The following is a 57,671-nucleotide window of genomic DNA, read 5'->3' as shown; positions in this document are numbered from 1 at the left end:
TCACGCTTAACGGTTTCCAATTTCGTGCCTATTTTAGGGTTTACCAGCGCAATAGCTAAACTGGCAAAAGCTAAACTTAAGATGGTAATTTTTAAAACCGATTTGAAGACCGAGGCATTCGGACTTAATTTTTTAAGTAACTCTTTATCGGCAAATTTGCGTTGGGTACGGTGTTTCCAAAATTGAAGCACCAAAAAGGATAGGATTATTACGGGAATAATTGCCAACACCCAAAACCATATTTTTTCATCTAATTGATACATTGTTGTTTGTTGTTCGTTGTGGATTCGTTGCGTTGTTTTGCCACGAATTCACGAATTTTATATTCAGTCTCAATTCAATTGTAACCTTCACTAGGCTATCTTCCGTCTTCTATCTTTTCTAAACAAAGCTTCTAAAAACGGTGTAACGCAATAGAAATTCAATAAACAACAACAAACAGGCAAGAATCACCAAGGGGCGAAACTTTTCTTGATGGTTGTAATATTTGAATTCCTCTACATCGGTTTTTTCAAGCTTATTGATTTCACTGTATATTTCTTCTAGCTTTTTATTATTGGTGGCCCTAAAATACTTTCCACCGGTAACATTCGCTATTTCCTTAAGCAATGCTTCATCAATTTCTACGGGAACGCGGGCATATTGAAACTGTCCGGTTCTGGGGTCGATGGCCACTGGCGATAGTGCCGTACCGTTAGTGCCCAAACCAATGGTGTATGTTTTTATGCCATATTCAACAGCCAATTCGCTGGCAATTTTAGGGTCGATAAAACCGGTATTGTTTACGCCATCGGTTAACAATATAATAACCTTGCTTTTGGCTTTACTGTCTTTAAGTCGGTTTACGGCAGTTGCCAACCCCATGCCTATGGCTGTTCCGCTTTGGATGGTTGTGTTGTATTTAATATCCCTTAACGAACGCAGTACGATGGTTTTATCGCTGGTAACGGGCGTTCTAGTATAACTTTCACCTGCATATTCAACCAAACCAATGCGGTCGTTGGGTCTGCCCATTATAAACTCAGAAGCTACATTTTTTAGGGCTTCTAACCTATTGGGCGATAAATCTTTAGCCAACATACTTCCAGAAACGTCGATTGCCATAACAATATCGATGCCCCTGGTGGTTTTTGTTTTGAATGATACATCAACCGTTTGTGGTCGTGCCAATGCGGTAATGATTAACGCCAATGCCAATAAACGCAACACAAATAGTGCATGTTTAAATTTTGGCAATAAAGAAGGGGTGGCTTTAAAGCCCTTTAGACTTGATATTTTTAGTTCGGCGGTTTGTTTTTTGTGCTTAAAAAAATACCATATCAGTGCTAAAGGCAGTACTAAAAGCGCCCAAAACCATTGTTTATTTACAAACTCAAAACCTTCAAACATTATTCTTCTGCTTTTTTAAGTTCAACTGAATTTAAAATGCGCTCCACCATTGTATCGGCATAGGGGTCGTTTTCACGCCATGCCAAAACCAGTTGTTGTAGCACGTTTTCCGAGGTAAACGCCAGCATTACATAATGGCCTTTTTCTTTTTTATTGGGGACTAACGATGGAAAATCGGCAGTACCAAATACCTTCAATCCTTCTGCGCCATTGGGTGTTACAAACTTTTCGTGCTTAACCACCATATTTTGAACACCTTGCGCTTCCCAGGTTTTAAAACTTCCTTCAATGGCTTTTTCTAAATCAATACCTCCTTCACCTATATTTTTGTATTTGGAAGTTGCTACAACCACGTTAAAATTATCGATTAAGCTGCCATACCCAAATAAGGTCATGTCCACCTGTTGTTTTACCTCATCGGGCAAAGGTGCTTCCATACGCTTTAAAACTTTGGGCGTTGAAATAAATACTGGCGGCACTCCGTAGGCACTGTTTACCCATTCGCCTTCCAAAAGCTCGATACTTCCGTGGCCAATAATTGTATCTTTTACATAGGCAAACCCGTATTTTATGGAAAAGCCCACCAGGGTAACCAATAACAGAAAAACGCTTATTAAAACCGTAATAAGGATTTTTTTGCGTTTCTTCTTGCGTTCCAGAGTTTCCCTGTATTTTTCGTCTAGCAGCTTTTCTTCTTCATCGGGTTCAGGAAGCACTTCCTTTACATGGTCGATTTCCATATCAATGGTATTTCTATCGAATTCCGCAAGGGCGATATCGGGTGCCGACTTTGCGAATTTCACCAAATCGGCTCGTTTTAAAATGCTTTCAATGTTTTTTATGGTTTCTGGATTCAAATCAACTTGATTGCCTTCTTTTAATAATCGCAAGCGGTTGATGAGCTCGTCGGTGGTACTTTCCAAGGAATGGTCGTAAACCTTTTCGTTAAGATATTTTCGAATAATGAGCGTTAACTCGGAATAGTATGTTTTAAGTTCGGCCTGTTTTAGGTAATCACTTTCATCTAATTTTTTAAGTGCCAATTTCGCTCTATCATAGGGTGGCAAAAGAGCGATTTGTTCTGCTTCGGTAAGCGGTTTTTTACGCCAAATGAACCAATACAGTAAAAACCCGATAATACCTATAATTAAAAGGGCCAACAGTAGATGTTTCCACCAATTACTGCCTTGTTTTTTAACTTCAATAATGGGTTTGATGTCGTAAAGTCCTTGTTTTGTGGTGTCGATTACGACGTTCTTAACTTCTACTTTCAACGAATCGGTGAAAAACGTTTTGTCGCCGATACTAATTTTTTGTCGTGGAATGGTGTATTTACCAGAGTCGAATTGTGTTAATCCGTATTTCTTTATTAGGTTGAATTTATCTTTATTCTTAACCGTATCAATAGGATAAGATTCTATAACTTCTAAGGGTGAGAAGGATGGCCCTTCGGGGAAAACCACAAAATCTGAAGCATTGGTTTCAACAGAAATTTTATAGGTAATTTGCTGTCCTATTTTGATTTTTGAAGAATCGATGCTGGTTTTTACTTGTGAAAACGAGAACCAAGATGAAAGTGCCAAGACGAACGTAAAAAAGGCCGAAGACCGAAGACCGAACACCATCGTTTTCATATTCATAATTCGTAATTCGTAACTCATAATTCCTTTATCCTCTTCTTTTAAAATAGCCCAACATTTTTTTAACGTAGCTTTCATCAACCCTACAATCAATGGTGCCTGCACCCGATTTATTGAAGCTCTCCTTAAAATAGTTAACCTTTTCTTGGTAAAATTTACCATAGTTAAGCCGTACTTTTTTTGAGGCTGTATTGACCAACTGGAGTTCGCCGGTTTCTTCATCTTCCATTTGAACAAGCCCCAAATTGGGAATGTCTTCCTCTCGTTTATCATACACCCGAATGCCCGTTACATCGTGTTTACCCGAAACGATTTTCATGGTTTGCTGGTAATCGTCTGAAATAAAATCGGATAGCACAAACACGATGGCTTTTTTCTTCATAACGTTTTGCATGAATTTTAAAGCTTCCGATAAATTGGTTTGTTTGCTTTCTGGTTTGAATTCTATCAATTCCCGGATGATGCGCAATACGTGAGAGCGTCCTTTTTTTGGCGGAATGTACAATTCAACTTTATCTGAAAACAAAATCAAGCCTATTTTATCGTTATTTTGGGTTGCCGAAAAGGCCAAGGTTGCAGCAATTTCGGTAACCACTTCGTTTTTGAATTGTTGCTCGGTACCAAAAAGTTCAGACCCCGAAACATCAACCATAAGCATCATGGTAAGTTCGCGTTCTTCTTCAAACACTTTTATATAGGGCTCGCTGTAACGTGCGGTAACGTTCCAATCGATATTTCTAACATCATCACCAAATTGGTACTGGCGCACTTCGCTAAAGGTCATTCCACGCCCTTTAAAGGTAGAATGGTATTCGCCACCAAATATGTGATCGGACAAACGGCGTGTCTTGATCTCTATTTTCCGTACTTTTTTTAGTAATTCTTTAGTATCCATAACCCCCTGACCCCCAAAGGGGGGAATTGATTGCGGTTAAATATTAATTTGAAACAGTGTTAAACATGATATTGTTTTCAGCCCTTTTTGGCACTACTTATTGCGTGCGAATTCCCTCTTCAGGGTTATGGGCTTTTTTAAGGCACTTCAATCTCATTGATGATTTTGTTGATGATGTCCACTGAAGTTACATTTTCGGCTTCCGCTTCGTAGGTAATACCAATTCTGTGCCTTAAAACGTCGTAAACAATGGCGCGTACATCTTCCGGTATCACGTAACCACGGCGCTTGATAAAGGCGTAACATTTGGCAGCCGTAGCTAAATTGATACTGCCACGAGGTGATGCCCCAAAAGAGATTAAAGGTTTTAGATCTGCCAATTTGTATTTTTCGGGGTAGCGGGTAGCGAAAACAATATCGAGAATGTATTTTTCAATTTTTTCGTCCATATACACTTCGCGCACCACCTGTTGTGCTTTTAGTATTTGCTCAACCGAAACCACGGGGTTTACTTTATCCCAAGCACCTTTCATGTTGGCACGCATAATAAGTTGCTCTTCGGCTATTTTTGGATAATCGATAACGGTTTTCAGCATAAAACGATCCACCTGGGCTTCTGGCAATGGGTAAGTGCCCTCCTGCTCTACAGGGTTTTGGGTGGCCATTACCAAAAATGGCTTATCTAAAACAAAGGTTTCATCGCCTATGGTTACCTGTTTTTCCTGCATCGCCTCAAGTAATGCCGATTGCACTTTTGCAGGTGCTCGGTTAATCTCGTCGGCCAAAACGAAATTGGCGAAAATAGGGCCTTTCTTTATGGAAAAATCGTTGGCCTTCATGTTATATATTAAGGTACCCGTTACATCGGCCGGTAATAAATCGGGGGTAAACTGGATTCTGCTAAAACTGCCGTGAACTGCTTGCGCCAAGGTATTGATGGCCAATGTTTTTGCGAGCCCGGGAACCCCTTCAAGCAAAATATGCCCCTGACCCAACAAACCAATAAGCAAACGCTCAACCATGTGTTTTTGACCCACAATGACCTTGTTCATTTCAAGCATCAGCAAATCAACAAAAGCACTTTCTCTTTCAATTTTCTCGTTAATGGTCTTAATATCAATTGTATCTTCCATCATAAATATTTTATTTTAAAGCCCGAATATAGTGAGGTTATTTGAGCACTGCAAATTGTTAAAATTTTTCGTTTACCCTTGTTAATGTTTGGTTAAAAAAAATGGGCCTTCCAGTTAATGTTAGGTTAAAACCGTAAGTAAACCATAAGCTATTCGATAATAATCGAAGTTTTGAGTATTTTTAGGGTTGAATTGAAACCGGTAACTTATAGCTGGTTATTGATTTTTACGTTTTTTAGCCGAAACCCCTTCAAAACTTATTAATCATTAACCCAATAACCTTAAAACGAAACAAAAAATGACAAAAACTGCCCTCATAACTGGTGCCACTAGCGGTATTGGCTATGCCACAGCTTACGAATTTGCAAAACACGGCATCCGTTTAATTTTATGTGGAAGACGTTTAGAGCGTTTAACCACCATACAAAAAGCTTTAGAAAATTTAACCGATGTACACATCCTGAACTTTGATGTGCGCGATAAAGAAGAAACCTTTAAAGCCATTGCGTCGTTACCGGAAGCCTTTAAAACCATCGATATTTTAATTAACAATGCCGGAAACGCCCATGGACTGGACCCCATAAACGCGGGCAGTTTGGACGACTGGGACGCGATGATGGATATAAATGTAAAAGGCTTGTTGTATGTAAGCAAAGCCATTATCCCACAAATGACCGAGCGCCAATCGGGGCACATCATCAATATTGGCTCGTCGGCAGGAAAAGAGGTGTACCCAAAAGGCAATGTATATTGCGCCAGCAAACACGCGGTTTTGGCAATTACCGAAGGGATGCGCATGGATTTGAATCCGTATGGCATAAAAGTAAGTGCCGTAAACCCGGGGTTGGTTGAAACCGAATTTTCAAAAGTGCGCTTTAAGGGCGATGCCATAGCCAACACGGTTTACAAGGGCTTTAAGGCATTACAGGCGGATGATATTGCCGAAATCATCTATTTTATGGTTTCACGCCCCAGCCATGTGAACATTGCCGATTTGCTGGTGTTTCCCACGGCACAGGCCAGTTCAACGATTGTTAAGAAAGAACTATGGGCATAAGTATTACCCATGTATTGGGGGTGCTAACTGTAAAGCTTTGGCTTTAGTTAGTAGAACCCTGTATTTATTATCTGACCAATTTTTTAATCACAATAGAATTTTAAACTAAAAACATGAGATTCCCGCCTTCGCGGGAATAAAAAAGATGATCAACAAACGCCTACTCATAAAAAACCTCTTATCGCATAACGATGAGAATAGCTTTTACGATAAAAAGCGTAAAATTGATATTTCCTTTAAAGAAGGCAAGGCGAAGTTTTTAAAGCATATCTGCGCGCTTTCAAACAGCAACCCCAAAAACAATTCTTATATCGTGATTGGCGTTGAAGATGTGGACAACGCCATTGTGGGCGTCGATTTTTTCGATGATAGCAAAATCCAGAACCTCATCAATGCCTATTTAACCAACCCGCCCATTGTTCAGTACGAAAACATACCGTTTCCGCATTTGCCCGACCATAAAGTGGTGGGGCTGGTAACCATTCGGCCTACCGGAAAAATCACCTCCTTGCGTAAAAATATTTGGAAATATTATGGCGGCTCGGTGTTTTTTAGGGATGGCAGCATGAGCATGCCCAAAGTGTTCGATATTGAAATTAAGGATATTAACTCCAAAATAGTCGAGGCCATTGAAAACAATTCGCAAAACAATATTGAGCACACCTTAAACGGCGTTTTCGATTTTATGAAAACCCGAAAAGACTATAACCCCAAATACAAGGTTTTTAAAGAGTATTTTGTAGTGTGTTGGGCAGGACAAAAAAAGGTTGTAAAGGAAGAAACCTTTTATTCGCGGGTCGATATTGAGTTGATAAACGAACAGGTGCGTTTGTTTTTTTCGGCTTTGGATGAAGTTGCCATTTTTATTGATGAAGACACTTTTAAAATTATTGAATATGTGAATTTAGGCTTCCAAAACTCCAATAAATATTATCAACTAGAAGAAACCATCATTCGTTTTGAAAATAATGCCAATTATTCCATCGACACAAAATTATTATTCGAGGCTCCACAATTCGACAAAAAAACGCTTTACCACATTTACAATACCACCAATGCCATTTTGGAAAAATTGAAAAAAGGACAGACTTTTACCAAAAACGAAGAATTGGATTTAAAAAATTTACCGGTTACCTACCTTATTTGCTACCTTAACCTATTCCATGAGGCCATTGATAAACTGGAAGAAGCTAAGCCTTACTTAAGGGAATACAATGAAGAATTGTACCGTCTCTATAAGGAAGCCATGCGCATTTTAAGAAAAGTTAAATACAGTTGATAACCTTGTTGAAAAGAATTAATCTTAAATTAATATAACTGCTTCATTTCGTGCCAAAAAAGACATAGATTTGCAATGCTATTAATCTTTTCTAATACAACCTTGCTTCTCCCTATATAGTTTAGGCATTGGAGCAAGGTTTTTTTTATATAAAATCCAATTGATTAAAGGTTTTGTCCAGTACTTTGGCATCATTTACCTCCAACCATTTGTTTAAAACCGTGGCGTAAATGGTTCTAAAATCAATTTCAAATTTTATATCACCGCTCTCATCTAAATCGGTTAAATTGCTTAAATTATTGTACAGGCCTTGTTTTTTTAGTTGATTGCCAATAATAAACACATTGTTTGCCGTACCATGGTCGGTACCAATACTGGCATTTTGGTTAACGCGTCGCCCAAATTCTGAAAAAGTCAAAATCAACGTATCCTTAAACGTGTTGTTAGCCTTCAAATCCTGAACAAAGGCTTCAATTCCTTCGGCATAGGTTTTCAACAAACGTTTTTGAGTAGCTAACTGATTGACGTGCGTATCGAACCCGCCCAACGACCCATAAAACACCTTGGTTTCCAATCCAGCATTGATAAACTGCGCCATGGTTTTTAATTGGTTGGCAAATGCATCGTTGGGATAGATTTTGGTGCTGGAAACGGTTTTGGTAGTTTCAAAAATATATTTGGCTGAAGATTGGGCCTCAATCATGGTTTTGTACAGGTAGCCCAAATTATGGTCGCTTAAATGGGCATCGCCCATACGATTGGTAATATTTTTAAAAAAAGGCTCTCTTGCCAAATTGTAAAATGCCTTGGCATCTTGCGTGGCAATGGCGTTTAGGGTTTCTCCTTTCATGGCCAACGATAAACTATCGTCAATCTCAATAGCGTTGTAGGGCTGTTTGCCAAAGTGGTCCAAATACCTGCCAATCCAGCCGGTTTGGGAATAGGTATTGGCGTCGGTGGCCGTTTGCCAAATATCCATCGACCTAAAATGCGACCTGTTGGGGTTTGGATAGCCCACGTTGTTTATGATGGCCAAATGGCCCGCATCGTACAGGCGCTTTAAGGGCGCTAAACTTGGGTGCAAACCTACCTCGTTGTTTAGGGGAATGCTTTCGTTTTTCTGGATTCCTAAAACGGGGCGTGCTTTGTAGTATAAATCGTTCTGAAAAGGAATAACGGTGTTAAGGCCATCGTTGCCGCCGGAAAGCTGTATGATTACCAAACGCTTGTACCCTAAAGTACCGCTGGCCACCTGTTCAAACGCCTTTACAAAACTGGGAACAAAAAACAGGCTGCTCGCCAAGGCTGAATGTTTTATAAAATCTCTTCTGTCCATGATTAACACATTTGATATTCGGGTAACGACATAAGTTGAATACAATAATCTTGTTTGGATGTTTTTTCCAATCCATCCAAATAGGCATTAGCAGGTTTGTGCATATCGCAAGCCAACACATAACTTTTCAGGTCCTGGATGGGCACGTTTTTATAGTGCTCGTTAAAAGTTTCCCAATGCGCTGTGGTAGCGAATTTTTTTCCGTATTGCTTTTGAAAGATTGCCTTGGAAGCCTCGGCAACAGCATCAATATCGCCTTGTTTAACTTTTGAAATATAACCCTTATTGAGCAACAACGATGGCAATTTTAGGCGCAGTACGATGGTATTGCTATCTATCCAGCTCCTGCCACCCTTCCAACCGGCCACGTTTGGCGGGTCGAGCAAGGTTTGACCCAATAATTTTTGGAGATAAAGTTCCTGTTTGGCATTGTTGAAGCTAACGGGAACCATGGTTTTTATGCCCACCAAAAATTCTATGGGCGACTTAATTTTGCTGCCCCGGTTCTGTTCCTCATAAAACCAATCGGAAAGCAATACAAAACGCATCAGTTTTTCGATATCATAATCGGCATAAAACACTTGGGCCATCTCGTTTACGCGGACTTCATCAAGGGTATCGTTTACAAAATAACGGTATATTTTTTCGCAAATAAAGTGCGCACATTGTGGGTTTTCCAAAATGATTCCAATAATGGCATCGCCATCAAAATTTCCTGTTTTTCCAAAAAAGGTCTTGTTGCCTTCATCGTGTTGGCGTTCCCTAAATACAAAATCGCCTTTTAAATCATGGCCATAACCGGTAAAGGCTCGGGCACTTTCCTTGATGTCTGTTTCAGTATAATGGCCAACGCCCAAGGTGAACAATTCCATAAGCTCGCGGGCAAAATTTTCGTTGGGTTTTTGTTTTTTGTTTTGTTTGGTGTTCAAATATTTTGTCATGGCCGCCTCTTTTGAAATGGCCATCACAAAATCCTTAAAATTGCCCAAAGCGTGCGCCCGTAAGGTATTATGGAATTTTTGCGTGTATATAAAATTATTGTCTTCGCAAACAAAATGGTTGGCCCAAAACAGGGTCATTTTTTCCCTTAACAGGGCGTTGGTGGTGGCAAGCCTGTCAATCCACGCGGCATTGAGCTCTTTGGTTTTTTCTTTGCTGAGTTTTAGGAAATCCCTCATATTGTCCTTCATATCTTCGTAAGGGGCGGCCATCAGGGTTTCCAATTCGGTTGTATCAATTTTTAAAGGTTCTACGGTTTCCGAAGCCTTAAAAAGAGCATCAACCACTTGCTTTTTATTCTTTTTGGCAAGCAATGCTAATGGCGATGGCGCAATGCCAAAACCAATGCGCCAATATAAATGTTGAATATGTTTCCGGTCCATCATTTTTTACTGTTTTGAAATTTCCATTCTTTAACCTCTCATGTCCTTTTAGACTTTAACTTAGCAAAAAGGTTTAAAACGCTTTTGGTCTCATCGCGGTTGTGAAATTACTTCAAACACAAGCATTAAGTATCGATTAAAGTTACTAATATTTGTTTAAATTTGTTTTAGTGCTACATTTCAAAAAACGCTACATAAATAACAGTTTTATGAAAATGAGCACATAAAACCAAAAACAGGGATGTACTTTATTAACAAGAACAAAGCATACGCTTCTTTTATTTTAATTCATCCTTCTTATACCTTCAAGCCTATGCTGTTCAAAAAAATTTTCACGGTTTTAACCATCATTATTTTAGTAGTTTCCTGTAAAAAGAAAGCAGTTGAAACCGATAATCTGTTCAAGTTTCGCGACTACATAAGCTATACCACGAGTGGGTTGGTTTCGGTTGCAGACCCGATTGAAATTAGCTTAGCTAAAGAAGTCGCCGGTTGGGAAATGGGCAAGGAACTTACCGAAAACCTTCTAACCATCACGCCGCATGTGCAAGGAAAATTAACTGTTGCCAACAGCCATGCGCTGCTTTTTACGCCCGACGAACACTTGGAACCTTCTACGGAATATACGGTAAGCGTAAAACTAAACGACCTTTACAAAAACGTACCAAAATCCTTTAAAACTTACACGTTTCAATTTAAAACCATTACGCCAAATTTCAGTATCGTTACCAACGATTTGCAATCGTACAGCAAAAATTGGCAGTATTTAGAAGCGGTGATGCGTTCGGCAGATGTGATTTCGCTTACAGACGCTAAAAAGTTGGTGGAAGCCTACCAATCAAACAAAAAACTTTCTGTTGTATTTAATGAAGCGAGTGCACATGCCCGCGTTTTCGAGTTTAAAATTGATAGCATCCAGCGTAAAATGGAAGATAGCGAAGTGCTGGTAAAATGGCAGGGCGATGCGATAAAGGCCGATAACAAAGGTGAAAATAAGGTGAAGATTCCGGGGGTTAACAACTTTAGCATCGTGAAGGTTACAGTCATCCAATCGCCAGAACAATGTTTGTCGATTAACTTTTCCGACCCGCTAAAAAAGCAACAAAATTTTGATGGCTTGGTAACGCTTCAAGGTGTGAAAAACCCGAAATATGTGGTTGATGGCAATGTTTTAAAAGTATATCCCGATACCAAATTGGTGGGCAACATTCAGGTAGATGTGTTCCAGGGCATTACCACTACCGATGGCATCAAACTTAAAAAACCGTTTTCAGAACTTATTGCGTTTGAGGATTTAAAGCCCGAAGTGCGCTTGCTTACCAACGGCACCATTTTGCCCAATTCGCAGGAACTCAAGTTCAATTTTGAAGCGGTGAACTTGAGCGCTGTTGAGGTGCGCATCATCAAGATCTTCCAAAATAACGTCTTGCAATTTTTGCAGGACAACGATTTGAACACTACCAATTCATACAATATCCGGCAAGTAGGCCGCCGCATTGCCAAACAGACCATCCCATTACAGTCGGCCGCAGAAAATACCGGCAAATGGAAAGCGTACAGCATCGATCTTTCTAAATTTTTCAAGGCCGATGCCGGTGCTATTTACCGTGTGGAAGTAAGTTTTGATAAAAGCCATTCCTTATATAACTGTGATGACAACGCAGTGCTTTCAAACCCAGAAAATGACGAAGAAGACTATTATGATGAAGACTATTATGAAGACGATTTTAACGAAAGCACAACCCCCGAAGATGAGGAACTGCGCGAAGAAGCCTATTGGGACAACCTAACCTATCGCTACAAAAATTACCGCTACAACTGGCGCGAGGAAAACAACCCTTGCCACGAGGCCTATTACAACGAGTCTAAAATAGTGAGCCAAAATTTATTGGCATCCAACTTGGGCGTTATTGCCAAACAGGGCGCCAACAACACCTATTATTTTGCGGTTACCAATATCTTGACCACCAATCCGGAGGCGGGCGCTACGGTAAAGCTTTACAATTTCCAGCAACAGGAATTGGCAAGTGCCGTAACCGATAACGAAGGGTTGGTACTGGTGGATTTAAACAAAAACGCCGCTTTTGCCATTGTTTCCAAAGGAAAAAATAGCACCTACATAAAATTTGGCGACGGCAACTCCTTATCGTTAAGTAAATTCGATGTGTCCGGAAACAAGTTGGAGCGTGGTCTCAAAGGTTACATTTATGGTGAACGTGGGGTATGGCGACCAGGTGATACCTTGCACCTTACTTTCATGCTGAACGACTTTGCAAATCCGTTACCCAAAGGGCATCCGGTAAAAATGGAAATAAAGGACCCTAACGGAAAATTGGTCTATAAAAACGTAACCAACGAGCATTTAAACAACTTCTACAAATTTACGGTGCCAACGGCCGCCGAAGACAAAACAGGAAATTATGTTGCCAAGGTATCGCTTGGTGGGGCTTCCTTTTACAAAGATTTAAAAATTGAAACCGTAAAACCCAATCGTTTAAAAATAAAAGTAGATTTTGAAAATGAAATACTTACCAGCAAAGTGCCGTTAAAAGGCAACTTAGAGGTGAAATGGCTACATGGTGCCCCCGGAAAAAACCTAAAAGCGGAAGTGAAGGCGAAATTCAGTAGTGCATCAACCGCTTTTAAGAATTTTAAAGGCTATGTTTTTGACGATCCTACCAAGCAATTCGATACCGAAGAAATCAATGTATTTGAAGGTACCGTTGATGGGGATGGTAAGGCAAGCATTACCAACAAACTGGAAATTGGCAAAAATGCCCCGGGCATGCTGAACGTACAGTTTTTGGTCCGCGCCTTTGAAAATGGCGGCGATTTCTCCATGGATGCCTTTACCAAACCATATGCGCCCTACGAATCGTTTGTTGGGTTGCGTGCCCCCAAGGGCAATGAGTACGGCTCATTTTTTACCGATGAAAACCAAACCTTTGATGTGGCCGTGGTTGATGCCAACGGAAACCCCATAAAACGCAACAATTTAGAAGTAAAAGTCTATAAAATTGAATGGCGCTGGTGGTGGAACGCATCCTACGACAACCTATCGAGTTATGTATCGAGCAGTTACCACAAACCGTTTTACGATACCAAAATCAATACCGACGCCAATGGCAAGGCATCCTTCAAATTGAACATTCCCGACAACGAGCGCGGGCGTTACCTTATTCGTGTGTCCGACGCTGTGAGTGGCCATGCCACGGGACAAACCGCTTACTTTTATAAAAATTGGTTCGCTCCTGCAGGCGACAAGGAAGCCGCCAAAATGCTGGTGTTTTCAGCCGATAAAGACAACTATAATGTTGGCGAAACGGCCAAAATTAAGTTCAAGTCAGGCAGCGAAGGCAGGGCCTTGGTAAGTGTTGAAAACGGTACCGAAGTATTGAGCTACAAATGGGTAAAAACCAAACAAGGCGAAACCACGGTTGAAATTCCCATCACTTCTGAAATGGCGCCCAATGTATTCATCAACATTTCCCTGTTACAGCCACATGCCATCACAGCCAACGATTTGCCCATACGTTTGTACGGCGTTATTCCGTTGATGGTAAAAGACCCAAGCACCATCCTGCAACCACAACTTAAAATGCCCAATGTCCTGCGGCCAGAACAAGCCTTTGAGGTGTATGTTTCAGAAAAAAACAAAAAAGCCATGACCTACACCATTGCCGTCGTGGAAGAAGGTTTGCTGGATTTAACGCGTTTTAAAACCCCCAATGCCTGGGATGCCTTTTATGCGCGGGAAGCCTTGGGCGTAAAAACCTGGGATGTTTTTGATGATGTTATTGGCGCCTATTCCGGTAGCATCGACCAAGTGTTTGCCATTGGTGGCGATGGCAATGCCGCCGCTGGAAAAAACAAAAAAGCCAATCGTTTTAAACCCGTGGTTACCTTTTTGGGGCCATTTTACTTAAAAGCGGGCGAAACCAAAAAACACAACATCAAGCTGCCCAATTATATTGGTGCGGTGCGCACTATGGTGGTTGCTGGAAACCATACAACCAAGGCGTATGGAAGTACCGACAAATCGGTAGAAGTTAAAAAACCGCTCATGGTATTGGCATCGCTGCCGCGGAAATTAAGTCCCGGTGAAAAAGTAACCCTTCCGGTAACCGTTTTTGCCATGGAAAACAAAGTGAAAAACGTAAACATCAGCTTAAAATTAAGTAAAGGTATTTCAGTGGTTCGTGAACAAACAAAAAACCTGTCGTTTGCAAGACCCGATGAACAAATGACGTACTTTGAACTGGACGTTAGCAAGGCAAAAGGCATCGGTACGGTGGAAGTGGTGGCAACGGGCAACGGCGAAAGATCCACGTACAAAGTGGCACTGGACGTTATGAACCCCAACCCGATTTCATCCAGGTCGTTGGACAAAACACTTCCGGCCAATGCCAACGAAACACTCAATTTTTCAACCTTTGGTGAAACGGGCACCAATGCAGCAACACTGGAATTTTCAACATTGCCACCTATGGATTTTTCACGGCGTTTGCAGTATTTAATACAATATCCGCATGGGTGCGCCGAACAAACAACCTCTGCCGTTTTTCCGCAGTTGTACCTCAACGATATTTTTGATTTAACGTATGATAAAAAACAGGACATAACATCCAACATCAAAAATGGCATTTCCCGATTGGGACATTTTCAGCAACCTAACGGCGGCATGAGCTATTGGATGGGCGAAACCACGGCCGATGATTGGTCCACCAGCTACATAGGCCATTTTATGCTGGAAGCGGAAAAGAAAGGCTTTGTGTTGCCGCTAACCTTTAAAACCAATTGGTTGCGCTACCAAAAACAGGCCGCGCGCGATTGGCAACCCAGTTATAGAAGCTATAATTCCGATTTGGCGCAAGCCTACCGATTATATACCTTGGCACTTGCCGAAAATGCCGACTTGGCAGCCATGAACCGCCTGCGCGAGTTTACCGAACTTTCCAACGAAGCCAAATGGCGATTGGCAGCGGCCTATGCCTTGGCGGGCCAAAAAGAAGCGAGCAACCAAATTTCAAGAACTGCCAATATTAATTTTCAGCCATTAAAATACAATTATTATACTTATGGATCTGTTGATAGAAACCGTGCCATGGCCCTGGAAACCATGGTGCTTACCAAAAACCCTAAAATGCGCGAGCTTGCCGAAACCATCGCCAAGGATTTGTCAGGCAATAATTGGATGAGTACGCAAACCACCGCCTACAGTTTGTTGGCCATGGCAAAAATGGTTAAGGCCAATGGTGGCAAAGCGCTAAACGTTTCATACACCCTTAACGGCAAAACCGAAACCATAGCCACCAAAAGCGCCATTGCACAACGACATTTGAAAATTCTGGAAGGCAACAACACACTTTCCTTCACCAACAATAAAGACAATCTTGTGTATGTTAGGGTGTTAAACTCTGGCAAATTGCCTTTGGGGCAAGAGTTGGCAGAACAACGCGGGCTAAGCGTTTCGGTAGTCTATAAAGATTTGAAAGGCAACAAAATAGACGTTTCCAAGTTGCAACAGGGTCAGGATTTTGTGGCTTCGGTAAGCGTGAGCAATCTTAAAAACGCCTACATCCAAAACCTTGCCCTCACGGAAGTGTTCCCTTCGGGTTGGGAAATCGTCAATACGCGTTTTACCGATTTTGGCGATAGCGTTATCAGTCAAGCACGTTATACCGACATTCGCGACGACCGTGTGAATTTTTATTTTGATCTGGCAGAAAAGGGCAACCGCAGCACCAAAACCTTTAACGTCATGTTGAACGCATCGTACTTAGGTACTTATTATTTGCCCGGAATACAGGCCGAAGCGATGTACGACAACGACTTTTTAGTGCGCACAAAAGGGCAATGGGTTACGGTTGAAAGATAATCAACATTCCTGCGGAAGCAGGAATCTTATAAATTGAAAACATAATTTTATGGAGGAAACTAAAAACTCTTTTAAAGATGCTTTAAAAGAAAGAATAAGCAACCCTTTTCTAGGAAAGTTGTTTTTAGCTTGGATGATTTGGAATTGGAAAATCACATATGTAACTTTTTTTGTTAGTGAAAATAGGTTAAATGAAAATAGACTAGAATTTGTATCTGACTATTTATCCGCAGACTGCCCTTTTGATTTTTTTAATATTTATATCGTACCTATTCTGATAACAATTATCCTTATTTGGTTGTTTCCTTATATTACACATGAAGCATATAAAGCTTCTGAAAAATTCAGAAAAAAGAAAGCTCTCAAAAAGAAAAATACCGATGATGAAATTAATAACTTTAAAGATCAAGAGATTCAAATTTTAAATAAACAAATTAGTGAAATAACTGAAAATAAAAAAGAATTGGATTCAATAATTGAAGAATTAAAACTCTTAGCAAAATATTTAGCAGAAGAAACTTCCATATTAAATAATAAAAACTATGAAAATCAAAAAAATAATTTCTTAGAACAATATAAAAATGAAATATTAACTAAAAAAACAAAGGATAGAGCTTTCAACTTAATTAATGGATATAATCAAGCTTACGATAAAAAAAGATATTTTAACCTTAATGACAAGAATGAAATAAACTTCCTATATAATAGTGGTTTAGTTGAAAAAGATAAAGCAGTTATTCGTTTATCTCCATTTGGTGAGTTTGTATCAAAAAACATCCTTTTTGAAAAATATCATTGGAATTTGACTGATTTTAATGGATATAGCAATTTAAATGATTAGTTAAAAAGAATATGACAAACACCTTAATACCTTACTACGCAGTCATTTTCACTTCAACGCAAAAAGAAAACATTGAGGGTTACAGCGATATGGCAGAAAAAATGGAAATCCTCGCAAAACAACAAAAGGGCTTTTTGGGTATGAATAGTGCCAGAAATGCAGTGGGTATTACCGTTAGCTATTGGGAAAGTTTAGAAGCTATAAAAAATTGGAAGCAACAAACGGATCATTTGGTGGCACAACAAAAAGGACGACAAGATTGGTACATTTGGTACAACGTGAGGATTTGCAAGGTTGAACGTGAGTATGAGTTTTATTCGTGAACAAAATAATAACCTACATAAAAACCCATAAAATTAAATCAGTCATCATTTTGCTGATTTTTATGGCCTATTATTTTAGTTTACCAAAACAACTATTTAAGGATCCCACGGCAACTGTAATTACCAGCAAAAACAAGGAACTTTTGGGCGCACAGATAGCCAGCGATGGCCAATGGCGGTTTCCACAAAACGACACCGTGCCAGAGAAATTCAAGACCTGCATCCTTCAGTTTGAAGATGAATATTTTAAATTTCATCCCGGTTTCAACCCCATTTCAATTTTTAAGGCATTGCGCGACAATCTCAAATCCGGCAATGTAAAACGCGGCGGAAGCACGTTGACACAGCAAGTGATTCGCTTATCACGAAAAAACCAAAAACGCAGCTATTTTGAAAAAGCCATCGAAATAATATTGGCCACCCGATTGGAATTCCGTGCTTCAAAAAACAAAATTCTAGCTTATTACAGCAGCAATGCCCCTTTCGGGGGAAATGTGGTGGGTTTGGATGCTGCCTCCTGGCGTTATTTCAACAGAAACCCGCACGAGCTTTCTTGGGCCGAAAGTGCCTTACTTGCGGTTTTGCCCAATGCCCCAAGCCTTATTTACCCCGGAAAAAACCATGAACAGTTGCTTAAAAAGCGCAACCTGCTTCTTAAGAAACTCTTTCAAAACAAAGCAATTGATAAACTTACCTATCAATTATCCATAGCCGAACCCATACCCGAAAAACCCTATCCGCTGCCGCAAATCGCGCCCCATTTGCTTCAAAAAGTTTCAAAACTGTACAACGGGAAACGGGTTCGCACCTCTGTTGATGTTCATTTGCAAAAAAGCATCAATGCCCTCGTGGAAAGCCATTACAACCAACTCAGTCAGAATGGCATTTACAACGCTGCCGTTTTGGTTTTGGATGTAAAAACCAGAAAAGTTTTGGCTTATGTGGGCAACACGCCAACCGACAAGGCCCACGAAAAAGATGTGGATATTATGGATAAGCCCCGAAGCACGGGCAGTATTTTAAAACCATTTCTTTATACCGCCATGTTGGATGCAGGCGATATTTTACCAAACACCTTGGTAGCCGATGTGCCCACGCAATTTGGCAGCTACAACCCCGAAAATTACAGCAAAACCTACGATGGTGCGGTGCCGGCAAGCAGGGCCTTGTCGCGTTCGTTAAATGTACCTTCGGTAAGGATGCTCCAGGAATTTGGTCTGGATCGGTTTCACCATTACCTAAAGGCGCTTCACCTCAAGGATTTAAAATACGATGCCAACCACTATGGCCTGTCGCTTATTTTGGGGGGCGCCGAAAGTAATTTGTGGGATTTGTGCAAAAACTATGCAGCCCTCTCTTCAACCTTAAACCATTTTTCTGAAAGTTCCAGCGAATATTTTTCAAATGAATTTTGTGAACCCACTTTTTTTGCTTCCGAAACAATTGATTTTGGCAAGAAAATGAATGAAAAAACACTTTTTGATGCCGCTTCCATTTACTTAACCTATGAAAGCATGAAAGAAGTAAACCGACCCGAAGGCGATGAAAACTGGGAGTTTTTTGATGGTTCCAAACAAATTGCCTGGAAAACGGGCACCAGCTTTGGGTTTCGCGATGCCTGGGCCATTGGCACCACCAAAGATTATGTAGTGGGCGTTTGGGTAGGCAATGCCGATGGCGAAGGCCGGCCAGGGTTGGTTGGTGTGCAAGCCGCAGCGCCCCTGCTTTTCGATGTATTTGAGGTATTGCCCCGTAGCAATTGGTTTTCAAAACCTTTTGATGAAATGCAGGAAGTAGAAATTTGCAAAAAAAGCGGCTACCGCGCCTCCCAAAACTGCGATGACGTAGAAATGACATACATACAATTAAGTGGCTTAAAAACCAAAGCGTGCCCATTTCACATCATGGCGCATGTAGATGCTACCGAAACCTATCAAGTAAATGCCTCTTGCGAAGATTTGGGCCAAATCCGAAACCAATCGTGGTTCGTGTTACCGCCCTTAATGGCCTATTACTACAAAACCAAAAATCCGTTTTACAAGCCCTTGCCCAAGTTTAGGAGCGATTGCCTGGGAAACAGTGCCATTACCATGGAATTTATTTATCCTGAGGAAGACAACCACATTTTTTTGGCCAAGGATTTTGACGGCAAGCCCAATGGTTTGATACTGAAAATAGCCCATTCCAAACCCGAGGCCACCCTATTTTGGTATTTGGATGAAACTTTTATGGGTAGCACCAAGGACATCCATGAACTGGCCCTGATGCCCAGAGAGGGCGCGCACATCATTACCGTAGTTGATGAATTTGGGAATGAGGTAAAAAGAAAAATGACTATTTCAAAATAGTTTATTGCCTTTCGGAAACCAATCGACTACACTTCTACTTTATTAAAAGCCACAAAATCCTTTAAATAATAAGGCTCAAAATACGCCACATCCTCAAAATCTTTTTCAATATATTTTTGAAAAGCCAACATTCCCATATTGTTGGCCGAGGGCAATTTGTCTTCTATAAAAATTGCGTTGGGATGCTGGATGAGCGTTTTTGTTTTTTCAACCCCATTGCCAATAAAATAGACGTTGCCTTGGTTTAAATAATGGGCGAAAGCGTTTTCATTTAAAATTTGTGCTTCGGTTTTATGGATTTGTTCATGCTTAGCATCAAAAATAGCCGCATAAACCTCTAACCGTCGTGCATCGAGCATGGGCACAATAACGCCATTTGCACCGGTAACTTGATGCGCCAAGGATTTAAGGGTTGCCACCGAAATTAAAGGAATATCCAAAGCGAAACAAAGCCCTTTTGCTGCAGAGACACCAATACGCAAACCGGTGTACGACCCCGGCCCTTTGCTTATGGCAATAGCATGCAGCTCCTTTTTTGAAACGCCCGCTTCCTTTAAAACGGCATCAATATACACATGCAAGCGTTCGGCATGGGAGTAATTTTTATCGAAATCTTCCTTTAATATTATGGTTTTTCCATTCCGCGAAAGCGCAACCGAACAATTGGTGGTTGCTGTTTCGATGTTTAGTATGAGTGTGTCCATTTTTTTAATATGTAACGCGCCCTAGCTTAAAGGTAGCTCCTTAAAAAAGGGTCCATTCAATAGGCTTAATTTAATAAAGATTTGCCCATGTAAAAGTCTAAAACCTTGGTTCTAAAAACAAAATTGTATTTGGCATTCAAATAAGAGGATTGCGCATTGATCAATCTATTTCTCACCTGTTCCAACTCAAAAGAAGTGTTTACACCCAAATTGTATTTCTCTTGGGCGTTTTTGAAAGCCTCTTGTTGTGCATCAACCGATGTTTGCGACGCTTCATATTGCTTTAAGGACGCTTTGGCATCGGCAAATGCCTGCTCGATATTGGTGGTTAAGGTTTGCTTTTCTTGTTCTAAGGCCAAACTCGATTTTTCCTTATTTATTTTTGCCCTATTCACATTGGCATCATTCCTAAAGCCAGAAAAAATAGGCACACTTAAACTAAACCCAAAGTTATAACCTAAATTATTTTCTAATTGTGTGCCAAAACCATTCGGCCTTAACTCTATGATGGTGCCTGTTGACAGATCATAAATAGGAATCACATCGTCTTGCCCTTGGATATGTTGAAAAGACGTTGCCAAACCAGCTCCAAACGTTAAGGTTGGATAATACGCACTTTTGGCAATGTTGATGTTTAATTGTGCGTTCTCAAGGTTTAACTCGGCGTTTTTTATTTCGGCCCTGTTTTCCAAAGCGTATGACAGAATTGTATTTGTGCTGTTATACTGTAATACGGCATCGGTTAAATCGATATCTATGGTTTGAACATCAAAATTTTCTTTAGGTACCTGAAGTAATTGTGACAAATTAAGCAAAGACAAATCGACACTGTTTTGTGCATTTACCAAACGCTCTTTGTCGGCCGCCAATTGCGATTGCGATTCGAACAAATCGGCCCTGGCGCGTACCCCTGCATCTACCAAACTTTGCACTTGTTCTAAACTTTTTGTGCTGATATCAATTTGTTCTTCCGCCAATTTGAGGCTTTCCTTGTTGAATAAAATATTCAAATAAGCGTTCACAACATTAAGTGAGATGTTATCTTTTAATATATCCAACTGCAATTGACTGCTTTTTAAACCTAATTTTGCCTGTTTGTACAAATTGGTGTTTTCAAACCCATTAAAAATGGTTATCCCGGTGTTAAGCCCAAAACTATTGCCTCTGGAATCGCGCGAAATTCTACTTCCATCCTGACCAATGAACGAGCCAAAATTGAACCCTTGAGATGCAGAACCACTAACCGTTGGTATAAAATTGGATTTTGCCGAAGTTATATTTTCTTCTGCAATTAAGGCATCCATTTCGGTTTGTTTAATTGAAATGTTGTGTTCCAAAGCATAGTCCACACACTCGCGGAGCGTCCATTTTTTTTCCTGGGAAAAGGATGAAATCCCTAATGCCAAGGCCAAAACAACAAGACCATGCTTTATTTTTAATGTATTATTTCTTGTCTTCATCCTCGTTATCTTTTGAAGCTTTGTTCCAAACTTTTATTTTATCGCCTTTTTTTACGCCTTCGGTAATTTCAACATTGATACCATCGGATAAGCCCAAGGTAACATCTTGTTTTTTGTACTTATTTTCACCTTCAAGTATTTCAACAAAGGGTTTTTCGGTAATACGGTTGTACTGTAAAAGGGCTTCTTTAATTGCCAATACCTTATTTTTACTTTCTAAATCGATTTCTGCATTGGCACTGTAACCTGCGCGAATATTGGTTGTAGCATCCAACGTTACATTGGCTTTAATGGTGAACTGCACCGCGCCATTCTCCTCGATGCCTTTTGGAGCTACGAAGGTTAACGTTGCGGGAAAGGTTTTATCGGCAATTGCGCCAAGAATTATTTTTATTTCTTTGCCTTCTTTAATTTTTCCAACTTCGGCTTCATCTACTTTTCCTTCAAAAATCATGTGGCTCATGTCGGCAATGGTAGCAATGGTTGTACCAGCATTAAAGTTGTTGCTTTCAATTACTTGGTCGCCCTCGCGTACCGGAATTTCAAGAATAGTACCAGCAATTTGCGCAATAATGTTGGTATTTGCTGAAGTACCGCCAGAGACGGAACCTTGTTTGATAATTTGATAATCATTTTGGGCTTGCGATAAATTTTCTTTTGCTTGACGGTATGCCAACTCGCTATTTTCAAAATCCTGTTTAGAAATCACCCCTTTTTCAAAGAGTATTTTATTTCTTTCATACAATACTTTTGCATTTTCAAAAGACAACTTAGTTGAAGCAATTCTACTACCAGCACCAACTAAACTTTGTTCATTTGGCACCACCCGGATTTTAGCAATTAGATCGCCTTTTTTTACGATGTCGCCTTCTTCAACCAAAATTTTATCAACAATACCCGAAATTTGTGGTTTTAGTTCTACCTCTTCCTCTGGGTTTAATTTGCCCGTAGCCACTGCCTTGGTATTGATGTTGGTGTAAAATGGTTCTTCTACTTTAAAATCCTCAATTGCTTTTGAGTTGGCATCCTTAAAATACTTGAGCACGAATGCCAATAGTATAATGACTACTATTACTAAACTGATTTTGACTGTTTTGTTCATTTGGTTATTCTTATTGTTATTATTTGTCAAATACTACTTCTATAAGCGATTTCAATTTAAAATTGGTTAAGTTACAGAAGGTTCATTGGGTTATTCTTGCTATTATTCTTCTCTTAATGCTTCTATGGGCTTGATGCTAGTTGCTTTAAAGGCTGGTATTAAGCCTATTAAAGTACCTAAAACCACTAATATTATCAATGCAACAAACACGACGGCTATTGAAACCGAGGCGTTTACGATGGCTGCACTAGGGCCTTGACCAAAAAAGTGGTCTAATGCAATGAGTATCCAGCCACCGGTAATAATTCCAAAAACACCAGCCACCAGGGTTAAAAAAACCGCTTCAACCACGATTTGGCGTTTAATTTCAAAAGGGGTTGCACCCAAAGCACGCCTTACGCCAATTTCTTTGGTACGTTCCTTAACGGTTATCAATAAAATATTCCCAATGGCAAAAACGCCTGCTATCAAGGTGGCTATGCCCACAAACCAAGTTAAAAATTGCATGCCCGTTAAAAAACCGGTTACCTTTTTAAATTCTTTGCCCAAATTGAAACTACCAAACGCCTGCGTATCATCAGGGTGGATGTTATTTAGGTTTTTTAGCAACAACTTTGCGTCTTCTTCAATTTGCTTGATGTCGTATTCGGGTTTTCCCGTAATCATCATCCAACCTATTCTATCACCTCTATTATAAATTTGCTGAAAGGTTGTAAACGGTATATGGATATCGGTTGATGGCCCCATGTTCATGTTTCCAGTTTCAAACATACCCACCACTTTAAAGTTAATGCCGTTAATTTCGATATACTCCCCTATGGGATCGTGATCTTTTTCAAAAAGTTGCTTGTAGGTATCCTCGGAAATAATGGCTATTTTTTTCTTGCCTTCAATATCATTTTGGTTGATGAACCTACCGCTGATGAGTTTTTTCTTTTGAAGTTTATCCAACAACGGATAATCGCCTGCCATTTGAAAGTTTCCAGAAAGGAAATTTTTGGTAACGCTTGTTGATTGCTGACTTCTAGGAAGCACAAACTCGATGCCTACCACGTTTTCCTCTACTTTTTTGGCATCGGATAACGTTAAATTTACTTGCTTGCCTTCTTGAAAACCTTTAAAGGGTTTGCTGGTACTTTGCCCCCAAACAAATACGCTGTTAGTTGCAAAATCGCCAAACAATCGGTTAAACGAATTTTCCAAACCTCTGGCAGAACCCAGTAACCCAATTAATAATAAAATGCCCCACCAAACGCCTACCATGGTTAAAATAGACCTTAGTTTGTTTTTACTAAAGCTATCAAAAACCTCTTGCCACGTATCTCTATCAATTAAAAATCTAAACATGTTTAGTCGTTTCTTAGTGCTACAATGGGTTTAATTTGCGATGCTTTTTTTGCGGGTAAATAACCAGCAATGGCACCGGCAACAATTAAGGTGATGGTTGCGCCAATTACCAAACTGTTACTTACACCAGGGTCTTTTATGAAATATTCCTTAAGGCTTGGGCCCACAAGTTCCAAAACGCCAACGCCCACCAACAGTCCAACATAACCTGCAATAGCGGTAATAAGGATGGATTCCAATAAAATGATGGACACGATCGATTTTGGCGATGCTCCTAATGCTTTTCGGATGCCTATTTCCTTAGTACGCTCTTTCACGATAAAAATCATGATGTTGCTAACGCCCACAATACCTGCAATTAAGGTTCCGAAGCCAATAATGAGGATGATGAAGGTTAAACTCATGGTCATTATTTCAACCTGTTTGGTGCCTTCGGCCATATTAAAAAGGCGAATGGCACGTTGGTCGCTTTGCGCTACCGAAAACCGTTCTTTTAAGCTTTTGGTTAAATCGGTTCCAAAAGATAGGGCTTGGTCGTTATTAAGTTCGGGGTTGTAGGTTAAGTGGATTAAATCGACAAAATCGTTATTCCCGTATAAAAACTGGGTTGTAGAAATGGGCATGTAAATAACGCTTTCTTCACTATCGCCTTCATCATCGGTAAAAACGCCCACAATTTTATAGGGAATACCGCTTAGGTTTATGTATTTGCCAATGGCATTTTCCTTAAAGAACAAATCGTCTTCAACCACCTTACCAATAACTACAACTTTGGTTTTATTGTCTATATCTTGCTGGTTGATGTAACGCCCTTTATCGATAACATTATTTTCAATAAACATGTATTCGGGATGAACGCCACGTAACTCGTAATTGCCTTTTTCACCTTTATAAGAAGCACTGGCACTTTTATTTACTTTTGAAGTGATGAATTGTACTTTATCGCCATACTCATCCAAGATAAACTGGCGGTCTTCGTTTTTAAACTGGATTTTTCGCCCTGCTTGAAGTCCTTTATTGGCTTTGGAAGTTCTTCCCGAAAAAATAACGATGGAATTGTTTGCATCGGTACCAAAGGCTTCCTTAAACGTGTTTTGCAACCCGTTTGCGATACCAAAAAGAATGGTAAACAACAAAATGGCGAATGCAACAGTAAAACCAGACAGTAAACTACGTGTCCTGTTTTTATTGATGCTCTGCACTATCTCGCGCCAAAGGTCTAAATCAAACATACTGTTGTTTTAACCTTACTTGTTCTACAAATTTGTCTTCCACGATAACGCCGTCGCGCAACCTAACAATACGTTTGCACATGTTGGCAATATCTTCTTCGTGGGTAACCATTAAAATGGTTTTTCCCTCATCGTTTAACTGTTGGATAAACTCCATGATTTCATGGGAAGTTTTAGAATCCAAAGCACCAGTGGGCTCATCTGCCAACAATAATTTTGGATTTGCCGCCAATGCCCTCGCGATGGCTACACGTTGGTTTTGACCGCCCGAAAGTTCTTTAGGCAAATGGTGCGCCCAATTTGCCAACCCTACTTTTTCTAGGTGAAACATGGCCAGTTCGTTACGTTCTTTACGTTTCATGCCTTGATAATATAACGGAAGCGCCACATTTTCGAGGGCGTTTTTGTAATTTATAAGGTTGAAAGATTGAAAAATAAACCCTAAAAACTTGTTTCTGTAAACGGCGGCTTTTTTTTCGGTAAGGTTTTTAATGGGCAACCCGTCGAGGATGTATTCGCCCGAATCTGCTTCGTCCAACATGCCTATGATATTCAATAAGGTTGATTTCCCTGAGCCCGACGAGCCCATAATGGCAACCATTTCACCTTGATCTACCTTTAAATCGATGCCTTTTAAAACATGTAAACTGGATTCGCCTATGGGATATGATTTGTGTAAATTATGTATTTCTAACATGTATTGGATGGTTAAGCAATGAAACCTTGTTATAAATAAGACTAACTATACAAAGAAATGTTACATACGGCGCTTAAAAAAGTTTTTATTACTTTTTTAACGTATTGTATTTCTTATAAATGAAATAGCCAATCCCTGCAATTAGTATGTAAGGTACTGCCATTAAATACACAATCCCGTCGTTAATGCCTTCGGCAGCCGTTTGTCCTTCGGCCGTTTCCAAAACCGCTCGACACATCGCGCACTGGGCGTTTGTTTTTTCAATAAAAAAGAGAAAAGACAAGAAAAAAAAGAGGGTTGGTTTTTTCATTTTAAACGTAATAAGGTGAAATCAAAACATAAACAATAACTCCCGACACCGCAACATATAGCCATAAGGGAAACGTGATTTTTGCTATTTTCTTATGCTTTTCGATATTGTTGGTAATGGCTCGTACATAAGTGATCAACACAAATGGAATAACGATTATAGACAACAGGATGTGTGTGAGCAAAATAAAATAATACACATATTTTATAATGCCCTCACCGCCAAATTTGGTAGAATCGCTGGTCATGTGATAGGCAACGTACATAACCAAAAACACTACCGAACAGCCTATGGCCGTTGTCATTAAATTTTCGTGGAGTACCATCTTTTTATTTTTGATGGCAACAAGTGCCACAACCAATATAACGGCAGTTAAACCATTAATGGTGGCATAAATAGGGGGCAAAAAAGATAAAGGCGCAACGTTTGGTATTTTAACACCAAACAAAATGGCAACCACAACGGGTATTAAAATAGAGAGTATAACTATAATTCTATTATATTTTTTATCATCCAATATTTGTTTGCCGTTATCCATAATTAAAGCACAAAATAGTTATTCGTTAAGTAATTTTTTTATGTCTGCTTTTAAAATACTAATTTCTTCTGGCATGCCTTCGTCATCTGCTTTTTCGGCTTCTGAAATCATACCGTTATAAAAAATAATGGGATTTCCGTTTACGATTCTGGAGCGTAAAAACCCGTTTTTATCAATTAACGCAAAATTGCCCGAATGTTCAAAACCACCTTCCACGGTATCATCTTTTGCGGTGTAGAGGTTAAAACCTTCGTTGGCCAATTTGTAAATAGCTGTTTGGTTGCCCGTCATTAAATGCCAATTGGGATTGGTTACGCCATACTTTTCGGCATAAGCTTTTAATACCTCGGAAGTATCATGATCAGGGTTTATGGTAAATGAGGCTACACCAAAGTTGTCAAAATCTTTAAACGTGTTTTGAATTTGGATTAAGTTTGCATTCATACGTGGGCAAATGGTGGGGCAGGTGGTGAAGAAAAATTCAATAACATATACCTTTCCCTCATAATCTTTATTGCTTATGGTTTTACCATCTTGATTTGTAAACGAAAAAGCCGGCACTTTTTTGCGCTCGCCATTAATTTCGATAAACGCTAAATCGGACTCCTTTTTGTTTTTATTGATGCTCAATCGTGTGCCCCCATCGTTTCTAACCATGTCGTTATTTGTGATTCTGTCAACAATTTTAGGAACGAAATAAATACCGAACACCAAAATAATGAAGGCGATGCCTATGTATGAATAATTTGTTTTTTTCATTTTACTGTTTTTTTATTCATGTTTCACCCCTTTTAAATCGTTGGCTCTTCGTATTTCCGAATTAAATTCGCCTTTTCGTTTTTGCCTATATTCTGTAAGCAGGATACGCACATCGTCGCACATTTTATTTTTAATTTCGGCTACTTCAATACAATCGTAAGCATTTAAGCCATATACCGGACGGTTTTTTGCCTTTTCATTATCGCTCCTGTCGTCCAGTCGGCCTCGTTGGTTCAAATCTTTATCGATTATAACTATATTGTTTGTTGCCAAATTTGCATCCAGAGGCATTTCATTTTTTAAACTATTGTAAACATTTTTAATAGCCTCGGGTTTGCTAAAAACAATATGCCAAAACCGCATATCTTCATAAGCGTTGATTTCCTTTTTAAGTGTTTCCGCAGCTTCCTGCGTGCCGTTGGGCATCACTAAAACAATTTGAAAATTTTTAAAACCTTTAAACTTATCGTAAACCAATTCCTTTAGGTTGGATGCTTGCGTAAGGTTATCCAAGGGTTGGCTTCCGAAAAAAGCTAACACGGTAATATGGTCTTTTAGACTTATTTTATCGCCCGTATCGGACGTAAAACCGTCCAAATCCAAAACCGATTCACCAACAATATCCAAGGGTTTATAATTATGGGTTGCCGGGTACAAAAGCAACAAAAAGGTTACCGGTAGAAAAAACAAAATAGCCAAAACAAAATACCTGCCAACCTTCTTATAGTCCATTAAAACGATTGTTTTTTATTATCAAACCAAACATAGCGCAAAAATAAAAAAAGGCGGTTTAATAACCGCCTTTATATATCTATTTAACTAAAATATTAAGTTAAAAATCTGTTTTTATATAACCGTTTTTAAAAACATCAAAAACGTATCCACCTTCTTGCAACAAAATAAAAATCAAATAGATGATCAAGAATACGGTGGTCCAAACTACCATGCGTCGCAAGGCTTTTACTTCATCGCGCATGTGCATGAAGTCCCAGGTAATATAGTAAGCCTTCACAATGGTTAAAATAATGAATATCCAGTTAAGCAATTTCATCCCCAAAAAATGGGCTTTTAATGGTTCGGGTTTGTAAATACCCAAAACAACTTCAACGGTGGTTACTATGGTTAAAAGAATTAATACGCCCCAAATTTTGTGGGTAACCGACTTAAAGGTAATCAAGCCTCTTAAAATTCCTAATTTATGTGCGTGTGCCATATTAAATGTATGTTTTTATGAATTAAACTAGGTAGAAGAAGGTAAATACAAATACCCAAACCAAATCTACAAAGTGCCAATAAAGTCCTACTTTTTCAACCATTTCATAGCTTCCGCGCTTTTCATAGGTTCCTAGAATAACGTTGAAGAAAATGATAATGTTGATAATAACGCCCGTTAACACGTGAAACCCGTGAAACCCTGTGATGAAGAAAAAGAAATCGGCAAACAATGGCGAACCGTATTCATTTTCATGCAGGTTGGCACCTTCTACAACGTGCTTCCCGTTATTTTTTAGCATTTGCAACGACTCCCCTCTTGAAAGTACCGTTTTATGACCGTGCTCGTTCAGGGTTTGCGTCCTGATGAGCATATCTGGATGCGCGTCAAAGCCTGAAATGACATCGTTTAGGGTATAAGTTGGCAAGGATCCTTCCTTTTGAAACCAAAAACCGTCTTTTCTTTCCAATTGTTCCCTTTCGGTTGGGGCAGCTACCACAAAATCCCTTAATGCCACCCGATGGCCTTCAGCATTTACAAATTGAATGATGTTTCCGCCTTTTGTTTGAACCGCACCATAATCGCCTTTTATAAAAGTTGCCCATTCCCAAGCTTGCGATCCAACGAATATTAAACCACCAATGATGGTTAAAAACATGTAAAGCGTTACTTTTGCCTTGTTTAAATGATGGCCTGCATCTACGGCAAGTACCATGGTAACAGACGACATGATAAGCACAAACGTCATAAACGCCACATAAATCATGGGGTGTTCCTGCCCGTGCAAAAAGGGTACGTGAGTAAACACCTCATCGGCAATGGGCCATGTTTCAATAAACTTAAATCTCGAAAAACCATAGGCCGCTAAAAAACCGGAAAATGTTAGGGCATCTGAAACGATGAAAAACCACATCATCATCTTGCCGTAACTCGCTTGTAACGGTTCGTTACCGCCTCCCCAAGTTTTTCCTTCCGTGCCAGTGCTTACAACTGATGTACTCATATTTTATTGGTTGTTTTTTTTAAGTGGGACAAAAATAATCAATTTATCTATTTAACGAAATTTACATCCATTAATTTTAAAAAAACGAAATGTAAAAATATTTTAAAATATGACATTTGTCATTTGAAAAAATAATAAAAACTATCCCACGAAATATAAGAATAAAAAGAGATATACCCAAAGTATGTCTATAAAATGCCAAAAAGTGGCAGCAAGTTCAAAACCAAGCATTTTAGATGGCCCATACTTCTGTTTAAAATGATTATAAATTACAACCAACAAGCAAATAAGCCCAACCACCACGTGTAAAATGTGCACAACCGCTATTAAATAGATGTACGACATGGTAACATTGCTGGTTGGCCCCGTGAAGTTATATCCTAGATCTATAATTTGTTGAAACCCTAAAAATTGGTTGTAAATGAAAACCAACCCTAGAATTAAGGTTGCAATAAGCCATAATGCAACAACTTTTCGATGGTTGGCTTTTAAGGCTTTTTTAGCCAACATAAACGTGATGCTACTTAAAAAAATAACGAAGGTACTGATAATAAACGCATTGGGCAGCACAAAATCCTTCAACCAATCGGGTCGGGAGCTGCTTACAACAAAAGCACTTGTCCATCCGGCAAAGGACATTACCAGTGAAATGATTCCAAACCAAAGCATCATTTTTTTGGCCCGGTTATTTTTTTCTTCAAAAGTTCCCTGCGTTAAATCCATGGTTATCTTATAAATTTATCAATTACATATACAATTTGTACCAACGTTATGTACGAAACACTGGCTATCATTAGTTGCCTTGCGGCCGTTACGGTCATTTCCTTAAACAATCGGAAAGCGTAATAGACCATACCCAACCCTAAAACAAAAACAATTACTGCCGCCACAATCGATAGCCGCAACGACCCTGTAAAGCCAAACACCGGAATAATGGATACCAAGAGCGTCCAAATGGTGTACATAATGGTTTGCACCGCGGTACCTTTATCTTGTTTGCCTGTGGGGAGCATGAAAAACCCGGCTTTTTCATAATCATCGTACAAAAACCATCCAATGGCCCAAAAATGCGGAAATTGCCAAAAAAACTGCAACGCAAACAAGGTACCAGGTTCTATGCCAAAATTATTGGTCGCCGCTACCCAACCCAACATAAACGGAATGGCCCCAGGAATGGCCCCCACAAAAACCGCCAAAGGGGTCTTGGTTTTTAAAGGCGTATAGGCGCAGGTATATAAAAAAATGGAAATGGCGCCAAACATGGCCGTTTGCTTATTGATGCTATACAAAATGGCGATGCCCAATATGGTGAAAAGCGTCGCAATAACAAAAGCTGTGTTAACCGACATGCGCCCCGAAGGAATGGGCCGGTTTTTGGTTCGTTTCATCAACGCATCTAAGTCTTTTTCAATAATTTGGTTAAACGCGTTGGAAGCACCCACCATAAAATAACCGCCAAAAGCCAATAAAATCAAGGTTTTGTAATCGACGGTTTCAACGCCCAACAAATACCCCGCCAATGATGAGAACACCACACTTAACGACAGGCGCATTTTAGTGATTTCCTTAAAATCTGAAATCACCGAAACGGTTGTTAACGACGTTTTTGGGTTGCTCAACGGTTCTAGGCTTTAGTTTTTAGTTTGCGAGTGCAAAGATACTTTTTAAAACATTTTGAACAACGCTTTTAACTGGTAAATTTATTTTGGGAAAAGGGATGTTGTTTTTTGGGTGCGTCCTTAGTTCGGATAATTATCGGAAGGGCTATCCGTAGCAAGTCCTCGTGCTTCTTATCGCAATTGGGAGCGCTGTGGCCTTTCCACTGCTATTCTTACGCAGGGGTGCATTTGTTTTTTTTTGGGGAGGTGTTTTTTATTGTTGCACACTACCACGCCATCATTTGTTCTTGTTGGGGTGTTGTCTCGTATCGAAAACCCTTACAATATAAAACTTTGTTTTGCCTTCTCGATATGTGATTTTGCAATGGTGATGTAATAGCTTGCGATAATTTTGTTTCAAATGTATAAAGGCGACATCAATAGTACCAATCTCTGAGGTGTCTATATCTTCACGTTCAAGTATTTCTGTACATTCTCGAAGGTCTAATACAATTTTTCGTGCTTTATCGTGTCCATAAAGATCAATATAAAATCTTGTGATTTTCTCTAAATCTTTGGTTGCTCTTAAAGACCATACTACTGGCTTTTTTTCTCTGTCCAACTTTCAATCATTTTTTTGACTTCAGCTTGACTGTGAATGCGTCTAGCCTTAATATCTTCTTCACCTTCAGCAATCATTTTATCATAATGCCTTTGCTCAATATATGATTTGGCCGTTTTATGCAAAGCTTTTAAAAAATTACCATCGGCTGTTTCTATATATTTACGCAATTCCTCTCTTAATTCTAAGGTTCCCATTATTTCTAAATATAAGTTAGCGTAAATATACAAAGTTATTTTTAAACCAATTTATCAAAAAAAAACATTGAAAGTTTTTGTTGAATAATCTTCTAAACAAATTCTTTTACCCAATTATAGGCTTTTTGTTGTTGCAGGCATTTAGTTGTCGAAATACCAATTGAACAAATCGGTTCGTATCCCGAAATTAAACCAAACCGTACTGCTTTTAAAGGTGTTGATGGTTTCTGCTTCTGGGTTGAAGTTTCGAACGGTTATGTCGGTAAAGATTTTTAAATTGGAAGCAGGATTGACGAGATATCCTGCTTGCAAATTACCATTGAAGATTTTGGTCTTATTGCCTTGTCCAATTGTCACACCTGTATCGAAGGGGCGGTCGTTGTAATTTCTATAAACATCGCCGCCATAACTAAAATTATCGGTGCCGTTGTTAAAATCGAGTCCGCGTACGCCAAAAATAAGTTTTGCATCGGCAAACCAACGGTTGAAATGGTATCGCCCAATAAGGATGGCTTCGCTAAAGTTAGCGCCCCACAAATGCGCCATCGATTGGTTGTTGTGCCCATAATTAAGCGCGATGGTATTGTGCGAATAGGTGTAAGGTCGGATGCGATTGTATTCAAATTGTAACAACAGATTATCCACTTTAAACGCATTGTAATATTTAACCCCCAACTGGTAGCCATATTTGTTTTTCCAACTTTTGTCGCCGCCTTTTATGTCGCCCAGCGAAAATTCATCCAAAATAAACTGACCGTACATGTTTACCTGGTCGTTGAATTTGTATTTTGCCGAAGCGCCCAACAAGGCATTGCCGGCACCTTGGCCAGTTTCAAACTCAATCGCTCGGTAAAAAATGATAGGATTTAAATAGTTCACATCAAAACCCCTGTTGTTGCTATTATCCCACACCACCGATTCAAATAAACCAATATTCAGTTTTTTTGAAACATTCCAACTTAAGTAATGGTTGGCCATGTATTTTGACAAAAATGCTTTGTCTTGCACAACATCATCTCTTACATCTTTTAACCACATCCACGTATTGGTGTATTTTAGTTTCCAGAAGGTGGTGTTCAATTTTAAAAAGGGGTGCGGACTCGCCACATCGCTTAACAATAACGAACGGTAGCCATCACCAATAAAGTTTTTGCCATGCCCAAATTGAATATTGATGAACTTTGCCGGGGCATACGACAAATAAGCTTCGGAAACGGGATAATCGTACCCATCTTTTTTAAATCGTTTTGCAATACCACGCCCGGGAACAATGGCCGGATCGGGACCAAAAGCCTTTAAACTTTCAGCATAATTGTTTACATATTCTGCAAAACGCCCTTGACTTTCAAAAACCGACGCATAAAAATTGAAGTTCTTGCCCAAACCACCTTGCACTAAAAAACCACGGGTATTGTTGTAGGTAGAATTGAAATCGGCGTTGGCATCGGTTCCCACTTCCAAATCGAAAACAGGGTCGATGGTAAACCAATAATCGGTACTCTGCAATTGCACCAAATGCTCGTTCCAAAGCTTTCGCCCTGCCCAAGTAGTGGTTTCTTTTTTTAGCTTGTTCTTTTCGGCTTTAAAATCGTAATAGTTTGCTACATCGTTATATACAAAAGGTTTGGATGCCGTGTGGCTGTTGGTGCCCACAAGATTCATATTCCTATCAAAACGCGCATAATCGCTGTGGGTAAACGGAATGTTCAACTGGCTTGAAAACGCCTTATCCGCGAAAGCTTCAATTGATTTATTAATGATGTCGAATTCTGTTTTAGCCTGTTGTTCTATTGTATGGATTGCCGTTTCTTTAGTTACATTTTGCTCAATTTCAGTTTGATTAACTAATGGAATTTTTATTGAAACCGTATATTGTTTATAGGTATTTCTACCATTGTAGGTTGCAGGGGTTATTTTTGGAAACGCTGAAAACACGCGCTTAACTTCCGTTTTTAACGATTCATACATGGCCTCTACATATATGACCTTAAATTGGCCGGTTGTGTCCACTTCAAAAATCACCACCACGTCGCCTTTATAATGTTCCTTTAAAACGTTTTCTGGCACAAGAAAGGTGTCGAAAATATGTTGATAAACATGGGTATCAAAACAGTGTTGCAACGCATCAATAGCCACATTTTCACAAGCAGGAAACACGGGCGGTTTTTCATGGAACGCATTATTTTGTGAAAATAAATGATATTGGACTAAAAGTAAGGCTAGTACAACGAAACGTTTCATCTGTGCTTTTTGAAAATTTATATTGGACTGAAAGATACTATATTTTTGATAATGCGGCATTAAAAAAGCCATTATCGTTTAACAGATAACGGCTTTTGGCAGTTTAAATTATTAGCTGATTAATCTTGCACTTCAAACACAATGGGCAAGGTGTAAATAACGCCTACATTTTTATCACGTTGTTTGCCCGGGGTCATTTCTGGGATGGTTTTGATAACGCGTTGGGCTTCAGCTTCCAGTTCTGGATGCGTGCTTCTTACCTTAATATCGTTAACCTGCCCTGTTTTATCTATTTTAAATTGGGTACGAATCACTTGTTTTCCATGCAAACCCAATTCACTTCCTAGATTGGTATTAAATTTCTTCTGGATTAATTGGTTTATTTTATCAGACATGCATTGGCGCCTTTCTTCGTTTGATTTTTTGTTCTCGCAACCCGGGAAAATAGGGACTTGTTCAATTTTTTCAAAAGAAACAGGCTCAGATTCATCAGGTTTTTTAACTAAAACCATGTTGCTAGGATGCATTGTTGCCTTCACTTGAACTTGTGGTTCTGATGGTGCTTCCTTTAAAATCTCAGGTGTATCATTAGGCACTTCCTCAAACTTTGTTGAAGGTTCGCTTCTTTTTTCCCGAACCGGCTTATCAACTACGGCTACTTCGGGCTTAAACTCTGGAACGTAATTTACAAAATCATCATCGGGCGGTGTTACCGTTACAAGTTTAGGAACTGTTGTTTCAAACTTCATTTCTAAAAAGCCGTAAGCAGCGAGCAAACAGATAATGAGCCCTACTTGAAAGTAAAGCGTTGAGTTTTTTCGTAAATTTGCATCATGCTTTTGCGATTTTTTCACGATTTCGCCATTTTGCCGAATGGGTTCGTGGATTTTCTTTGGAATGCTCATAATAATTATAATTTAAATGTTAATATTATGATAAAATCACAATAAGCATACCAAAAAAGAAATCCCGCTACAAAAATTTGTAACGGGATTTTATACGTCATGTGTATTGGTTACAGTAATAACCTGTTTATTCTTGAACTACAAAAACTATTGGTAATGAATAGGGTACGGTTACCGGTTTGCCACGTTGTTTACCTGGTTGCATTTTAGGAAGCATGTTTATTACACGTTCTGCTTCTTTTTCTAAACCTGGGTGTGGTGCTCTGGCACGAATACCCGTTACAGCGCCTGTTTTGTCTATTTTAAAGATAACGTTTATACGTTGCCTTCCTGATAAGCCCAATTCGCTTGCTAATTCTGTATTGAATTTTTTATTAACGAAATCCTGTATTTTTTGCGACATACATGCCTTTTTAGCATCGTTGTTGCCGCTTTCGCAGCCAGGAAACACGGGTACGTTTTCAATAACGGCAAAAGGAACCTCAACATCTTCTTCAACCTGTGGGGCCACTTTTACGGCTTCAACCTTTACTATTTTTTGTTCTTGATTGGATTCTGTTGACTGTATAACGGTTTCCACAACTTCAACCTCATCCTTTACAATCTCGATCACTTCGGGAGCAGCAGGTGGCGGTGGCGGTGGCGGTGGGGTTTGTAATTGGTTTGTAATTGGAATTTCTTCTTCCAATTCTTGATCCATACTTACAACACCTATATCGGTCGTCGATTTATCGTATGTTTTGTAATTGATGGCGAAGTTTGTTAAAAATAACATAAGCGCCAAACCAATTGCGAAATAAAGTGAACTGTTACGTCCAACATTGGCTTTAGGATTTTTTTTAAGTTCCATAATTTTATTGTTTTTCAATATTGCTAAAATAACTATTTATTTGCCAAATAAACAAGCGTTTTTATTTTTTAATGTGTACTATTTTTTGAACTGATAAAATTAGTACCGCCAGCAATACGCCTGCTGTATTTGCCACAACGTCAAACACATCTGCCGATCTGTATGCCGTAATTGTTCCTTGTAATACTTCAATAACTATACCAAAAACAACACAAAACAACGCAATGTATGGCAATACGATGTCTTTTTTTGTTTTAACGAGCAAAAAAAATGTGTTTACCCATAAAAAAGTGAGCAGCAAATATGCCAATAAATGAAATATTTTATCGCCAAAAGAAACGCCCACATCTGGCATTTTGTTAAGCTTCATTAAACAAACACCCGTTAATCCAACCGTGTAGATTACGCTAACGCTTAACAAAAACGTTTTTTTGTTAAGCACCTATCAGTTTTTTGTAAGCTTCGGCCGTTAACAAAGTATCGGCTTGTGAAAGATCGGAGCATTTAATCTTGATCATCCAGCCTTCGCCATACGGATCGGTGTTTACTTTTTCCGGTGCATCTTCCAGCGCGGTATTGAACTCGATAATCTCGCCTGATAGTGGCAAAAACAAATCGGATACGGTTTTTACGGCCTCAACGGTTCCAAAAATTTCTTCAGCATCTAAGGTTTCATCAACGGTTTCAACTTCAACGTAAACAATATCGCCCAATTCACTTTGTGCAAAATCGGTAATGCCAACGGTTGCTATGTCGCCGTTCAAGCGTATCCATTCGTGGTCTTTTGTGTATTTTAATTCTGATGGAATGTTCATTTTATCTATTTAAGTTTGTTGCCAACAAATGTATTTATTCCCCTGCTAAATTCAAACTGATTGGGTATTAATTACCAAAATTATATCGAATGGTAAACCCAGAGCGAATGGTGGTTTGCGGAAATGCCGTAGAAATGGCATATTTTGAAAACGTATAATCGAAATAAAAGATGCCCGTTAGGTTTTTGCTGAAGGCATAATCGGCCGAATATTTCAGTCCCCAAATGGTTTGTCCCGAAGTTACCTGGTTGTTTTCCAAGTCTAGGTACCTTATGATGGTTTTATTTTCCCTTACGGAAACATCGGCCTTCATATTCAAATCGCTCACGATACGCTTGCTTGGGCCTGCTAAATTGGAGTTGATGCGCAAATCCTTGATCCTGTAGCCCAAGCCCACAATATATTCATTGCCTTGTACTTCGGTCATTAAATTATTGTCAAAACTCAACGAAATCAGGCGGTCTTTCTGGATTTCAGCCAATATTTTAACCGAATTCTGCATCTCGAAATCGATACGCACCAACGGACTGAACATTTCGGTTAAGTTGATATTGCTGAACAAGGTTTCATTTTTATAGTTCCCCGATTGGTCCTTAACTTCGGGAAGTTGGCTATCATAATCTAAACTGAAATTAGGCGATGCATAATCCAAATTCGATTGAAACTGATTGATGGTATAGGTGGAGCGGTATCCATGAGTTAACGAGAAACGTTTAAAATTCTTTTTAAACCAAGCGTATTTCATAAAACCGGTATATTTTAAATCCCAGTTAGGAATGGGCACATCGCGAAACGCCGTTGTTTTAACCTTACTGGCATCCTGACCCGAATACGCCGCTAAAAACGCCGGCAACAATACCGCTTGACTGTTTTTGCCAAAACCTTTAGGAAAGCCATTAGCATCTACATCATTAACGTCGGCCCCATTGTTTTGCGCCAAGCGTCGGGCAATTATTAATCGGTTTGCCCTAAAATCGTTAAACGCATCCGATGAATTCTCATCACTTTTGTTGAATGCCGTTTTAATCAACAGCGTTGAAATATTGAAATTCCCAAACGTATTGGGCGTAAGCGCTTCGTATTCATACGTGCTGCCCGTAGCGTTCACCCTAAAGTTTTCGGTGTAATTTTCATAATAGGTTCTACTGCCTACCAAATCAATTTTTAAATCCCTAACAGGTTCTAAACTTGCCGACACATCCAATTGCTTGGTGTTTGTAGTAGCGAATTGCTGGTTAAACTCTGGGAAAACCGTTAGCCAACCGCGTCGTGCCGCCAAATATCGAATATCGCTTTGGCTACCAAAGGTGAAACCGGCACTAGGTTTTAGGGTTCCAATAAAACCGGGGGTTTGTAAATAACCCGGTAAAAACGTACCATTATTTTCAGAATAATTAAGTTGAATACGCTTAATACTTGTTAAAATATCGATACCCGCATTTAATAATTTTGTGGTGGACTGGTTCTTAATTTGAGGTTGGTTGGTTTTGTTCTGCGCTGGGTTTGGTGGCGTTCCTGGTGTGGTTCGGGCCCGTACGCGCGCGATTGGTTTTTTTACCAAACCAATATACCTGTACAACTTATTCATATCAAAAGTTGTATTGATATTGTGGGTGTTGGCGTTTTGTATGGTATTCCCTAAATCGTAGGTGTTGCCATCCAATTCCAGCTCACCATATAAATCGGAGCCTTTTTGCCATTGGAAATTACCACTGTATTGATAGGTGGCGTTTACAAAACTAAAGGTGGGGATTTTATTAATGGGCACTTGGTAGGTAATGCCTAAATCCTGCGATTGGCGGTTGGGGTCGCCAAAATCGAAAAAGCCATCCCAAACATCTAATTTTTCATCTTGCTCGCCGTTAATGATGTTGTCCTTAAAATAATTGCGCACAATATTATTGTTGGCCGCCGTGAAATTTAAGCTCAAGGCTTCGGTAATGTTGTAATTGATGGTGTATTGAAAATCGAAGGTGTAATTTCTTCGGAAAAGTTCCTCAATTCCAATATTAGGGCCACCCAAATCGATTTCCCTAAATTTTTGACGGTTAAATTGCCTGTTGATGTTTGAATTAAGCGTAAAACTGGAGGGCAATAAATTAAGGTTGAAATCTTTTAGGATTTTCCAGTAGTTGCCCGTAAACAACGAATCGTTCTTTTTGAAAGGTTCAAATTTTACAGGATTAAAATTGAAGGCGTAATTAGCGCCCACACGCAGCATTTTATCAACCGCGTTCTCAATTTCAAAATCGCGGTGCTCTACCTTATTATACGAGTAGTTTAAGGTGAGGTTTTCAACATCGTAAAAACGCGGTTTGGCATCGGTGGTACGGGTTTTACGAACGCCTATAAAATTGATGCTTTGGCGCTTCGTGTAATCTTCCGATTGTTGCTTGATCTGTTCACGCTCTGTACTGGAATTGGCTGCTTCCAATCGGGAATCCAAGGTTAAATCTTTATAGAACTGGTCGTATTTTGGCGTAATCAATTCTTCACTTTGCCCATAATTAAAGGGTACCTGAATGCCCCATTTTTTTGGCAATAGCTGCCCCACATTTACGTTGGTAACTACGTCGTACTGTTTCACATCCTCCAAACTGCGCTGGCTTGGGCCTTGTTCGATCGTGCCAAAACCAGAAGTACTTTGTCTGCCGGTGGCACTAATATTCATAAAATCGGCCATATTGGTATCCATGCTTACCACGGCTGCCCAACCGCCTTCGTTGTCTAAATCGGATAAGCGTAGTTCGTTGAACCATACTTCGGCACACAGGTCGTTTCTGTTGGTGGCATTTTTAACGCCAACCATAAGCGTTCTAATGTCGCCAAAATTGGGGTTTCCTTTGATACCAATACGATGCTGTCCAGCCACATAGCCCGAAAACGGATTGGATACCGTTACCAGCTCATTACCCACCACATCGTAAAACGTGGGGTCTTCGTTGTTCAAGGTCATATCCGAAATACCTTGGGCTTTGATTTTGCCCAATAAATCGATGGGCAAATTAATTTCGTTATCGGTAGGCCACAGGCCTTCACGGGTTGTATTTGTTGAGACCTGTAACGGAATTTCTATTTGATAGTAATTTTCAGTTAAGTCGTTACCCATACGAATAAATCCTACCAAATTATCGTTTGCCAAAGGCCCCGATTCACCAGCTTCCGCGTGCATAAACATGCGTAAACGTTTATACTGGCGCATATCGATATTGATATTTTTATAAACTGCCTTAGAATCTTCAACTTCCAGATTGCACACATTTACCTGTAACGATTGTTCATTCTGTTCAATCACGGTATTGTTGTTGTATAGCTCTTCAGGCTCAATACCCGGTGGTCTTTGGTAACTGCCCTCGTTTTCTAAGGTACCAATAACACCTACTGAAAAATCGGTTTGCGGATCGGTGGGTGTTGGGTCGTTTTTATCCAAGGCTTGGGTATAGCGTCTCCATTCGCTTCGCACCAAATCCAAGGTACCAAAACGGAACACGGTGGGCTGTGAAAATTCCTTTAAAAACACACGTGTAAAGCGCACCGAACGCAAATCGGTAATACCGCCTACCGCCTTTGCATGACTGCCTTGAACCGGTATGCGCAATAAATACCAGCGTACATTGGGCGATTGTCCGTTTGGAAGTGTGCGGGGACGTTCTTTATAATCGACTAAAAATTCCTTTAACGGGTTGCTTGCCGGCAGGTTATCAAAATCGGCTTTCGATTCTGGTAAATTCTGTCTTGTAATAGCCAATTCATATTCATAATAGCTATCAATCGTGTTCATGGTATTATCACGGTTAATATCCTCTACATCGGGTTGGGTGTTGGCACCTCTATCGGTATTTGAAAAGGTATCCGGGGTGTTACCTTCTACGCCATTGTATTTTTTGTATCGCTCGAAAATACCGCCATCGGCATTTAAAAAATAGGTATAATTATCGTTTGAAGGGTCGCTTCCAAAACTTGCACCAAAAGCGGCAATTTCATCTGCATCACTGTAACCATCATAACCCACATCTTGGTTTTTACGTTCCTCACCGTTTGTATCGAACGCATACACTAGCGATTGGTTTTGTGGCACTACCGAACCCCATGCTGTAACGGGCAACAAATCGATATTACCATCTTTAGGCAAACCGTTCTCGTATATTTTCCGGCCATCTTTAAGAATATCCTCTGAAATGTTTCCTAAATCGAAAACCAATTTACCACCCGGATTTGATGGGTTTTCCTGAAAAGGATCTTGCAACCAAAACTCAATGTACTCGACGTTTTGCTGTTCAAAATCGGTGGAGGTTAATTGTCTGGTAATACCCGCCCAAGACGTTGCCGGATTACTGATGATGTTGTTTGAAGCCGCTGGATCAAAATTATAAGGCCCTCGTTCGTTGGGGTAGAAAGCCAAATCTAAGGTGTTTAATACCGAATTTTGCCCTTGTACCAAATCTCTGTTGGGGAACAGTTCGTTTATAAACACCCGACTGGTGTACAAACTAGACAAATCGTTGTCTGAAATACCATTGGGCCGTTGGCTACTGTAAAAAATGGGGTCGATGCTGTACCAATTGAGCATGCCCCTGCCATACCCATTTTGAATGCCATTGTTATCGTCGCCCGGTGATGCAGTTAAATCCAACGGTCTGCTAGACAGAAACCACGATTGTTGCGACTTTAAATCGATGGCATTTTGCGAACCTTCAAAATCATCGACATACGAGGTTGCTTCCCCGTTTAAGTTGGTGCCTTTTGGTGCGCCCGGTGCTAAATAGGCAAACTCCCCACGCAGGGATAGATTGGATTCTACATCGGTATCGATATTGGGTAATTTATTTGCCAAACGCGTTAAAAAAGGGACTTTGGTGGCAAAGTTTCCGTTAAGTCCAAAAATAGTATTGTTGATGGGCTCCGAACCGTAATTTGCTTTTTGGGTGATGGGGCGTTCATTCAAATTTAAAAGTGTACCGCCCAATACGAAATTTTCATTGAATTTATGTTCTACGTTAATGCCCGTAAAACGCTTGGTTTGCTGCCCGAATACCGCATTATTTTCGGTGGAAACCTCTATGGGCGTATTCGATGCTTTTAAAGCTTCGTCTAAAATTTGAACCCGACCTAATTGATAGTTTACGGTATAATCGATGCCTTCAACCAACACGCGCCCACCGGCAGTTACTTTTACCGAGCCACGTGGCACATTGAACGACCCAATAGGAATACCATCGCCACCGCTGGACTTATAACGTCCTTTTAATTTGAACTTATTTTTTTCAACAGCTTCTAAAGCGGCTGTTTTGGTGCTTTTATACAGCACATCGTACACGTATTTTTTTTGGTTGTCGTTGTAGGTGCTGTTGCTGTTGTAATCTTCACTGTTGTTTAATGATAACTTGTTGAACAGGTATTCCCCAAAAGGTTCGGCACTTGGGAAAATAATTTTTCCGCTTTGCGATAATACCGTAATGCCTTCAACATAATCAAAAAAACCATCGCCTTTTGATTGTGGGTCGTTATTGTAGTTTAACTTATCTAAATTGAAAACCCTTAGTAAGGGCGTTTCCTGCAAAGCATCATCATTAGGTCCTGGTGTTGGAAATGCGGTAGTACCAACAGGTTTTATATAGTTTAAAGGCGACGCTTCGTTGTAAAAAATATTCAATTTAAAATCTTCAGAACTTAAGTTATAAGCACCTGTATCATAAATATTTTTCATCATCAAATCCCAAACAGGCTGGTTTACATTGGTAATGCTGCTCTTTAACATTTTTACCACTAAATTACTATTAACAACCGATGTTACTTGCCCTGATCCGTTAGTTGTAACGTTGGTAGCATCAACTCCATCATTTGCAAACTCACCTACTTGATACACTTGTCCGCCCAAAGTATATTGAAATGCTACTGCTAACACTTCATCATTATTTAAGCGTTGATTTAAAGAAATGTATCCTAATTGCGAATTTAAAACATACTCTTGTCCGCTAATTAACTTTCGAGCATTTTCTAATTTTGAATAGTCAGATCCCTCTTTTACTACGGGAGAAAGCAAATCTCCAAAACCTTGTGACACTTTTGATATATCTCTAATATCTACTGTTAAGGCAGAAGTTGTTCCTATTTTAGTAGGGTCAAAATCATTATTGCTATTATCAGGTATCGAGTTCGGTTTATTTATAAATCCTGTGTATCCAGCTGAATTTGGATCCAACAATATTTTATCTGCAGTTGGATTTAATGGGTCATAAACAGATTCACCAATATCTTGTAATGCAATAACATTTCTAACATTATCGGTTTTATTGCTTCTATTAGTTACCCAAACCTCAAGTCTAGTAATTTGAAGTCCGCCATTATTTAAATACGGATAAGTGGATAATGCTTTATCATACGTATCTCGAAAGTACTGCGCTAAGAAGAAGTGTCTGTTTTCATCGTAATCTCTAATAAATAATTCAAACTCTTCTAATGTTCCACCACCTTGAGCAATAACCGTATTACCTTGAGATTTTTGTTCAGAAAACACACCTGTAACGGTTGTTTTGCCAAATTGCAACTGTGTTTTTACACCAAACAAACTTTGTGCTCCTGTAATTAGCGAACTATTAAGTGGCATACTTACGTTACCTACTTCTATTTTTTGGATGATATCGTCTTCGGTTGGCGTGTACTCTAATTTTATTAAATTTTGAAAATCGAAGGTTGATTGCGTATCATAATTAGCTGTTACTTGCAAACGTGTTCCTACTTTTCCTAGTAAACTTAAGCTGATACGCTGATCGAAATCGAACGTAAAGTTACTTCGGTTACGTGGTGAAAATGATGGGTTGTCTTGTTTTGAAAATAACATTCCTAAATCCATTTCAACCGACCCTTGCGGAACAACTTCAATGGTATTACCTCCAAAAATAGATTCAAAAAAATCAGATTTCACATAAAACTCTGGCAACAGGTTTTTCTGGGCATCATCGGCACCTGCTTTTTTGCCATCAAATGCATCTATTTTTTCTTTGTAATATGACTTTACACTTTCTTTCGCAACTAAAGCATAATATTCCTGGGGCGTTAAAATAACGGGGTAATTGATATTGAAACTGCCTATTTTTTCAGTGTATATATAACGATTGGTTAAAGCATCGTAGGTGTATTTAGACTCGATACTATTGGGGTTTGGGGTTTTAATGCTTCCTAAATTAAAACCTGTTTTAACCGAATCTTGAGCGGTAGGTTGCTGAGACCATGCTGAAACAGAACACAAAAATACAAGAACTAAAAATGTGCTTCGACTGCGCTGAGCATGACATTTTTTAATGGATTTATAAAAATTAAGGTTAGTTATATTCAAAATCTATTATAAATTTTTTAAAGCTTGTTTAATAATGGTTTCTACGTTGGCATCTGGTTGAGACATCACAATTTTATCAACAACACGTTCGGCCTGTTTTCTAACAAAACCAAGCACTTCTAAAGCAGATAACGCTTCATCTTTATTGGTATTGCCTTTAGAAACGGAAACTTCGTCAATATCGTAAATCTTTAGGACTTTATCTTTTAAATCGATAATAACCCGTTGCGCGGTTTTTGCGCCAATCCCTTTTATCCCTTGGATTAGGGCAACATCGTTTGAAGCGATGCCCTCAATTACTTGTTTTGGCGTTAACGACGAAAGCATGGTACGGGCAATACTGGCGCCTATGCCACTTACTGAAATTAACAGCCTAAATATATTGCGCTCTGCTAACGATGAAAAGCCGTAAAGCGTATGCGCATCTTCCTTGATTTGAAGGTGCGTAAACAACTTTACATGTTCGCCATCTGGAATTTGGGAATAGGTATGCAACGAGATATTGAGCACATAGCCCACGCCGTTGCAATCAATAACAACATCGGTTGGATTTTTTTCTATAAGTTTCCCTTGAATATGTGTTATCATTTATAGCAATTTGTTAAGCAACCAAATGTAATAAATTTATTTTCAAATGAATTACTTAACATTTCCCTTTTCCTGTTCCTGTTTCTCTTTTTGTTGCGCATCGATGACGGCAATGGCGGTCATGTTTACAATTTCATCTACATTGGCACCCAATTGAAGAATGTGCACGGGTTTTCGCATGCCCATCATAATTGGGCCAATGGAAACGGCTTCGTTTAATTCTTTCAACAATTTATAGGTGATGTTTGCCGCATCTAAATTTGGGAAAATTAGGGCATTTACCTTTTTTCCAACTAGTTTAGAAAACGGGAATTTTTCTTTTAACATATCGGCATTAAGCGCGAAATCGGTTTGCAACTCGCCATCAACAACCATATCGGGGTAGTGGCGATGTAAATAGGCCACGGCATCGCGAACCTTTGTGGCGTTTTCATTGGACGACGACCCGAAATTTGAGTAGGAAATCATGGCCATAACCGGATCCATGCCAAACATCTTAACGATTTGCGAGGTCATGTGGGCAATTTTGGTAAGCTCTCTGGAAGTAGGATTGATATTTATGGACGTATCACTTAAGAAAATAGGCCCGCGCTTGGTCATCATTACATTGGTAGTTGCCACGCGTTGGGCGCCTTTTGCCATACCAATAAGTTCTAGCATGGGTTTTACCACCGAAGGATAATTTCTGGAATACCCTGAAATTAACGCATCTGCATCGCCTTCGTTAACCATCATGGCCCCAAAATAGTTGCGTTCACGCATTAAGCGCTGCGCCGAATAATAGGTAACCCCGCGACGTTTGCGTTGTTCCCAATAACCTTTGGCATATTTGTTCTTGCGTTCGTCTTCTTCTTTTTCTTTGGGGTCGATAATAAGAAGATTGGCATCAAATTCAATTTCAGCCATCAACTGTTTTATGGTTTCCGTTCTTCCCAATAAAATAGGGATGGCAATGCCTTCTTCATAAACAATTTGGGCCGCTTTGATAACGCTTAAATGATCTGCTTCGGCAAAAACAACCCGTTTTGGGTTCAATTTTGCACGATTAAACAACAGTCGGATTAATTTATTATCGGAGCCCAAACGTTCGCGCAGTTCATCCTTATATTTTTCCCAATCGGTAATGGGGTCTTTGGCGACGCCACTTTCCATGGCTGCTTTTGCTACTGCCGGTGGGATTTCTACAATTAATCGGGGGTCGAACGGTTTCGGGATGATGTAATCCTTACCAAACGTTAATTTGGTTTCACCATAAGCGATATTCACTTGTTCTGGCACCGACTCCTTTGCTAGTCGCGCCAAGGCTTTAACCGCTGCCATTTTCATGGCTTCGTTAATTTTGGTGGCGCGCACATCCAAAGCACCCCTAAATATAAAAGGAAACCCGAGTACGTTATTAACCTGGTTAGGATGGTCGCTACGGCCAGTTGCCATGATTATATCTTTACGGGTGGCTATGGCAATATCGTATTTAATTTCAGGGTCTGGATTGGCCATAGCAAATACGATGGGGGTTTTTGCCATGGACAAAAGCATTTCTGGAGACACTATGTTTGCCATGGAAAGCCCAATGAACACATCGGCATCTTTCATGGCTTCATCAAGGGTATCAATTTTTCTGTGGGTGGCAAATTCGGCTTTTTCAGACGTGAGGTGTTCCCTATCATCGCGTATTACCCCTTTGCTGTCGAGCATGACCATATTTTCGCGTTTTGCGCCCAAGGCTTGGTATAAACGAGAGCAGGAAATGGCCGCAGCACCGGCACCACTTATTACAATTTTTACTTGGTCGAGTTTCTTTTTTGCAATTTCAACCGCATTGATTAAAGCTGCTGCAGAAATGATGGCGGTACCATGTTGGTCGTCGTGCATTACGGGAATGTCCAACTCTTCTTTTAAGCGTCTTTCAATTTCAAAAGCTTCGGGGGCTTTGATGTCTTCCAAATTAATACCTCCAAAAGTGGGGGCTATATTTTTAACGGTAGCGATGAATTCTTCAATGTTTTCAGTTCCTACTTCAATATCGAACACGTCAATATCGGCAAAAATCTTGAAAAGAAGTCCTTTGCCTTCCATCACGGGTTTTGAAGCTTCCGGACCAATATTTCCCAAACCTAAAACAGCGGTTCCGTTGGATATTACAGCGACCAAATTTCCTTTAGCCGTGTATTTATAAACGTTGTTTTTGTCTTTTTCTATTTCTAAGCAAGGGGCAGCAACACCGGGTGAATAGGCAAGCGATAAATCGCGTTGGGTTGAATATTTTTTGGTGGGAACTACTTTTATTTTACCGGGGAAAGGTTTGGCATGATACAACAGCGCCTCTCTACGCATGCTGTCTTCCTTACGTTTATTGTCTTGGCTCATGGAAATAATTAATTAACAAGTAGAACAAAGATAACAATCCTAGAAATGAAAACGCCATTCTTTTTAATGAAAGTCTTAATCTTTTAGAAAATTGATATTCCGTTTTAAACCAGAAAATTTGGTGCGTTTTACGGCGGAATCCTTAAATATTTTTTTAAAAACATCTTCGGTAATTTCATGCCAATCTTTCTTTGTCATGGAAAGCAATTCGGGATGCGGGTTAAATAGAGGCTCGTTATGCGGTTTTGAAAAACGGTTCCACGGGCATACATCTTGACAGATATCGCAGCCAAACATCCAATCTTCAAACTTTCCTTTAAACTCTGTGGGGATGTTTTCTTTAAGTTCAATGGTAAAATAGGAAATGCATTTGCTGCCATCAACCACATACGGTTCTGTGATGGCTTGCGTTGGGCAGGCATCGATGCATTTTGTACAGGTACCACAATGATTGGTTGTTATGGTGTCGTATTCCAATTCTAAATCAACAATTAGCTCTGCAATAAAATAAAATGAACCGACTTGTTGGGTTAATAAATTGCTGTGTTTGCCAACCCATCCCAAACCCGATTTTGCTGCCCAGGCTTTATCTAAAACCGGCGCAGAATCTACAAAGGCACGTCCATTTACATCGCCAATTTCAGTTTGAATAAAGTTTAAAAGCACTTTGAGCTTATCTTTTACAATGAAATGATAATCGGTGCCATAAGCATATTTTGATAGCTTAAAACTGTTTTGGTTTTGAGTTTCTTGCGGAAAATAATTGAGCAGTAAAGAAATAACCGATTTGGAACCTTCAACCAATTTTGTGGGGTCCAAACGTTTATCAAAATGGTTTTCCATGTACTGCATTTGCCCATGCATATTTTTATTTAGATAATTTTCCAAACGCGGGGCTTCTGCTTCTAAAAACTGGGCCTTACTAATGCCACAAGACAAAAAACCGAGGCGTTTGGCTTCGGTTTTGATTTGGTTTGTATATACTTCTTTGGTATTCATTTTAAGTAATCCTGAAATAAATTCAGAACAACGCAATGGTTAAAACAACCCGCCTTGAATATTGGTTTTTATTTTTCCCAAATGCCTGTATGCCAACTCGGTAACTTCACGCCCACGGGGAGTTCGCATGATAAACCCTTGTTGTATTAAAAAGGGTTCGTAAACTTCCTCTATGGTTTCGGCACTTTCGCTAACCGCGGTTGCCAAGGTTGAAATGCCCACAGGGCCTCCTTTAAATTTTTCGATGATGGTGGTTAAAATTTTATTGTCCATTTCATCCAAACCAAAAGCATCGACATTAAGGGCTTGCAAAGCGAATTTCGCTATTTTGATATCAATGCGTCCGTTGCCTTTTATTTGTGCAAAATCGCGTACGCGACGCAACAACGCATTGGCAATACGTGGTGTGCCCCGACTTCTGCCTGCAATTTCTACGGCAGCTTCCATGGAAATGGGAACGTTTAATATGGAAGCACTTCGTTGCACTATGGTTGTAAGCAGCTCGGTGTTATAATATTGCAACCTGCTTTGAATACCAAATCGCGCCCGCATAGGTGCAGTTAACAAACCTGACCTTGTGGTTGCGCCCACCAATGTAAACGGATTTAGATTTATTTGAACGGTTCGGGCATTGGGTCCAGACTCGATCATGATGTCTATTTTGTAATCTTCCATGGCGGAATACAAATATTCCTCGACAATAGGACTGAGGCGATGGATTTCATCAATAAACAACACATCACGTTCGTCTAAATTGGTAAGCAAGCCCGCTAAATCGCCAGGTTTATCCAAAACAGGGCCCGATGTTATTTTGATGCCCACATTCAATTCGTTTGCTAAAATATGGGCAAGCGTTGTTTTTCCAAGTCCCGGGGGGCCATGAAATAACGTGTGGTCCAATGCTTCTTTTCGTAAATTGGCAGCTTGAACAAAAATCTGGAGGTTTTCCAACACTTGGTCTTGGCCCGTAAAATCGTTAAATGACAGCGGTCTTAACTTTTTCTCAACATCCAGTTCCTCGGGTGAAAAATGTTCGTTTGTTGGGTCTAGGTTTTCGTTCATATTTAGTTCCTGCGTAGGCAGAAATCCTTTTGATTATTTGTTGAAATAGCTACTTTACCGAATAACCGATAAAAACCTACAAGGTTTAAAAAACCTTGCAGGTTGTTCACGCAAATATAAAGAAAAAGACCTTTGCAATGACTAATTCGCTACAAAGGTCTTTTTTATGATGAATTATGAGATTCCTGCTTTCGTGGAATTTAGTTAATTCAAAATTGTAAATTCGCAACGACGGTTAACCTCGTAGCCTGCTTGATCGCACATACCGGGTTTTATGCAATGGTTAAGCGGTTGTGTTTCGCCATAACCTTCGCTTTTTAATCGGTTCCTGTCGATGCCTTTGCTTACCAAATATTCTAAAGTTGCAGCGGCACGACGTTTGGATAGGTTTAAATTATAGCGGTCGTTTCCGCGGGCATCGGTGTGTGCGGACACTTCAATTTGCATCAATGGGTATTTGTTCATTAAATCGACCAACACATTTAAGGTTGTAGCGGCATCTGGACGGATTTTAGATTTATTGAAATCGAAATAAATTTTATCCAATTCCACTTGAAGCGCGCCTTTTTCGTTTTCCTTGATGCGGGCTTCCACATCTTTGTAGGCTTCCAATGAAAAATTGATGTTTTGCTGAATTTTTTCTTTTCCGCTCGTGTAAAACTCAAACTCTTGCGAGATGTAGCCTTTTTGTTCTGCCCTAATTTTATATACTTTATTCGGTTCTGTTTTAAATGAGTAATCGGCTTTTTCACCCACAATAACATCTTGAACTATACTTCCTTTACTATCGAACAAGGTAACTAACGCGCCCAACAATGGCACTTTGCTATTTTTATCGTTCACTATTCCTGAAACCAAATATTTGGTTAACGTATTTTCTTGGCGAGCAAAATTGTACAACCTATCAAAACCACTTCGGTTTGAAGACACAAAGCCCTTGTTGTCCTTTTCTCGAATGGTGAACGCAAAATCGTCTAAATTACTGTTTACCGAACTTCCTAAATTTACGGGTGTATCGAAACTTCCATCAACCAAACTACTTCTAAAAATATCCAGTCCGCCATAACCCAAATGGCCATCGGAAGCGAAATACAAAACGTCTATATCGCTTATATACGGAAACTGCTCGCGGTGCTTGGTGTTTATTTTAGGGCCTAAATTTTCGGGGGTTCCGTAGGTGCCATCCTCGTTAACTGCCACTTTGTAAATATCAAAGCCGCCAATGGTTCCGGGCATGTCGCTGGCAAAATAGAGCGTTTTGCCATCCTTACTTAAAGACGGATGTTCGCAACTAAAGCTATTGGAATTGAAGGGTAGTTTGGTAACGTTTGCCCATGCGCCATCAACCCATTCTGCCTTAAAAATTTGAATTTGCGCAATGCGTTCATCTTCGGTTTTGGTTCGTGTAGCATTGGTCCTGTTGAAATACATTGTTTTTCCATCGCTGCTGAACGTTGCGTTACTTTCGTGCGAAGTGGTATTTATTTCATTGGAAAATGGGGTGATGTTTTCCAGTTTTCCATCGTTGGTTAGGGTTGCGAAATATAAATCCAAATAAGGCAAATTATTCCAAGAATACGATGGATTTTCCGTGTTTCTGGTAGAAGCAAAAGCCACTTTATCTTCACCATAAAACGCCAGACCGAAATCGCTACTTGTACCTGTTTCATTGATTAATTGTGCTAATTGAAACGTATGGGGCGTTGTTTTTTCATTTACCGCTATGAACGCTGGGGTATTTATTTCCTGGTTGTAATATTTACTTAAATGCGCATCGGCTTCTTTATAATCTTGAACCCCTTTTAAGGCTTGTGCATACCTAAAATTAAATTCAATATCGATAGAATCGCCATAATTTACAAACAACTCGCGGTAGGTTTTAACCGCTTTTTGAAGGTTGGCGTTGTAATAATAACTATCGGCCAGATTTTGCAGTACATGTTGCGTACGGTCGTTGGTTTCATAAATGTCGGCAGCCTGCATGTAAGAGCGCATTTCGAAGAGTTTATCGGCGCGCTTTAAATTACTTTTTTGCGCAAGTACGATGCCACTAACTAATAAAAGGCTGGCAAGTATGTAGGTTTGTTTTTTCATAACTTTAGTCGTTTTTAACGTTAGAAGAATCGAGGTGAACGGTCGTAACCCCCTTTAAGTCCGAATAAATCGACATCAAACAAAATAAAAAGTTCGTGCGACCCCGAGTTGTAGCTTCCTAGGTTATTGGTTGTAAAATCGTAAGCGTAGCCTATTTTTAATTCGGGCGAAATTCTAAATCCAACCAAACCACTTATGGCATCATCCAAACGATAGCCTAAACCTGCTTCTAGTTTTTCATTAATCAATACATTGGCCGTAATATCCAAAGCCAAAGGCGCACCACTTACGGATTTTGCCATAAAAGCGGGTTTCAATTTTAGGTTTTGATTGATATTGAACACATATCCGCCCGTTAAATAATAATGCACGCTTTGAACGCCCGTGGTTCGGATGCCATTTTCAACTTCCAAATGCTTGGTATTTAACATGTTTGGTGCAGATAGACCGATATAATAAGTATCGGTGAAGTAAAAAGCACCTATTCCCAAATTAGGAAATGTTTTGTTGATGTTTTCGTTGAAGGCAATATCGGTAGATACGTTGCCCGATTGCAAATTTAACCCATCAAAGTTGGTATCGAAAAGCGTAAAACCAGCTTTCAATCCTAATGATAATTTGCCTTCTAAACCCATGGGCAATACATACGCAAAATCGGCATAAATGTTATTTTCTTGTACAATATCACCAATATTATCGTTGGTAAAGGAGATGCCCACTTCAATATTCCGGTTAATGGGCGTATGTGCAAAAAAAGTGCCTGTTTTTGGTGCGCCTTCCAGTCCAACCCATTGCGTTCTGTACAAACCACCAAGGTTTAAAACGGCCTCATTGGCAGTGGCATAGGCTGGGTTGATAACGCTCATGTTGTACATATACTGGGTAAATTGAGGGTCTTGTTGTGCAATACTTTGAAGCGACATGAGCATGATACTTACTAAAGCGGCTATTTTATAATATCTATTTAAGTTTTTCATGATTTTCTAATTTTGAATTCTATAAATTATCTGCTTAAGTATAATCGCCCTTGTTTTGGTTTTGTAGAACCATCGTTAAAATTGAAAATATAAAAATAAACGCCAACGGGTAAGTCGCCACTACCAACAGTTCTTGATTGGTTTGACTTCCCATTAAAACGCGGGGTTGAAGCGTTGCCTTTATAAACCATATTTCCGTAGCGATTGTATATTTCCATTTCAAAATTGGGATATAGAATATCTAAATTGTTAACTTCAAACGTGTCGTTAACACCATCGCCATTGGGTGAAAACCCATCTGGTATTTTTAAAATGCCACAACTGGTTAAATCGGGTGTAACTGCTAAACGCACACTACTTTCACAACCTGTAACAACATCAATTAAAGCGGCATAATAGGTTGATAAATTTATAAGTTCGGTGGTGCTGCTTATCACATTTCCGTTTGTAGCGGCATCATACCAGATAATATTACTGGATGTTGCATTTTTTTCAGCAATATTTTGGGTCAAGTCTTCAATTTTAGGAACATCATTAATACAATATTCCAAGGAAACATCTTTAAGTGTAGGCACGGAAGCATCGGTAACCGTGGCAGTTATTTTTATACTTTGTGAAGATTGGCAATTAGAACCCGTGGTTTGGGTCGCAAAATACTCTTTCCCATTTATTAATGCGTCCGATGCATTTACTGGCGTTAATAGCGTCGCATCAGCATACCAAGAAACCGTACCCGTGGGTTGGATAGCCATTGCTAAACTGGCAACCGTTGGATTATCGACCAAACAAAAAGAAGGAGTATCATCTAATACCACAATTTGGGGCGAATCGTTAACCGTTACGGATATTTGTGCCGTTGCATCTGGAAAACAGGGTGCTGTTGCCGCTACCGTATAAGTGTAAGTTCCAGCCGCATCCGTTTTGGGGTCAAAAATACTGGTTCCGCTTGTTAATGCTGGCAACCACGTACCACCACTTTGTGCACCCGTTCCTAATAATGGGAATAAATCTACGGGACCATTAATAACACAGATAGTTATTGTATTATTTGTACCAGCATTTGGAGCTATGGTAACAGATACAGTTACTTCGCTACTTACCGTTCCGCATGCATTTGTTAGGGTATAGGTATATTTCCCTGAAGCATCAACCAGAGGATTGAAAACACCAGTACCACTAGCCAAAGCTGGCAACCAGGTGCCCCCTGCATCTGCACTGCCCAATAAAGTAAACAAGTTGGTCGTTCCGCTATTGCTGCAAACAGTTAAGGTATTATTTGCACCCGCATTTAAAGGCGGTTCTATGGTAATGGAGGTTATGGTACTCGCATCCAAACAAGGTGATGAAGCCGAAACTAAGTAAGTAAATCGATACGTTCCTGGAGTTACTGTTGTAGCATCAAATACATTGCCCAATAAGCCACCCGTTCCATCGGTATCTTGCCAAACACCTCCACTATCTTGCGTACCATCCAAAGCGGTAAACAAATCGACAGCATTGTTGGAACTACAAACCGTAATTGGATTTGGATTTCCTGATTTTGGCGACTTATAAATAACTGCCGTTACCAAGGTTCTTACGGAAGATTCGCAACCTGTTGTGGCATCTATTTGTGTTGTAAAGTATGTTTCGCCGTCAACCAATGAAACGCTGCCCAATAAAGCTGTTCCACCGGAAGCTTCCTCATACCATTGTATGTTGGTGCCTGTTGCCGTTAAATTTGAAACCGTGGCGGTATCGCAAAACTCCTGAATGGGGTTAGCTACGGGTGAAGGCGCATCGTTTATTAGGATGCTTACCGTTACCAATACATCATCACAACTTCCAATAGCAGTAACGTCATAGGTAAAATTATAAGTTCCTGCGGAAAGGCCATCAATAGTTACCAAATTTCCCGATAAGGCTCCAGAGGCATCATCATCGTTCCAACTGCCTGTTTGGTCTTCACCTGTTAACAAATCAAATAAATTAACGGTTTGCCCTGGGGTTATTGCCGCCAAACAAAATTCTAATGGTGCTGATGCTGTTCCAGATTCGGGAGCATCTTCAATGGTAACTACAAGAGTTGAACTATTTGAACAACCATTCGCATCGGTTATAGTATATGTGAAATTATACGAACCAATGGTTAAAGCGGTTATATTCACATCGCTTCCGCTTAAAGCACCTGTTGCGTTATCGTCGGTCCAAGTTCCTCCTGAATCTTCACCAGAAAGTTGCCCAAACAAATCCAATGGTGAATTGGAAACCAAATCGTTTTCACATAGAACAACAGGCGTTGGTGTGCCTGTTTTTGGAAGTGGGTTAATTGTTACCGTTACGGTTACCAAGGCGTCATCGCAAGTACCAATAGCAGCCACATCATAAGTAAAATGATAGGTGGCAGGTGCTAACGCTGATAAATCGACCACATTGCCCGATAGTGCTCCAGATGCATCATCATCAATCCAACTACCCGTTTGGTCTTCTCCGGTTAACAGGGTGAACAAATCAAATCCTGCCGGTGCAGATGCCTCACAAAATTGAGGAAATACCGCAATGGGAGTTCCCGCTTTTGGTGCTGGCAACACGGTTATGCTTATTGGCTCTTTATCAGAACATGCGCCATTATCAATGGTATAATTAAATATATACGGACTTCCTGCAACGGTTAAAGTTGAAGTATCAAGTAAACTTGAAATGACATTATTTGCTGCATCTGTCCAAGTTCCACTATTGTTATCTTGCGAACCATCCAAGGCATTGAATAGATTGAAGGGCGAATTGGCTGCCAAATCATTTTCGCAGAAGGTTTGGTTTACAGCAGTTCCTGCATTTGGATCTTGCAATATAACCACTTGAACTGTTGTTGATTGTTCCGGACACGGATTTGGCGCTAAATTTTGAGTATAGGTGAAATTATAAGTTCCGGGAGCTAGACCAGTTAAATCTATGGGACTTAGGACAATGGGATCGGAACTTGAGCTGCCCTGTGTCCATTGCCCGTTTGGATCCTCGTTTTGTAATAGACTAAACAAGTCAAATGCTGAAGGTGCAGTAGATTCGCAAAACGATGCAGGACTTAATGCTGTTCCAGAACTAAACGTTTGAAATACGCGTATGGTTACTGTTGCGATACCATCTGGACAAATGCCCGTGCTTGGCACGGTATAAGTAAAAACATAGGTTCCTGGAGTGGTTAAACTCGAAATATTAACAGTACCCAAATGTCCATTTAAAGTTGTTATTGGTCCAGACCAAAGGCCTGTTGCGTCTTTAATCCCTCCTAGTTCGTCAAATAAATTAAAATCGCCTGTGGGCAAACCATCAGAACAGTAGTCTAAAGTAGCAGGAGTTCCTGCATTAACGGGTGTGTTAATTGTTACAAGAACAGGAATGGCATTACTAACACAAAAAATATTATCAATTTGTATATAGTAGGTTTTTCCGTTCTCGAGTGGGGTTAATAAGGATAAGGCAGGTTGGATAGGTTCACCAAAGGCATCCACATTTTCGTACCACTTGAAATTTGTTGCCGAAGTTCCTTGGTTTAAATTTCCAACAACGGGACTTGAAGTGGAACAAAATTCTTGAGGGCTTGCAGGTGTGGGGTTTATGGGTGCCGTAAACACCCCAACTTGTCCAATTTCAAATTGGCCCTTACAACCGCCCGCATCAACAAAAACGATGTAATAATTTGAAGCACCGCCTGGAATGGCATCAGTGGCATTGGCATTGTTGGTTAATTTAAAATCATAATAAACTTCAACCAAACCGCCCGATGGAATACCTGTTTGCAAAACATCGTCAATATAGGTTTGAATTGTAGCGTTATCATTACTACAATAAATACGATCCAAGTTTTTTCCAGAAGGGTTAACGGTAAAGTCTATAACAATGGGCGTCCTTGGCCCACAAGTGCCTGAAGCATCACCCGCATAGTAGGTACCTTCTTTTACTAATTGGCTTGGGTTAAATGCCGTTCCACCAGTACTTGATGTGTACCAAACAATACCGCCACCAGTATCGGTAGCATAGGCATTTAGATTGGCAAACGTGAAACCGGCGGCATTGCAAATGGGTGGTGGGTTCGAGTTTGAAACTGTGGGACATTGCCCATAACTGGAAAATGCGGCCCAAAACAAAACCAAGATATAGGTTGCCTTTTTTAAGACATTCCTAAAAAAATGAGTTGTAATCATCATTGAAATATATTTGAATCATGTTTATAATAGCAAAATAAAAATCGACCATTCATTCGTTAACACCGTTAACAAAATTAATCTTACAGAAATTTATTAGCGCAATTTAACTGATTTTTTTGTATTTCAACGATATTTTTATAAATATTTTACATTACAGCGATAAAATATGTATTTAAACGGAAAAACTCACCTGATTTAGGTGAGTTTTTATATAAAAACAATGTATTTTTTTAATGCTGCAACTCTTCTTCGCCTGCTTTTAAGGGGATGTTTTGAGGGATAAAATCTTCATCGTGCCCTGGTTTGCTATAATCGTAAGACCATCGGTACACATGTGGAATATCACCTGGCCAGTTACCGTGAATATGTTCCACTGGGGTAGTCCATTCAAGTGTGTTGGAGCGCCAAGGATTTTGGGTTGCTTTTTTTCCGAAGAAAATGCTTCCGAAGAAATTGTACAAATACACTATTTGCACAATACCCCCAATAAGAGCAAATATGGTGATTACAACATTCACATTTGCTAAATCGTCGAATAATGGGAAATTGGTATTGGTATAATAACGTCGTGGTAAACCTGCCATACCTATAAAATGCATAGGGAAAAACACGCCATAAGCACATACAGCGGTTATCCAAAAATGGATGTATCCTAAATTTTTATTCAACATACGGCCAAACATTTTTGGATACCAATGATAAATACCCGCAAACATACCATACAAAGCCGAAATACCCATTACTAAATGGAAGTGGGCAATTACAAAATAGGTATCGTGCACGTTTATATCCAAAGCACTGTCTCCTAAAATAATGCCCGTTAAACCTCCTGTGATAAACGTTGAAACAAATCCTATTGAAAACAACATGGCGGGATTCATTTGCAAATTACCTTTCCATAGGGTCGTTATCCAGTTAAATGCTTTCACTGCGGAAGGAATGGCAATCAATAAGGTTGTAAAGGTAAATA

Annotated in this window: 43 protein-coding genes (2 of these 43 only partly in view); 6 read left to right on the top strand and 37 right to left on the bottom strand. The window is 39.7% G+C overall.

Translation table 11 applies throughout. The annotated features are described in order from the left end of the window. The 5 genes from GQO80_RS04070 to GQO80_RS04050 form a co-directional block, all read right to left on the bottom strand. Positions 1-263, bottom strand: the start of a protein-coding gene (locus GQO80_RS04070) for a vWA domain-containing protein (RefSeq protein WP_157207053.1). It extends 775 nt beyond the left edge of the window; the window shows 263 of its 1,038 coding nt (coding positions 1-263); it begins with the start codon at positions 261-263; its stop codon lies off the left edge, out of view. Between the two features lie 118 nt (positions 264-381). Beyond that, the gene (locus GQO80_RS04065; protein WP_157207052.1) at positions 382-1,389 is read right to left on the bottom strand and encodes a vWA domain-containing protein; all 1,008 of its coding nucleotides are present in this window, start codon (positions 1,387-1,389) and stop codon (positions 382-384) included. Next, the gene (locus tag GQO80_RS04060) at positions 1,389-3,050 is read right to left on the bottom strand and encodes a BatD family protein (protein ID WP_232333111.1); all 1,662 of its coding nucleotides are present in this window, start codon (positions 3,048-3,050) and stop codon (positions 1,389-1,391) included. Before GQO80_RS04060 ends, GQO80_RS04065 begins: the two co-directional genes overlap by 1 nt. A 7-nt stretch (positions 3,051-3,057) precedes the next feature. After that, the gene (locus GQO80_RS04055) at positions 3,058-3,924 is read right to left on the bottom strand and encodes a DUF58 domain-containing protein (protein WP_157207051.1); all 867 of its coding nucleotides are present in this window, start codon (positions 3,922-3,924) and stop codon (positions 3,058-3,060) included. 137 nt (positions 3,925-4,061) lie between these two features. Next, the gene (locus tag GQO80_RS04050) at positions 4,062-5,060 is read right to left on the bottom strand and encodes an AAA family ATPase (RefSeq protein WP_394350991.1); all 999 of its coding nucleotides are present in this window, start codon (positions 5,058-5,060) and stop codon (positions 4,062-4,064) included. Between the two features lie 295 nt (positions 5,061-5,355). Between GQO80_RS04050 and GQO80_RS04045 the strand changes: the two genes are divergently transcribed. Together GQO80_RS04045 and GQO80_RS04040 are read left to right on the top strand one after the other, a co-directional pair. Further along, complete coding sequence (locus tag GQO80_RS04045) at positions 5,356-6,114, top strand: SDR family NAD(P)-dependent oxidoreductase (protein WP_157207050.1); 759 nt, start codon at positions 5,356-5,358, stop codon at positions 6,112-6,114. A gap of 145 nt (positions 6,115-6,259) precedes the next feature. Further along, the gene (locus tag GQO80_RS04040; protein ID WP_157207049.1) at positions 6,260-7,393 is read left to right on the top strand and encodes an ATP-binding protein; all 1,134 of its coding nucleotides are present in this window, start codon (positions 6,260-6,262) and stop codon (positions 7,391-7,393) included. A gap of 145 nt (positions 7,394-7,538) precedes the next feature. Here GQO80_RS04040 and GQO80_RS04035 read toward each other — a convergent pair whose 3' ends face one another. Both GQO80_RS04035 and GQO80_RS04030 read right to left on the bottom strand, forming a co-directional pair. Continuing rightward, positions 7,539-8,729: a DUF1501 domain-containing protein gene (locus GQO80_RS04035; protein ID WP_157207048.1), complete on the bottom strand. Its 1,191-nt coding sequence runs from the start codon at positions 8,727-8,729 to the stop codon at positions 7,539-7,541. Between the two features lie 2 nt (positions 8,730-8,731). Next, complete coding sequence (locus GQO80_RS04030; RefSeq protein ID WP_232333110.1) at positions 8,732-10,114, bottom strand: DUF1800 domain-containing protein; 1,383 nt, start codon at positions 10,112-10,114, stop codon at positions 8,732-8,734. Between the two features lie 310 nt (positions 10,115-10,424). On the opposite strand from GQO80_RS04030, the gene GQO80_RS04025 reads away from it, so the two are divergent. The 4 genes from GQO80_RS04025 to pbpC are packed head-to-tail and all read left to right on the top strand — an operon-like array spanning position 10,425 to position 19,501. Further along, positions 10,425-15,989, top strand: a complete 5,565-nt coding sequence (locus tag GQO80_RS04025; RefSeq protein WP_157207290.1) for an alpha-2-macroglobulin family protein — start codon at positions 10,425-10,427, stop codon at positions 15,987-15,989. Positions 15,990-16,038: 49 nt separating this feature from the next. Next, positions 16,039-16,830, top strand: coding sequence for a hypothetical protein (locus GQO80_RS04020; RefSeq protein WP_157207047.1), 792 nt, complete (start codon positions 16,039-16,041; stop codon positions 16,828-16,830). 11 nt (positions 16,831-16,841) lie between these two features. Further along, the gene (locus GQO80_RS04015) at positions 16,842-17,153 is read left to right on the top strand and encodes an antibiotic biosynthesis monooxygenase family protein (protein ID WP_157207046.1); all 312 of its coding nucleotides are present in this window, start codon (positions 16,842-16,844) and stop codon (positions 17,151-17,153) included. Then, entirely contained in the window at positions 17,150-19,501 is a 2,352-nt protein-coding gene (gene pbpC / locus GQO80_RS04010) for a penicillin-binding protein 1C (protein ID WP_157207045.1), read from the top strand. The genes GQO80_RS04015 and pbpC overlap by 4 nt, the downstream gene beginning before the upstream one ends. 26 nt (positions 19,502-19,527) lie before the next feature. Here pbpC and tsaB read toward each other — a convergent pair whose 3' ends face one another. The 30 genes from tsaB to GQO80_RS03860 form a co-directional block, all read right to left on the bottom strand. Next, entirely contained in the window at positions 19,528-20,205 is a 678-nt protein-coding gene (gene tsaB, locus GQO80_RS04005; RefSeq protein WP_157207044.1) for a tRNA (adenosine(37)-N6)-threonylcarbamoyltransferase complex dimerization subunit type 1 TsaB, read from the bottom strand. A 65-nt stretch (positions 20,206-20,270) separates the two neighbouring features. Beyond that, positions 20,271-21,665 carry a TolC family protein gene (locus tag GQO80_RS04000; RefSeq protein ID WP_157207043.1) on the bottom strand — a complete coding sequence of 465 codons (1,395 nt, stop codon included), beginning with the start codon at positions 21,663-21,665 and terminating at the stop codon, positions 20,271-20,273. Then, a complete protein-coding gene (locus tag GQO80_RS03995; protein WP_157207042.1) occupies positions 21,649-22,767 on the bottom strand; it encodes an efflux RND transporter periplasmic adaptor subunit in 1,119 nt (372 codons plus the stop codon). Before GQO80_RS03995 ends, GQO80_RS04000 begins: the two co-directional genes overlap by 17 nt. A gap of 102 nt (positions 22,768-22,869) precedes the next feature. Next, on the bottom strand, positions 22,870-24,114 hold the full coding sequence (locus tag GQO80_RS03990) for an ABC transporter permease (protein WP_157207041.1): 1,245 nt from the start codon (positions 24,112-24,114) through the stop codon (positions 22,870-22,872). Between the two features lie 2 nt (positions 24,115-24,116). After that, complete coding sequence (locus tag GQO80_RS03985; RefSeq protein WP_157207040.1) at positions 24,117-25,346, bottom strand: ABC transporter permease; 1,230 nt, start codon at positions 25,344-25,346, stop codon at positions 24,117-24,119. Next, complete coding sequence (locus GQO80_RS03980; protein ID WP_157207039.1) at positions 25,339-26,043, bottom strand: ABC transporter ATP-binding protein; 705 nt, start codon at positions 26,041-26,043, stop codon at positions 25,339-25,341. Before GQO80_RS03980 ends, GQO80_RS03985 begins: the two co-directional genes overlap by 8 nt. 88 nt (positions 26,044-26,131) lie before the next feature. Beyond that, positions 26,132-26,353: a hypothetical protein gene (locus GQO80_RS03975; protein ID WP_157207038.1), complete on the bottom strand. Its 222-nt coding sequence runs from the start codon at positions 26,351-26,353 to the stop codon at positions 26,132-26,134. Between the two features lies 1 nt (position 26,354). Beyond that, positions 26,355-26,891, bottom strand: a complete 537-nt coding sequence (locus tag GQO80_RS03970; RefSeq protein WP_157207037.1) for a DUF420 domain-containing protein — start codon at positions 26,889-26,891, stop codon at positions 26,355-26,357. A gap of 18 nt (positions 26,892-26,909) precedes the next feature. Further along, entirely contained in the window at positions 26,910-27,650 is a 741-nt protein-coding gene (locus GQO80_RS03965) for an SCO family protein (RefSeq protein WP_157207036.1), read from the bottom strand. Between the two features lie 12 nt (positions 27,651-27,662). Beyond that, the gene (locus tag GQO80_RS03960; protein ID WP_157207035.1) at positions 27,663-28,382 is read right to left on the bottom strand and encodes a hypothetical protein; all 720 of its coding nucleotides are present in this window, start codon (positions 28,380-28,382) and stop codon (positions 27,663-27,665) included. Between the two features lie 100 nt (positions 28,383-28,482). Continuing rightward, the gene (locus tag GQO80_RS03955) at positions 28,483-28,863 is read right to left on the bottom strand and encodes a cytochrome C oxidase subunit IV family protein (protein WP_157207034.1); all 381 of its coding nucleotides are present in this window, start codon (positions 28,861-28,863) and stop codon (positions 28,483-28,485) included. A 22-nt stretch (positions 28,864-28,885) separates the two neighbouring features. Further along, on the bottom strand, positions 28,886-29,866 hold the full coding sequence (locus GQO80_RS03950) for a cytochrome c oxidase subunit 3 (protein ID WP_157207033.1): 981 nt from the start codon (positions 29,864-29,866) through the stop codon (positions 28,886-28,888). A gap of 141 nt (positions 29,867-30,007) precedes the next feature. Next, positions 30,008-30,589 (bottom strand): cytochrome c oxidase subunit 3, encoded by a 582-nt coding sequence (locus tag GQO80_RS03945; protein WP_157207032.1) that lies wholly within the window; start codon positions 30,587-30,589, stop codon positions 30,008-30,010. A 2-nt stretch (positions 30,590-30,591) separates the two neighbouring features. Further along, a complete protein-coding gene (gene cyoE / locus GQO80_RS03940; protein ID WP_157207031.1) occupies positions 30,592-31,485 on the bottom strand; it encodes a heme o synthase in 894 nt (297 codons plus the stop codon). Positions 31,486-31,762: 277 nt separating this feature from the next. After that, positions 31,763-32,086, bottom strand: a complete 324-nt coding sequence (locus GQO80_RS03935; RefSeq protein ID WP_157207030.1) for a type II toxin-antitoxin system RelE/ParE family toxin — start codon at positions 32,084-32,086, stop codon at positions 31,763-31,765. Continuing rightward, on the bottom strand, positions 32,062-32,283 hold the full coding sequence (locus GQO80_RS03930; RefSeq protein WP_157207029.1) for a hypothetical protein: 222 nt from the start codon (positions 32,281-32,283) through the stop codon (positions 32,062-32,064). Before GQO80_RS03930 ends, GQO80_RS03935 begins: the two co-directional genes overlap by 25 nt. A gap of 141 nt (positions 32,284-32,424) precedes the next feature. Beyond that, on the bottom strand, positions 32,425-34,524 hold the full coding sequence (locus GQO80_RS03925) for a gliding motility protein RemB (RefSeq protein ID WP_157207028.1): 2,100 nt from the start codon (positions 34,522-34,524) through the stop codon (positions 32,425-32,427). Positions 34,525-34,643: 119 nt separating this feature from the next. Continuing rightward, a complete protein-coding gene (locus tag GQO80_RS03920) occupies positions 34,644-35,429 on the bottom strand; it encodes an energy transducer TonB (RefSeq protein ID WP_157207027.1) in 786 nt (261 codons plus the stop codon). 127 nt (positions 35,430-35,556) lie between these two features. Continuing rightward, positions 35,557-36,279 (bottom strand): energy transducer TonB, encoded by a 723-nt coding sequence (locus GQO80_RS03915; protein ID WP_157207026.1) that lies wholly within the window; start codon positions 36,277-36,279, stop codon positions 35,557-35,559. Between the two features lie 61 nt (positions 36,280-36,340). After that, the gene (locus GQO80_RS03910) at positions 36,341-36,649 is read right to left on the bottom strand and encodes a VanZ family protein (protein WP_157207025.1); all 309 of its coding nucleotides are present in this window, start codon (positions 36,647-36,649) and stop codon (positions 36,341-36,343) included. Positions 36,650-36,713: 64 nt separating this feature from the next. After that, positions 36,714-37,094 (bottom strand): glycine cleavage system protein GcvH, encoded by a 381-nt coding sequence (gene gcvH / locus GQO80_RS03905; RefSeq protein ID WP_157207024.1) that lies wholly within the window; start codon positions 37,092-37,094, stop codon positions 36,714-36,716. Between the two features lie 67 nt (positions 37,095-37,161). Beyond that, entirely contained in the window at positions 37,162-44,430 is a 7,269-nt protein-coding gene (sov, locus tag GQO80_RS03900; RefSeq protein ID WP_157207023.1) for a T9SS outer membrane translocon Sov/SprA, read from the bottom strand. A gap of 6 nt (positions 44,431-44,436) precedes the next feature. Continuing rightward, on the bottom strand, positions 44,437-45,018 hold the full coding sequence (ruvA, locus tag GQO80_RS03895; RefSeq protein WP_157207022.1) for a Holliday junction branch migration protein RuvA: 582 nt from the start codon (positions 45,016-45,018) through the stop codon (positions 44,437-44,439). A gap of 51 nt (positions 45,019-45,069) precedes the next feature. Beyond that, entirely contained in the window at positions 45,070-47,385 is a 2,316-nt protein-coding gene (locus GQO80_RS03890; RefSeq protein ID WP_157207021.1) for an NADP-dependent malic enzyme, read from the bottom strand. 75 nt (positions 47,386-47,460) lie between these two features. After that, complete coding sequence (queG, locus tag GQO80_RS03885) at positions 47,461-48,384, bottom strand: tRNA epoxyqueuosine(34) reductase QueG (protein WP_157207020.1); 924 nt, start codon at positions 48,382-48,384, stop codon at positions 47,461-47,463. 39 nt (positions 48,385-48,423) lie between these two features. After that, positions 48,424-49,446 (bottom strand): Holliday junction branch migration DNA helicase RuvB, encoded by a 1,023-nt coding sequence (gene ruvB, locus GQO80_RS03880; protein WP_157207019.1) that lies wholly within the window; start codon positions 49,444-49,446, stop codon positions 48,424-48,426. Between the two features lie 204 nt (positions 49,447-49,650). Next, positions 49,651-51,540, bottom strand: a complete 1,890-nt coding sequence (locus GQO80_RS03875; RefSeq protein ID WP_157207018.1) for an OmpA family protein — start codon at positions 51,538-51,540, stop codon at positions 49,651-49,653. 20 nt (positions 51,541-51,560) lie between these two features. Continuing rightward, entirely contained in the window at positions 51,561-52,517 is a 957-nt protein-coding gene (locus tag GQO80_RS03870) for a PorP/SprF family type IX secretion system membrane protein (RefSeq protein WP_157207017.1), read from the bottom strand. Positions 52,518-52,543: 26 nt separating this feature from the next. Further along, the gene (locus GQO80_RS03865) at positions 52,544-56,701 is read right to left on the bottom strand and encodes a gliding motility-associated C-terminal domain-containing protein (RefSeq protein WP_157207016.1); all 4,158 of its coding nucleotides are present in this window, start codon (positions 56,699-56,701) and stop codon (positions 52,544-52,546) included. 230 nt (positions 56,702-56,931) lie between these two features. Continuing rightward, positions 56,932-57,671, bottom strand: partial view of a cytochrome c oxidase subunit I gene (locus GQO80_RS03860; protein WP_157207015.1) — the 3' portion only. Its footprint extends 1,051 nt past the window's final position; the window shows 740 of its 1,791 coding nt (coding positions 1,052-1,791); its start codon lies off the right edge, out of view — the gene reads right to left on this strand; it ends in the stop codon at positions 56,932-56,934.

The sequence above is a fragment of the Mariniflexile maritimum genome (assembly GCF_009746565.1).
GTDB lineage: Bacteria > Bacteroidota > Bacteroidia > Flavobacteriales > Flavobacteriaceae > Mariniflexile > Mariniflexile maritimum.
The sequence above is the reverse complement of the archived record's forward strand: the minus strand, read 5'-3'. Positions and strand labels throughout refer to the sequence as shown.

Bases quoted from the DNA above. Each gene is read 5' to 3' on its own strand.
- GQO80_RS03970 (WP_157207037.1), bottom strand. From the start codon at position 26,891: ATGGATAACGGCAAACAAATATTGGATGATAAAAAATATAATAGAATT.
- GQO80_RS03910 (WP_157207025.1), bottom strand. From the start codon at position 36,649: ATGAAGCTTAACAAAATGCCAGATGTGGGCGTTTCTTTTGGCGATAAA.
- GQO80_RS03950 (WP_157207033.1), bottom strand. From the start codon at position 29,866: ATGAGTACATCAGTTGTAAGCACTGGCACGGAAGGAAAAACTTGGGGA.
- queG (WP_157207020.1), bottom strand. From the start codon at position 48,384: ATGAATACCAAAGAAGTATATACAAACCAAATCAAAACCGAAGCCAAA.
- GQO80_RS03955 (WP_157207034.1), bottom strand. From the start codon at position 28,863: ATGGCACACGCACATAAATTAGGAATTTTAAGAGGCTTGATTACCTTT.
- GQO80_RS03965 (WP_157207036.1), bottom strand. From the start codon at position 27,650: ATGAAAAAAACAAATTATTCATACATAGGCATCGCCTTCATTATTTTG.
- GQO80_RS03945 (WP_157207032.1), bottom strand. From the start codon at position 30,589: ATGGATTTAACGCAGGGAACTTTTGAAGAAAAAAATAACCGGGCCAAA.
- GQO80_RS04025 (WP_157207290.1), top strand. From the start codon at position 10,425: ATGCTGTTCAAAAAAATTTTCACGGTTTTAACCATCATTATTTTAGTA.
- GQO80_RS03995 (WP_157207042.1), bottom strand. From the start codon at position 22,767: ATGAACAAAACAGTCAAAATCAGTTTAGTAATAGTAGTCATTATACTA.
- GQO80_RS03990 (WP_157207041.1), bottom strand. From the start codon at position 24,114: ATGTTTAGATTTTTAATTGATAGAGATACGTGGCAAGAGGTTTTTGAT.
- GQO80_RS04045 (WP_157207050.1), top strand. From the start codon at position 5,356: ATGACAAAAACTGCCCTCATAACTGGTGCCACTAGCGGTATTGGCTAT.
- GQO80_RS03920 (WP_157207027.1), bottom strand. From the start codon at position 35,429: ATGAGCATTCCAAAGAAAATCCACGAACCCATTCGGCAAAATGGCGAA.
- GQO80_RS04015 (WP_157207046.1), top strand. From the start codon at position 16,842: ATGACAAACACCTTAATACCTTACTACGCAGTCATTTTCACTTCAACG.
- GQO80_RS03980 (WP_157207039.1), bottom strand. From the start codon at position 26,043: ATGTTAGAAATACATAATTTACACAAATCATATCCCATAGGCGAATCC.
- tsaB (WP_157207044.1), bottom strand. From the start codon at position 20,205: ATGGACACACTCATACTAAACATCGAAACAGCAACCACCAATTGTTCG.
- GQO80_RS03915 (WP_157207026.1), bottom strand. From the start codon at position 36,279: ATGGAACTTAAAAAAAATCCTAAAGCCAATGTTGGACGTAACAGTTCA.
- GQO80_RS04060 (WP_232333111.1), bottom strand. From the start codon at position 3,050: ATGAGTTACGAATTACGAATTATGAATATGAAAACGATGGTGTTCGGT.
- GQO80_RS04065 (WP_157207052.1), bottom strand. From the start codon at position 1,389: ATGTTTGAAGGTTTTGAGTTTGTAAATAAACAATGGTTTTGGGCGCTT.
- GQO80_RS03875 (WP_157207018.1), bottom strand. From the start codon at position 51,540: ATGAAAAAACAAACCTACATACTTGCCAGCCTTTTATTAGTTAGTGGC.
- GQO80_RS04000 (WP_157207043.1), bottom strand. From the start codon at position 21,665: ATGAAGACAAGAAATAATACATTAAAAATAAAGCATGGTCTTGTTGTT.
- GQO80_RS03985 (WP_157207040.1), bottom strand. From the start codon at position 25,346: ATGTTTGATTTAGACCTTTGGCGCGAGATAGTGCAGAGCATCAATAAA.
- GQO80_RS03930 (WP_157207029.1), bottom strand. From the start codon at position 32,283: ATGGGAACCTTAGAATTAAGAGAGGAATTGCGTAAATATATAGAAACA.
- GQO80_RS03925 (WP_157207028.1), bottom strand. From the start codon at position 34,524: ATGAAACGTTTCGTTGTACTAGCCTTACTTTTAGTCCAATATCATTTA.
- GQO80_RS04050 (WP_394350991.1), bottom strand. From the start codon at position 5,060: ATGATGGAAGATACAATTGATATTAAGACCATTAACGAGAAAATTGAA.
- GQO80_RS03890 (WP_157207021.1), bottom strand. From the start codon at position 47,385: ATGAGCCAAGACAATAAACGTAAGGAAGACAGCATGCGTAGAGAGGCG.
- GQO80_RS04030 (WP_232333110.1), bottom strand. From the start codon at position 10,114: ATGATGGACCGGAAACATATTCAACATTTATATTGGCGCATTGGTTTT.
- GQO80_RS03870 (WP_157207017.1), bottom strand. From the start codon at position 52,517: ATGAAAAACTTAAATAGATATTATAAAATAGCCGCTTTAGTAAGTATC.
- GQO80_RS04040 (WP_157207049.1), top strand. From the start codon at position 6,260: ATGATCAACAAACGCCTACTCATAAAAAACCTCTTATCGCATAACGAT.
- gcvH (WP_157207024.1), bottom strand. From the start codon at position 37,094: ATGAACATTCCATCAGAATTAAAATACACAAAAGACCACGAATGGATA.
- GQO80_RS04035 (WP_157207048.1), bottom strand. From the start codon at position 8,729: ATGGACAGAAGAGATTTTATAAAACATTCAGCCTTGGCGAGCAGCCTG.
- GQO80_RS04055 (WP_157207051.1), bottom strand. From the start codon at position 3,924: ATGGATACTAAAGAATTACTAAAAAAAGTACGGAAAATAGAGATCAAG.
- GQO80_RS03960 (WP_157207035.1), bottom strand. From the start codon at position 28,382: ATGGACTATAAGAAGGTTGGCAGGTATTTTGTTTTGGCTATTTTGTTT.
- GQO80_RS03975 (WP_157207038.1), bottom strand. From the start codon at position 26,353: ATGAAAAAACCAACCCTCTTTTTTTTCTTGTCTTTTCTCTTTTTTATT.
- ruvA (WP_157207022.1), bottom strand. From the start codon at position 45,018: ATGATAACACATATTCAAGGGAAACTTATAGAAAAAAATCCAACCGAT.
- ruvB (WP_157207019.1), bottom strand. From the start codon at position 49,446: ATGAACGAAAACCTAGACCCAACAAACGAACATTTTTCACCCGAGGAA.
- GQO80_RS03865 (WP_157207016.1), bottom strand. From the start codon at position 56,701: ATGATGATTACAACTCATTTTTTTAGGAATGTCTTAAAAAAGGCAACC.
- GQO80_RS04020 (WP_157207047.1), top strand. From the start codon at position 16,039: ATGGAGGAAACTAAAAACTCTTTTAAAGATGCTTTAAAAGAAAGAATA.